The sequence below is a fragment of the Streptomyces sp. NPDC034049 genome, assembly GCF_055575575.1.
This window is the reverse complement of sequence record NZ_JBVISJ010000015.1, coordinates 1-57,671: the sequence shown is the minus strand read 5'-3', so window position 1 is coordinate 57,671 and position 57,671 is coordinate 1. Positions and strand designations below refer to the sequence as shown.

The window sequence follows — 57,671 nt, the reverse complement described above, 5'->3', positions numbered from 1 at the left end:
CCCGTGGAGGTGGCGCGTCCCGCTCTCGCCGGGTGCGGCCGGTTCGGGCCAGCGGAGCTCGGGCACGCCCCGGAACTCCTGCCGTACCCGCGCCGCACGCGCGGCCGGGTCCGTCACGGTGGTGGCCGCCGCCGTCAGCGCCGACCGTTCGGCCGGGGTGGGCGGGGCCGGGCCCGGCTCGCGTCCGGCGTAGGCGTCCGACAGGTCGCGTGCCAGCACGGATTCCGACCGTCCGTCGAAGACGATGTGGTGGACCAGGAGCCCGAAGAGCCAGCCGCCCCGGTCGGTCACCGGCACGAGCGCGGTGCGCCAGAGGTCGGCGTCCCGTGGTTCGAGGGGCTCGTCGAAGAGTGTCCGCAGCGCGGCGACCGCCTCGTCGACCGTCGGCCGGGCGTCGAGCAGTTCCAGGGGCGGAGCGGGGATGTCGGTGACCTCGGCGTGGGGCCGGGGGTCCGTGCGGAAGGCGGTGCGCAGCGTCTGGTGCCGTTCGTGGACGGCGGCCACGGCCTCCTCCAGCGTGTCCGGGTCGAGCCGGTCGTCCAGGTGCCAGGTCATGAGGCAGTACTGCGAGGGGTCCTGCGGCCGGGTCAGATGACGGGTGAGGAAGACCAGTTCCATGGGGGTGAGGGGGAGGTCGCCGGACGGCGGTGGCGCGAGGGCGTCGGCGGCCGGCGTCGACCGCAGCCAGGCGGCGAGACGTTCGGCCGAGGGATGCTCGTACAGGCTCGACAGCGGAACCGGACGTCCGGTGGCCTTGCGGATCCGTGTGCAGGCGCGGGCGGCCTGGAGCGAGGAGCCGCCCAGCTCGAAGAACGGGGTGGGCGGTGGCACGGAACGTCTGCCGAGCACGGCGGCGAACGCCTGGCACACGAGGTGGACGAGCGGGTCGTCGCCGGAGGCGTGGTGGGGTTCCTCCGGTGTCCCGGGCAGGCTCGCCAGCAGGGCCCGGTCGTCCAGCTTGCCGGTGCCGGTCAGCGGGAAGGCGTCCACGACGGCGACCGCCACGGGACGTTGGTGTGCGGGCAGGTGGCGGGCGAGCGTCGCCGACACGTCCGCGACGAGGTCGTCCGACACGTCCGTCGAGGCCTGCGGCGGTGCGGCGTCGGGCCGACGTGGTGTGCAGAAGGCGACCAGTTCGAAGGCGCCGTCGAGTTCGTTCCAGCGCGGGACCACCCGGCAGTCGGCGACGGAGCGGACCAGGCGGACGATCTGCCGCTCGACCTCGACCGGTTCGACGCGGTTGCCCCGCACCTTGACCTGCCGGTCGAGCCGCCCGCGGAACTCCACGAGCCCGTTCTCGTCGCGGACCCCCAGGTCTCCGGTGCGGTACAGCCGGACCCGCTCGCCGACGATGTCGACGTATGTGAACTTCTCGGCGGTGAGGGCCGGTTCATCGAGGTAGCCGTCGGCCAGTCCGTCGCCGGCGGCACAGATCTCCCCGGGCTCCCCGACGGCGCAGGGGCGGTCGCCGTCGAGGACGAAGACCGAGGTGCCGGGTACCTCCCGCCCGAGCGGGATGCCGCCCGGGCGGGCGCAGTCGGCGACGGTGATGCGGTGGGTGGTGGTGAACACGGTGTTCTCGACCGGGCCGTAGCCGTTGACGAGGGCCGTGCCGGGGAACCGGTCGAGGAAGCGGTGGACGTGGCGGGCGGACAGGCGTTCACCGCCGATCATCAGCTGGGACAGGCCGCTCATCGCGGACAGGTCCTCGTCGACGATCAGGTTGAACAGGCTGCTGGTCAGCCACACCGTGTTCACTCCGTGGTCGGTGACCAGCGCGCGGAGGGCCTCGGCCGTCAGGAACGGCTCGTCGATCAGGACGCCTGTTCCGCCGTTGTGCAGCGCGGCCCAGAGTTCGAGGGAGAACGCGTCCCACGGCAGCGCCGCCGCGAGGGGGACGACCGTGTCCCGGTCGAAGCGCGCGAAGGTGCCGGGCCGGAAGAGCCGGGCCGTGGCCCGGTGCGGAGTGACCACGCCCTTGGGCCGTCCCGTGGTGCCGGACGTGAAGAACACCGAGCACGCGTCGGAGTCCCGCACCGGCACGGGGGTGCGGTGGGCGGGGCGGTGCGCCGTGCCGTCGTCGGACGGGTCCCACACGGGTGCGGACAGCCGCGCGACCGTGCCCGGCCGGGCGATCACGAGGGGCGGGCGGAGCTGGTCGACCACGGCGTCGAGGCGGGTGGCCGGCCAGTCGGTGTCGAGCAACGCGTGGGCGGCGCCGCATTTGAGAACGGCGAGCAGAGCGACGACCAGGTCCACGGAGCGCGGCATCAGGATCGGTACGAGATGCCCCCGTGCGACACCGGCGGCGGCGAGCCGGCCGGCTAATCGCTCGGCGCGGGCGTCCAATTCACCGTAGGAGACCTGGATGTCCCCTGCAATGAGGGCTGTTCGCAGCGGCTGAGAGGCCGCCTGTACGGCGAAGACATCGTGCAGTCCTTCCCCCGGTGATTCCTTCGACTGCAACTCGTCGGCTCCCTTCGCAATCAGGAGCGTACGACGTTGCCATGTCTGATCGTTTCCTGCCAACCTCCTTCCGTCTCCCTTTTCCTAAAAAAGGGTTGAGACCGCCTGCATCATGAATATGATCACGGGGCGACACGGCACCGGCGCAGCATCTGATGGAATATCCGATTTCCAACGGCATGATGGGGGACGTTGTGACGAGTCGGGATCGTTCCCTGGACATCGCGGTCATCGGTATGGCGGCGCGGTTACCGGGTCCCCGGGGAATGGACGAGTGGTGGGACTCGCAACTCCGGGGCACCGTGCACAGCCGGCGGTACTCGCGCGAGGAGCTGATCGCGGCCGGTGTGCCCGTCGCGCTCGCCGACGACCCCGACTACGTGCCCGTACGCGGCCATCTCGACGACTGGGACCGCTTCGACCACGACTTCTTCCGCATACCCCGCCGCGAGGCGGAGCTGATGGACCCCCAGCACCGATGGATGCTGGAGGTGGGCCACAACGCCCTTGCGGACGCCGGGGTTCCGCCCCAGGACGACACCCTGGTGACCGGTGTCTACGCGTCGATGACGGGCAGCGGCTACATGCGCGCCATGGTCCGCGGCGGCGCCCTCGATCCGGGCCTGCTGGACGACGTGATCCACGGGACCGAGCCGGACTTCATGGCGAGCCGCCTGGCCTACCGCCTCGGTCTGACCGGGCCCGCCTTCGCCGTGCAGACGGCCTGCTCCTCCTCGCTCGTGGCCGTGCACCTGGCCGTGCAGGCGCTGCTGGGCGGTGACTGCGACCAGGCGCTGGTGGTGGGGGCCGGGTTCGGCTACCCGCAGGCGGGCCATCTGCACCAGCCGGGGGGTGTGCTGTCGGCGACGGGGGTCTGCCGTCCGTTCGACCGGCACGCGGACGGGGTGATCGCCGGGTCGGGAGCGGCCGCCGTGGTGCTGCGCCGGTTGCCGGACGTCACCGACGACGATCCCGAGCCGTACGGGGTCGTCCTGGGCAGCGCGATCAACAACGACGGGCACGCGAAGGCCGGTTACTACGCGCCCTCCTCGGCGGGGCAGCAGCGGGTCATCGGCGCGGCGCTGGACGCGGCCGGCGTCGACGGCGGCTCCCTCGGCTATCTGGAGGCCCACGGCACGGGCACCCGGATCGGGGACCCGATCGAGTGGACGGCCGCCGGCGCCGCGCTGCGCGAGGGCGGTGCCCGGCCGGGCGGGGTGGCGGTGGGCGCGCTGAAGGCGAGCGTGGGCCACCTCGACACCGCAGCGGGAGTCGCCGCGCTGATCAGAGCCCTGCTCGTGGTGCGTGGCGGTGTGATCCCGCCCGTCGCGGGGTTCACCGAGCCCAACCCCCTGCTGGAGACCGGGGACTGCCCCCTGTACCTCCCCACGCGGGCGGTCGCGTGGACCGCCGAGGGCCCGCGACGCGCCGGGGTGAGCGCGTTCGGCATCGGCGGCACCAACGCCCACGTCGTGATCGAACAGGCGCCGCCCCGCGAGCCGGGGCACGCCCCCACAACACAAGCACCACACGAGACGGCCCTCTCCCCCGCAACCGAACCGCAGTTGCCGCGCGAGCGGCTGGTGCTGGTGTCGGCTGCCGACGCCGAGGCCCTGGAGCGGGTGGTGGACGGTCTGGCCGTCCACCTCGCGGACCACGATCCGGATCTCGGTGAGGTCTGCGGCACGCTGGACAACGGACGCGCGGCCCTGCGCGAGCGTCTGACCGTCACGGGGCGGACGAGTGCCGAGGTCGCCGAGCGACTCGCCTCCCGCTCCGGGGCCTCCCGGGGCACCGTCCCGGTGGCGGGCCCCGCCCCGGTGGTCCTGCTCTTCCCCGGCGGCGGCACCCAACGCCCGGGGATGGCCGCGCCCTTCACCGCTCTCCCCGGCTTCCGCCCGGCGCTCGACCGGTGCCTCGCGGCCTTCCCCGCGCCGTTGTCCGCGAGGATCCGCCGGGCCGTGTGCGACCCGGGCTTCCCCGCGGACGAGCTGAACGGGCCCGCGCTGGCCCAGCCGGCCCTCTTCGCCGTCGGCCACGCGGCGGCGACCGCGCTCATGGAGCTGGGTGTCCGGCCCGCGGCGGTCTGCGGACACAGCTCCGGCGAGATCACCGCCGCCACCGTCGCCGGCGTGCTCGGCCTGGAGGAGGCGGCCGCCTTCATCACGGCGCGCGGCCGGGCCATGCAGGACTGCCCGGAAGGCGCGATGGCGGCCATCGGCGCGGACGTGAAGCAGGCGCTCGCCCTCGCCGAGGAATGGGGCCTCGACCTCGACGTGGCCGCGGTCAACGGACCGGACTCCTGTGTGCTGGGCGGCCCCGCCGAACAGGTCGAGGAGTATCTGCGGCGCGTCGGCGACACCTGTTTCGTACGCCGTCTGCGCTATTCGCACGCGGGGCACTCCCGGCTGATCGAGCCCGCGCTGCCGGCGCTCGCCCGGGCGATGTCCGGGATCGAACTCCGGCCGTCGGCTCTTCCCCTCGCGCTCAACGAGTCGGGCCGGGTCGTCGCGGCCGGTACGGTCCTCCCACCGGACACGTTCGTCACGCAGGTCAGACGGTCCGTGCTGTTCGGCGCCGCGCTCGACTCGCTGGCCGAACACCTGCCGGGTGCCCTGGCGGTGGAGATCGGTCCGGGGCGCCCCCTGTCGCCGTCGGCGGAGGCCGCCGGGTTCCCCGTGGTCGCCCTGGACCGCACGAGGGACTCGCCGGGGTCGACGGCGCTCGCCGGTGTGGGCGCCCTGTGGGCCCTGGGTCAGCCGATCACGACGGACGGGCTGACCGGCGAAGGCCGCCGGGCCAGGCTGCCCGGTTATCCGTTCTCGGGGCCGCGCGTGGTGGCCCCGGAAGCACGCCCCTCGGCCGGGGGCCCAGCGTCGGGAACACCGGCCGGAGCGCCTGAACGGACGACGGAAGCGCCCGAACGAACGGCGGGGGCGCCGGAACCCGCGCGCCCGAAGCCCGTCGACGCGACCGAGGGAGTGACCCGGATCTGGGCGGAGCTGCTCGGGCGAAACGATTTTCCGGTGGACGCCGATTTCTTCGCCGAAGGGGGTGACTCCCTGCTGATCACACGGCTCATCCGCAGGGTGAACAACGAGTTCGGGATCCGTGTCCCTGTACGCGAGATGCTGGCCCGCCGGACTCTGAACGGTCATATCGCGGTCGTTCACCGAATCCAGGACGAATCCGACCGTTAATCACGCCCCGACCACGGGCAGGGCGAACACAATTCGCTCGCCCCACACACGGATCACCAAATTCCGCTCATTGCACGGGGGAGTTTCTCTGTTGTCGGCATCGCACCACATGAAATCGACCGGCGCACCGCTGCCGGATGTTCCGTTCGTTCCCGCGCACGAAGCGGTGGCCCGGGTGGCCGCCGACCGGCCGAAGCAGGTCGCCGTTCGTTGCGGTGACGTCGAGGTCACGTACGGCGAACTGATCCGCTGGGCACGGCGGTTGTCCCATCGACTGGCCGCGGCGGGGGTACGCCCCGGCGATCGTGTCGCCCTCCTCGCCGAACCCTCGGTCACGATGATCGTCTCCGTGCTCGGCATCCTCGGCTCGGGCGCCGCCCACGTACCCGTCGACCCGGCTCAGCCGGACGCCCGTCTCGCCACGATCCTCGACGACGCCCGGGTGAAGGCCGTCGTGGCGACGGCACGCACGGGGCACCGGGCGAGCACGGTCGCCCGGGTGCCCGTCGTGACGGCCGCGGACCTCCCGAGCGAGGAGACGCACGAGGACCCCGGGTCCTTCGCCGCGGAGGTCGGTCCGGCGGACCCGGTCTACCTCATCTACACGTCGGGCAGCACCGGCGAGCCCAAGGGCGTCGTCGTCGAGCACCGGAACCTCGCCGCGTCGACCCGGGCGCGTCTCCTGGTCCATCCGGGAAGCCCGACCTTCCTGCTGGTGTCACCCCTGGCCTTCGACTCGTCGGTCGCCGGGATATGGGGGACGCTCCAGGCAGGCGGCTGTCTGGTCGTCGCGTCCGACGACGAACGGCGCGACCCCGAGCGGCTGGTCGCCCTCGTCCACCGTCACGGGGTGGACAGCGTGCTCTGCGTGCCGGCGCTGTACGGGCTGCTGCTCGACGCCGCCGAACGCACCGACACCGGTCGTCTGGCCTCCCTTCGCCAGGTGATCGTGGCGGGCGAGGCCCTGCCGCAGTCCCTGGTCGACCGGCACTTCTCGGTCCACTCCCCCGGAGTGGACCTCGTCAACGAGTACGGCCCGACCGAGACGACCGTGTGGGCCGCCTACCGCCGCTTCACGGGTGCCGCACCGGTGGGCATCGGCGGACCGATCCCCGGGGCCCGGCTCCACGTCCTCGACGACGAGTTCCGGCCCGTACCCCCGGGCGCGGAAGGCGAGTTGTTCATCGGCGGGCCGGGGGTGGCCCGCGGCTATTTCGGCCGCCCCGACGCCACGGCGGCGGTCTTCCTCCCCGACCCCTTCACCGACGAGCCGGGCGCGCGCATGTACCGCACCGGTGACCTCGTGCGACGGACGCCGGACCACGGGCTGGACTTCGTCGGCCGCAGGGACGACCAGATCAAGGTCCGGGGCCACCGGGTCGAGCTGGGTGCGGTCGAGACGGCGCTGCGCCTCCTGGACGGCGCCCAGGAGGCGGTCGTGCTGCCCGACGCACGGGGCACGGGCCTGATCGGCTTCGTCGCCTCCCGGGAGGGCGCGGATCCCGTCGCGCTGCGGCGCGCCCTCGCGGAGACGTTGCCCGCCGTGATGGTGCCCGGCGACCTGCGGGTGCTGCCGCAGCTGCCGCGCAACCTCAACGGCAAACTCGACCGCGCCACCCTGCGGGCCCTCGCCGCCGAGGCGCTCGCCCCGCCACCGCCCACCGACCGGGCACCCACCGGACGTGCCCCGGCCGCCCCCCTCCCCGACGACGCGCTCACCGCCCAGGTGACCGCCGCCTGGGCGGAGGTGCTCGGCACGCCCACGGTGCCGCCCGACGTCAACTTCTTCGATCTCGGCGGCCATTCGCTGGCCATGTTCAGGCTCCAGGACGCGCTGGAGCGGCACTGCGGTCTGCGGCCCTCGATCGTCGCCCTGTTCCAGGAGACCACCGTGCACGCCCAGGTCGCGCTCATCCGCGCCGGCCGCGAGCAGGGGGAGGACGCGGCGGCCGGCTCCTCCGCCGAGGCCGCCCGCCGGGCCCGTACGGCGAGGCTCCTGCAGCAGCGCGCCCGGAAGGGGGTCCGCCGGTGACCGCCCCGGACACCTCCCGCCCGCTCGTGTGCCACACCGCGCGGCCGACGGCACGCGTCCGTCTGGTGTGCTTCCCGCACGCCGGCGGATCGGCCTCCTTCTACCGCGGGTGGGGCGATGCGCTCCCCGACGTGGAGGTGCACGCCGTGCAGTACCCGGGGCGCGCCGACCGTTTCGACGAGGAGCCTCCGCACGACCTGGTCCGGCTCGCCGACGACATCGCCGACGCGCTCGAACCGCTCGCGGACCGGCCCCTCGCCTTCTTCGGGCACAGCCTGGGCGCGCCCATCGCCCTGGAGACGGCACGCGCACTGCAACGACGCGGTATCCACATCGAGCACCTGTTCGCTTCGGGTTCCCGGGACGCTCCGCTGCCCACCGGTCTCGTCGCCGAGGAGGATCCCGACCGGCTGCTCGACGATCTGGTCCGGATGGGCGGCACCGACGCGGAGATGGCCGCCGACCCCGTCTTCCGGGAGGTCGTGCTGCCCTATCTGATCGCGGACGGCCGTATGTTCCACGACTACGTCATGCGTCCCGAACCGCTGCTCACCTGTCCGGTCACCACCATCGTCGGCGACCGGGACGACGACGCGGACCGCCGTCCGTGGAGTGCGCTCAGCACATCCACCGTCCGTGAGGTCGGCGTCGCGGGCCATCACTTCTACCTGATCGCCGAGCCACCGTACCCGGTCCTGCGCAAGACACTGGAGGCTCCTCGGCACGACTCCCGATGAATTGCGGGAGGCAATGCGGCCATTCCGAAAAGGCAAAGATTCGAACATCCGGGCGTGGTAGCGTGCACCGGAGTTGACGGGGAGGAGCATTTGTTGATCGACATCGACATGAGCTCGGTGTTCGCGGAAGTCAATGAATTACGGGGAGAGTTCGGCAGCCGCTCCTCGTTCCATGAGGCGGACACCCAGAAGGAGTTGGCCCGTCGGCTCGAAGGATCCACTCATTTACGGCGGCAGCCGATAGTCCAGGCCTTTCTGGAGGACCTGCGTACCTTCGCTCCCGGCTCCAGACTGCGGGCCACGAAGGAACACATCAACAGCCGCCGGGACAACCACATCTTCTCGTTGTTCGACGCCTCGTACTTTCCGTCCCTGTCCCTGGACTACCTCACGTACGAGATGCTGCCGACCGATCCGCACCTGGCGGAGCGGTACGCCAGCCCGACGGCGCCGGTCACGGTCACGGGGCAGTCCGACGGATTCAGGTCGCGGGTGGTGGTGGCGCTCTTCCCCGAGAACCACTTCGACGGGATCCAGGACCCGGACGACCTCATCTTCTACTTCATCGACAAGTTCGTCGAACGCCACAACCGCACCACCCGGAAGATGATCGACGCGGTGATGGCGCGGGGAAGCTTCCCGCTCCTCCAGGGAGCGACGGACCAGCAGGTGCAGCAGGCCTCGTCCTGGTGGGTGCGGCTGCACGAATACCACCACCGGCAGGGCGACATGCCGATCCCCGCCTTCCTGTCGGCGAAGAAGTACAAGCCCCTCGCCGGACTCGAAGAGCTGCGCGTGGACGTCTCCGCCATGCTGGTCCTGCTGAACGACGCCGCCCTCCCGGCCGAGCAGGCGCGGACCGCGTACGAGTACATCCTCGCCGAGCGTCTGCTGCGCTACGCCGTCGAAGGCATCCCACGGCCCAACTACGACGCCGTCGCCTCCCAGTTGCTCTTCGGGTACCTCAGCGAGCACGACGGCATCCGGGTGGCCGGCGGCAGGATCGAACTGAGCCCGGACATCCCCCTCGTACTGGCCCGGTTCCTCGGCGCGATCCAGGACATCGAGCGCCGGATCCACGAGGAACCCGTCGAGGCGGTGCGCCGGCGCCTGCTGGAGCTCACCAACCGGTACACGGACTACGACCCGGTGGCCCGCGACTACCGCTACATCCCGTTCTTCGCCGAGGTGAAAGAGCGGCTCGGCGTATGACTCCGGCCGCTCGTCGGCCTCTTCAGCGACCCTCGTCGTCCTCACACTTCTCTGGAGTGATCGTGACTGCTGCAACCGAGTTCTCCCTCGCCGACCGGACCGAACTCGACGAGCGGGTGGACCAGGAGATCGACCGGGCGGGTCTGCGACGGGCGGACCACGCCTTCTTCGGGGGCGCGCGTGCCGCCGCGACCGTCTCGCCGCGGGCCGCGCTCACCCTCGGGGTGTGGTGGCGGTCGATGACGAAGAGCTTCATGTTCAGCACCATCGCCGGGATGGGCGAGATGGCCCGGGTGTTCTCGGCGCAGGACGCGCCGACGCACGACATCCTCGGCGCCTTCCAGACCGTCTACCGGGTGATCGGCGACGACCTGGACAACGCCGCCCCGGAGTTCCGGGCCGTGGCCCCGCGCGGGCCGGCCGGCATCCACTACGTGTGGTGGGACGACACCATCGTCGCCCCGCTGGCGGCCAGACTGGGCGCGGAGGAGCTGCGGGCGGCCTCACAACTGCCCGACGCGATAGGTGAGTTGCTGGCCAACATGGACCGGCTCGCACGGTCCCCGCTGGGGGCGGCGATCCAGCTGCGGGTCGTGGAGACCATCGCGCTGGACATCGCCGTGGCCTTCCGGCGGCTGTACGCGAAGGTCTCGGTGGACGGGGAGCGGGTCTTCGCCGAGACCGACCAGTTCGCCTGGATCGACTCCCACATCAAGGCGGAGACGGTGCACGCGGCGCAGGTCAGCGACGACGAGACCGGTATGACATGGGTGGTCACGGACGCGGCGCAGGCCGCCGAGTTCCTCACTCTGGTCAGGGAGTACTCCGAGAACTGGTCCCGGGCCCTCGCGTGCTTCGCCGACTGTCTGAGCGGCGCTCCGTCGGTGTCCACCGGGTCCCCCGGTGCCGCCGACTCCGTCGCGGCGGGTGCCTGAGCCGCCCGGCGCATGGAGATCGTGGACCGCCACGGCCTGGCGCTCGCCCTGATCGCACCCTCGGAACTGGCCGAGGAACCCTGGACCAGGACCGATCAGCCCATCGATGTCGTCCGGCTGCCCAACCCTCCGGCCGACACCTGGGACGACCTCGCGCGCCGGGGGTTCGTCCGCAAGCCGTCCCTCCTCACCTGGGTGGCCGAGCTGGGCGCCGACGAGGACGGCTTCCTCGCGGGCCTCGACAGGTCGTCACGCCAGTCCGTCCGGCGCGCCCAGCGCCAGGCGGTCGCGGCCGGCGTGCGCGAGACGGTCGAGGACCCGGTGACACCGGGCACCCTCGACCGGTTCCTCACGCTCTACCGGGAACGGGTGGCCGACATGCGGTTCGGCGTCCCGTTCGCACTCGACCACCGCGACGCCGTCCTGCACGGGCCCCGCAAGTTCTTCGGGGTCTTCGCGTACGACGGGGAGGAGCTGGTCGGCGGCTGTCTCGCCCTCGAATGCCCGGCGGTGAACACCCTGGTGCTCCGGTTCTCCGCGGTGAGCGCGGCGTACCGGCGCTCCAGCCTGCCCCGGGTCGTCTACCTCTCCGTCCTGCGGGAGGCGCGCGCCCGGGGCTACGGTCGGGCGACGCTGGGCAACGAACCGAACCTGATGGGGCATCTGACACAGCCGGGGCTGCTCCGCTTCAAGACGGGGCTGGGATTCCGTGCGGTGCCCTCGCACGAGTGCGCCGACCCCCAGCCCTCTGACGAGGCGGACCTCGTGCTGCGGCTGACGGCCCTCAACGATCCGACGCTCATCCTCGGGTACGCCGGGCGGCGCCTCGCGGCGCATCTGATCAGCGAGAAGCCCATGGAGGCGGCCGAGGCCCAGCTCTACACCGCGCCCTTCCTGGATCCGACACCCGTCCAGCACCGGCCGGCGTGGCCGGACTGAGGCACAGGTGCCCGCCCGTGTTCCGCGCCGCGGGCGGTCCGGCCCCGGACAGCCTGGGCCCCGGTCGCCGCCGGGGCTCAGGCCACGGGCACGGCGGGCGCGGCCATCCGGTCGGGGTCGCCGCCGATCAGGGAGTCCCGTACGAGACGGCCGATGTCGTGCGGGCTGCCCAGCTCGACGGCGCTCGCCGTGTCCAGCCGGGCCCGGTGTTCCTCCGTGAGCGTGACGTCGAGCGAGGTGAGGTACTCCTCCAGCTGGTCCACGCCGCGCGGGCCGATCACCGGCACGAACGCGGTCGTCGACCGTGCCGCACGGTCGCGCAGCCAGGCGAGCGCCACCTGCGGCGCCGAGAGTCCCGTCTCCCCGGCCACGGCGAGGACGGTGTTCACGACGCCCTCGATGCGGTCGGTGTCGTTGCGCGGGTGCCGGCGGTTCTCGTCGCTGACCCAGCCGGCCTCCGTACGCCGGTACTTGCCGGTGAGGAGTCCGCCGCCCAGCGGTGACCACAGGGCCGCGCCGAGGCCGAGCGCCTCGGCCATGGGCAGCAGTTCGCGCTCGCCGGTGCGGTTGACCAGGTTGTACTCGGTCTGGATGCCGATGACGGGGGCCCAGCCACGCAGTTCCGCGATCGTCACGGCCCGTGAGACCCGCCAGGCGGGAAAGTTGGAGAGACCGGCGTAGAGGATCTTGCCGCTGCGCACGAGCTGGTCGACGGCGGTGAGGATCTCCTCGGTCGGCGTGAGCGTGTCGGGGAAGTGGGCCCAGTACAGGTCGATGTGGTCGGTCCTCAGACGCCGCAGGCTGGACTCGACGGACCGGATCATGTTCTTGCGGCTGTTGCCGGTGTCGGAGACACCCGGACGGACGGAGTCGCTGTTGGTGTACTTCGACGACAGGACGAAGTGGTCGCGGTCGGCGGCGAGGAACTCGCCCAGCAGCTTCTCCGACTCACCGAACTGGTAGCAGTCGGCGGTGTCGATGAGGGTGCCGCCGGCCTCGGCGAACCGGTCGAAGACCTTGCGCGCCTCCTCCCGTCCGGCGCCGTCGCCCCGTCGGGCCCACATCAGTCCGGCGGCCTCGGGGTGCGCGCCGACGCCCGTGCCGAAGTTGGCCGTGCCGAGGGCGAACTCCGACACGCGCAGCCCGGTGGTGCGGCCGAAGGTCGTGTAGCGCATGGCTCTCCTGAGTGCTGGCGGGACGGAGCTGAGGGGCGGGAGGAAGTGGGCGATGGGAGGAAGGCGTTGGCGGGCGGAGGGGAGGGCGTGGCGAGAGGGGGTGCCGCCGGTGGGGCCGGGCGGCCGGGTTCAGGACGCGGTCTTCGCCTCGACCCAGTCGAAGACGCCGCCGAGCACCTGACGGTGCTGGTCCCGCCCGAGCATGGAGAGATAGCCCGGGACCGGATTGACCTCCAGGACCACATAGCCGTCCGGGGTGGGGAGGATGTCGAGGCCGGCCAGGGTGATGCCCATGGCGCGGGTGGCCCTGAGCGAGAGCTCGACGAGGGCGTCGGGGGCCTCGAACCGCTCGAAGGTGGCGCCCTCCATGGTCTTGCAGCGCCAGGAGCCCGGCGCCGGCAGCTTGAGCATGTTGATCGGGGTGGCCTCCCCCGCGACCGTGATCCGGTACTCGCCGCCCGACGTCGGGTAGAAGCGTTGGCACACGAGGGTGGGGTAGCGGGAGAGCAGTTCCTCGGCGACGGCCTTGTCGGCCGCGAAGTCGACGACGCGCTCCACGTCGGTGCCGCGGTAGCCGAAGGACGGCTTGAGGATGACCGCGCCCCACTCCTCGCAGGCCTCCTCGACCTCCCTTAGCGAGGTCGCCGAGCGGGTGGGCGGCACGGGCAGGCCGGCGGCGGCCAGACGCTGGGCCATCAGGAACTTGCTGTATCCCGTCACCCACACGTCCGCCGGGTCGAAGAGCCGCAGACCGGGGACGTTGCTCAGCATCGTCAGCCGCTCGACGCGGTCCTGCCAGTCGTCCCCGTACAGCTTGGCGCGGTTGACGACGGCGTCGAAGGCCTCGGCGGGCTCCCCGCCCAGGGTGAGCGTCACACCGGACGGCCCGGGGCGATAGGCGAGTTCCTCGAGCGTGAAGAACGACATTTCGTGCCCGCGCTCCCGACCGTACTCCACCAGGCTTATGCCATCGGGATCGATTCCCGAATAGTCCCAGCCGAGCAGGCCTATCTTCACCGTGCCTCCAGTGCTCGCGTGCATTGCCGTGGACAGAGCGGACGCCGTCGCAGCCTCACTCTCTTCGCCGCGATGTGTCAAGTGCTTTATCGACGGGACCCGTTGAACGCGGATCGTCGCAATCGTGGACACTGCACGCTTTTGCACGAAGGGTGACGGCGGCGGGTGTTTGATAAACAGAATCGGATTTCCCCGTTCCGCCTACCGCGGCCTTCCGTCATCCTCTAGGCTCGGCCACTGGTTTCGTGCTCAAGCATCAATCTCGAAGTACGAAGAGCGGGGGCGCTTCAGTGGGTGAATGGGACACGCTGGTTATTCCCGGACCGGAGACGGCCGCGAAATACCGGGCGGCCGGCTGGTGGCGAGAGGAAACGTTTCTGGCCGACTTGGCCGAAGCTGTTCGCACCAGACCCGGGCATCCCGCCGTCATCGCCTACGAGGGCCGGGACCTCACCAGGCGGGTGACCTACGCCGAACTGGCCGAACTGGTCGAACGGTTCGCCGCCGCGCTCACCGAACTCGGGGTCACCGCGGGCGACGTGGTCGCGCTCTATCTGCCGAACCGCTGGATCCTGACCCCTCTGTACCTGGCCTGCCACCGGGTCGGGGCCGTCGCCTGCCCGGTGATCCCCGCCCTTGACGTGCGGGAACTGGCGCAGGTGCTCCAGGAGAGTGCCGCGCGGGTCTGTGTCACCGTCGACCGCTTCAACGACATCGACTACGGCGCCCGGCTCGCCGAGGCCGCTCCCGCGTCCCTCGCCCACCGGGTCGTGGCGGGCGACGCCGCCGCCACGGACGCGATCGACTTCGACGCGTTCTTCGTCCGCACACCGTGGGAGGACCGGCACGACCTCGACGCGGCGCAGCCGTCGGGTCCCGACGATCCGGCGCTGCTGCTCTACACCTCCGGCACCACCGGCCGGATGAAGGGGGTCGTGCACAGCCAGAACACCCTGCACGCGGCCGTCCTCGCGGTGTCCGGGCCGCACCGGCTCACCCGTGACGACGTCATCTCCATCCCCAACTTCGCCACACACATGGCCGGACTGACCTATGCCTGCTACATGCCCCTGCTCCTGCACGGGACCTGCGTGATGCAGGAGGCCAACCGGGACATGGAGCTGCTGCTCGACATCGTCGCCGCACACCGGGTCACCTGGGCCTACGCGTCCCCGGCGTACCTCGTGGACCTGCTGGACGCCCAGCGCAAGGAGCCGCGCGACACCTCCAGCGTCGTACAGATCGTCTCCGGCTCCGCCCCCATCGACCCGGGGCTGATCGCCCAGGTCCGCGAGGTCCTCGACGTCCCGGTGCGCGCCCTGTGGGGCATGACGGAGAACGGGGCCGTCACCGTGACCCGGGACGACGACCCCGAGGGCTGGGCGGGCCACAGCGACGGCCGGGCCGAGCCGTCGACGGAGGTGCGGATCGCCGTCGAGGAGGACGGTGACTCCGGGCGGCTGCTGGTGCGCGGCGCCTCGCAGTGTCTCGGCTACCTCGGCCGGCGCGAGGTCTACGAGGCCTGCCTCGACGCGGACGGCTGGTTCGACACCAGCGACCTGGCCCGGGACGACGGCCGGGGCGGCATCCGTATCGTGGGCCGCAGTGTCGACCAGATCACCCGGGGCAGCGGCCAGAAGGTCTCCACCCTGGAGGTCGAGGCCGTCCTGACCCGGCACCCGGCGGTCAAGGAGGTCGCGCTCGTCGGCTGCCCCGATCCGCGGATCCCCGGCGGCGAGCTGGTGTGCGCCGTCATCGTGCCGGAGGGCGAGCCGCCGACCCTCGCGACGCTGCACCGCCATCTCGCGGACCAGCGGATGGCGCAGGTGCTCTGGCCCGACCGGGTGCAGTTCCTCTGGGAACTGCCCAAGAACTCGCTCGGCAAGGTGCTGCGGCACCCGCTGCGTGAACGTCTCGAGATCGAATACGCCGCCCGCCGATGACGGCGTCCGCGCGGACCGCCGCCGACGCCTCCCGGTTCCCGGAGGAGGACCACGGCGACCGGCGGCGGGCGGTCGCGCTCGCGGTGATCTCCTCGGCGCAGCTGATGTTCCTGCTGGACGCGACCATCGTCAACGTGGCACTGCCCGACATCCAGCGGTCGTTGCGCCTGGACGGCTCGGACCTGGAGTGGGTCGTGGCCTCGTACTCGATCGCCTTCGGCGGCCTGCTGATGCTGGGCGGACGGGCGGGGGACATCCTCGGCAGACGGAGTCTGTTCATGACCGGCGTCGCGGTCTTCACCGTCGCCTCGCTGCTCGGCGGGTTCGCCACCGAGGCCTGGTTGCTGACCGTCTGCCGTACGGCGCAGGGGGTGGGCGCCGCGGCGGCCTCGCCCGCCGCGCTGTCGCTGATCGCGGTGACCTTCCCGGAGGGGCCGGGACGCAACCGGGCCGTGGGCTGGTACACGGCGGTGGCGACCGCGGGCGGGGGTGCGGGGCTGCTGGCCGGCGGGCTGATCACCGTCTACCTGTCCTGGCGCTGGGTGATGTTCGTCAACGTCCCGCTCGGCGCGGCGATCCTCGCCGTCGGCGCCCGGGTGCTGCGCGAGACGCCCCGCACCCGGGGCGCGTTCGACGTCCTCGGGGCGGTGACCGGCACCCTGGCGGCGCTGCTGCTGTGCTTCGGGCTGATCGACGGCGCCTCGGGCGGCGGCAACTGGTCCTCGCCCGCGGTGCTGGGCGCGCTCGGCGCGGCGGCCGTCCTGCTGCCCGTGTTCGTGGTCGTCGAGCGGCGCAGCGCCCAACCCCTGGTTCCGTTACGGCTGTTCGCCGACCGCACCCGGCTGGGCGTCTACGCCGTGACGGCGCTCATCAGCACGGCCGTCTTCGGCATCTTCTTCTTCCTCACCCTCTTCCTCCAGCAGGTCTGGGACTACAGCCCGCTGCGCACCGCGCTCGTCTACCTCCCGCTGACCTGTCTGCTGATCGTCGGCGCCAAGGCCGGCTCCCCGCTCCTCGCGCTCTTCGGCACCCGCACGGTGGTCGTCGGCGGGCTGCTGGTGGCCGGCTGCGGGATCCTCTGGCTCGCGAGGATCGGCGACTCCGGCGGCTACACCACCGGAATGCTCGTGCCGACCGTGCTGACCTACGCGGGGCTGGGCGTGACCGGGGTGCCACTGACCCTGGCCGCGCTATCGAAGGTCGCCGACGAGGACTCGGGCGCGGCGTCCGGGCTGGTCAACACGGCCCGGCAGATCGGCGGGGCGACCGGTCTCGCCGTACTCGGCGCCGTCGCGTGGTCGTCCGGGGCCGGGGCGTCCGGAGAGGCCGGTGCGGGACTGTCCGAAGGAGTCGCCCGGGGCTTCGCCGTGGCGGGCGGTCTCACCCTGCTGGCGCTGTGCGTGGCTGCCGTCACCCTGCCCCGGAAGGGCCGGTGAGCGGCGTGCGCGAGTCGGACGTCGTGATCGTCGGAGGAGGAGTCGCGGGCGCCTCGGCCGGCTATTTCCTGGGCCGGACCGGTCGCCGCGTGACCCTGCTGGAGGCCGAGAGCGCTCCGGGCACGCACGCCACCGGCCGGTCGGCGGCGCTCTTCTCCGAGTACTACGGCAACGCCGTCGTACGGGAGTTGACCCGTGCCTCCCGCGCCTTCTACGAGACTCCCCCGGCGGGGTTCTCGCCCGTCGCCGAGCTGCTGCGGCCGCGCGGTGTCCTCGCCCTCGGGACCCCGGGCACCGGACGGGAGTTCGACGCCGCGCAGGCCTGCGGTGCGGACGCCCCGCAGCCCGCGATCCAGCTGGACCAAGAACAGGCGCTCGCCCTGTGCCCGGCTCTGCGGCCCGGCGCCTTCGACCGCGCGCTGTACAAACCGGGTGCCCGCGACATCGACACGGACGCCGTCCTCCAGGGCTTCCTGCGCGGCCTCAGGGGGGCCGGCGGGACCGTCGTGACCGGCGCGCGGGTGCACGCGCTCACCCGGCACCGGGGGCGGTGGCACGCGGCGACGTCGGCCGGGGAGTTCTCCGCGCCGCTCGTGGTCGACGCGGCGGGCGCCTGGGCCGACCAGGTGGCGGAGTCGGCCGGGGTCGCCGCCCAGGGCCTGGTGGCGTACCGCCGTACGGCGGCGCTGGTCTCCCTGCCGACGGACCGAGGCTCGGCGGGCGGGCCGGCCGGCGACATCGCGCGCTGGCCGATGATCGCCGATGTGGCGGACACGTTCTACGCCCGTCCCGAGTCCGGCGGGCTGCTCGTCTCGCCCGCCGACGCCACGCCCGTCCCGCCCGGTGACGCGCGGCCCGACGAGCGAGACGTGGCGCTCGCCCTGGACCGGTTCCGGGCGGTGGTGGACCTGCCGGTCCGGCACGTCCGCCGCGCCTGGGCCGGGCTGCGCAGCTCGGTCCCCGACGACACCCCCGTGATCGGCCCCGACCCGGCGGCGCCCGGCTTCTGCTGGCTCGCCGGACTGGGCGGTCACGGGATCCAGACAGCCCCCGCGGCGGGCGCCCTGCTCGCCGCGCTCATCGCCGGGAACGAGCCGCCGGCCGGACTCACCGGAGCCGTCGCGGGCACCACCCCCGCCCGCGCCGGCTCGTGAACAGCCATCTCTCTGGCGCCCCCACCCACGTTCAGCATCAGCAGAGAGCTCGGAGGATATGTCGGAAACGAACTGGCAGGTCGCCGGCGCGGAGGTCGACCACGGACCGTACCGTCCGGTGGCGACCCTCATCGAGGAACAGACCGACCGCACCCCGGGCCGCATCGCCCTGGTCCACCGGGGCGAGACCGAGACGGCCCTGACCTACGCGGAGTTCGACGCGCTCGCCAACGGGCTGGCCGCGGAGCTGACGTCGGCCGGTGTGCGCGAGGGTGACCTCGTCCCGCTGATGATCGGCAACAGTGTCGAACTCCCGCTGTGCATGGTCGCCCTGATGAAACTGGGCGCGGTCTTCGTGCCCTGCGACCCGGCCTGGCCGGAGGAGCGGCTGCGCACCGTCCTGGAGGTGCTCGCTCCCCCGCTGGCCCTGACCTCGGGTTCCCTCGTCCGCACGGACGGGCGGTCCCGTGTCGTCTCCCACCGGGCGATCGTCCCGAGCACCGAGCGCCCAGGGCGACGGCCCGCTCCCGGCAGCCCGGTGTACGGCGTCTTCACCTCCGGCACCACGGGCGTCCCGAAGTGCGCCGTCAATCTGCACGGCGGGCTGACCAACCGGTTCCGCTTCATGTCCCGCTACTTCGCCGCCACCGGGGACGAGGTGGTGCTGCAGAACAGCCGCCACACCTTCGACTCCGCGATCTGGCAGCTGCTGTGGCCGTTGACGACGGGCGGCCGCACGATCGTCCCCGAGCAGGGCGAGTTCCTCGATCTGGAACGGACCGTGGACACCATCGCCCGGTACGGGGTGACCGTCACCGACTTCGTACCGGCGATCCTCGGCATGCTGGTGGCCCTGCTGGAGGCCGAGCCGGCGCACGTCGCCCGGGTCGCCTCGCTGCGCCATCTGGTGGTCGGCGGCGAGGAGATCATCCCGCACGCCGTGCACCGGCTCAGGGAGCTGGTGCCGGGGCTCGGGATCACCAACGGCTACGGGCCGTCCGAGGCGAGCATCGGGATGGTCTTCCACCGCGTCGACGGCACGGAGGGCGACCACATCCCGCTCGGGCGGCCCATCGACAACTGCTACGCCCTCATCGACGCGGCCGACGCCGAGGGCATCGGGGAGATCCTCATCGGGGGTGCCTGCCTGGGCGCCGGATACCTCGGCGAACCGGAGCTGACCGCCGAGGCGTTCGTCCCCAACACCTCGCCCGGCGTTCCCGGCGGGCGGCTGTACCGCACCGGCGACCTCGGGCGGTTCGACGACGCGGGACTGCTGCGTTTCGTCGGCCGCCGGGACCGGCAGGCCCAGGTGGACGGCGTACGCGTCGAACTCCGGGAGATCGAGACGACCGCCGAGTCCTGTCCCGGCGTCATCCAGGCCAAGGCGCTGACCCTGCGGCGGTCCGGCCGTACCCGTCTGGTGGTCGCGGCGGCGGCCGAGGGGGGCACCACCCCGGCCGCCCTGCGCCGGCATCTGGCGTCCCTGCTGCCGCGTGTCCAGGTGCCGCGGCACTGCTTCGTCCTCCAGGCGCTGCCGCTGACCGACAACGGCAAGGTGGACCTGCGGGCACTGCGGACGATCGTCGAGGAGAAACTCGGGCCCGGCACGGGGAGCGGCATCGGCACCGGCACGGTGACGGACCCCGGCACGACGACGGGTACCGGCACCGGCGACGACGCCGGGCCCACCCGTGCCGAGGGCGTCGCCGGGCTCACCCGTGCCGAGGATGCCGGCGGGCTCACGCGTGCCGAGCGTCTCGCCGAGGTCATGGGGGCGGTGCTCGACCGGCCCGGGTTCGGTGTCCGGGACGACTTCCTCGACCACGGCGGGGACTCCCTGACCGCGCTGACCGCGGTCCTGCGCATCCGGGAGACGGTCGGTGTGCGCGTCGGCATCTCCGACCTCCACGCGCACCGCACTCCGGCGGCCCTCGCCGCGGCCGTGCCCGGCGACGGCGCCGCGGCCATGCCCGCCGAGGACGTGGCCGCGCTGATGGAGCGCGACGCCGAACTCCCGGACGATCTGGCCGCACTGGCCCGCACGGCGGCCGGCGCCCGTCCGGCCACGCCACCGCACACGGTGCTGGTGACGGGGGCCACCGGATTCGTCGGCGCGAGGGCCGTCCACCGGCTGCTGACGGCCACCGGGGCGCGGGTGGTGTGCGTGGTGCGGGCCCGCGACGACGCACACGCCCGGCACCGGCTTCGTGAGGCCCTGACCGCGCAGGGGCTGTGGGACGAGTCCCTGGCCGGGCGGCTCGACGCGCGACGCGGCGACCTCGCCCGGGACCGGTTCGGCTGGACGCGAGAGACCTGGGAGGCGTACGCCGCCGGGTGCGACGCCGTCCTGCACATCGGCGCGCTCGTCAACTTCCTGCTGGACTACCGGGCCCACCGTCCCGCCAATGTGGACGGCACGACGGAGGTGCTGCGGTTCGCGCTGTCCGGCCGGACCAAGGCGCTGCATCATGTGTCGACCCTCGGTGTGCTCGACCGGGAGGCGTCCGGTGCGCGGGAGCGTGCGCGGGGCCGTCTCGGCGAGGACTTCGATCCCGCGCGGGCGGCGACGCCCACGAGCGGCTACAGCCGCTCCAAGTGGGTCGCCGAGCGGCTGGTGCTCGCGGCCCGGCACCTCGGCGCGCCGGTCACCCTCTACCGGCTCGGCGAGATCATGCCGGCCGCCGACAACGGCGTACCGAACCCCAAGGCGCTCACCCATCTGCTGCTGTCGGCGTTCCGCCGGCTGGGTCTGCGGCCCGACGTGCCGATGCGGTCGGACTACACGCCCGTGGACGAGGCGGCCGCGCGGCTGGTCGCCGGGCTCGCGGAGCCGGCCGAGGGCACGGTGCACCATGTGTTCCGGGACGGCGGCGCAGACTTCGCCTCGCTCGCCCTCACCGAAGGCGAACGGGCCGTTCCCGTACCGGAGTTCATGGCGACGCTGCGAGCGGCCGCGGCCGAGGAAGCGGGCTCGGCGGCGGCCGTGCTGGACGCCGTGCTGACTCTGCTGCCGGCGTCGGGGCCCGACGGCGCCCCGGACTTCCGGCGGCTGCTGACCGACAACCCCGGCCTGTTCACCCGTGAGTCGTGCACGGCGCTCGACGCCCGGCACGGTCTCCGGGAGGGGCCCCTGGAAGCGGCCGTCGCGGCCTACCGCTCCACCCTCACCCAGTGATTCGAGAGGACGACATGCACCAGCGCACCATGGGCCGGCTCGGCTGGCGGATCAGCGAGATCGGCTACGGCATGTGGGGCATCGGCGGCGGCCCCGGCGGCTTCACCGGCTGGGACTACGACACGGCGCCCGACTGTCTGGACCTGGCGGTGGAGGAGGGCTGCACCTTCTTCGACACCGCCTGGGTCTACGGCCGGGGCGTCAGCGAGCGCATGCTCGGCGCCCTGCTGCGCCGGCACCCCGACCGTCGCCTGTACGTCGCCACCAAGGTCCCGCCGCTGAACCGCGAGTGGCCGCCCCGCCCGCAGGACACCCTCGACGACGTCTTCCCACCCGACCACGTCCGCGAGTACGTCCACCGCAGCCTGGAGAACCTCGGCACCGACCGCATCGACCTGCTCCAGTTCCATGTCTGGGAGGACCGCTGGAGCGACGACGAGCGCTGGCAGCGGGTGATCTCCGACCTCAAGGCCGAGGGTGTCGTCGAGGGTTTCGGCATCAGCGTCAACCGCTGGGAGCCGGCCAACTGCCTGCGCGCGATCGACACCGGGCTCGTCGATGTCGTCCAGGTCATCTACAACATCTTCGACCAGGCTCCGGAGGACGAGCTGTTCGAACGTGCGCTGCGCGACGACATCGGCATCATCGCCCGCGTCCCCTTCGACGAGGGCGGCCTCACCGGCCGGCTGACCCGGGACACGACGTTCCCCGAGGAGGACTGGCGCGCCGTCTACTTCGGCCCGGAGAACCTCGGCCCGACCGTCGAGCGCGCCGAACTCCTGAAGAAGGTCCTCCCCGAGGGCGTCACGCTGCCCGAACTCGCGCTCCGCTTCATCCTGCACCACCCCGCGGTGAGCACGGTCATCCCCGGTATGCGCACTCCCGAGCACGCGCGCGCCAACCTCGCCGTCTCGGGCGCTCCGCCGCTCGACCCGGCCCTGCTGGCGGAGTTGCGCGCACACCGCTGGGACCGGCGGCCGACGGCATGGTCGATGTGACCGGGACCCCGCCCCCGCGCCGGGCCACCGAACCCGTGTCACGCCCCACCGTCATCGCGATGTGGGCGCACCCGAGAGCGGTCTCCACCGCCTTCCTCCGCATGATGATCGAGCGCGGCGACGTGACCGTCGTGCACGAGCCCCTGGTCCTGCTCACCGACCACGGCGAGGTGTCCGTCCCGGACCCGGACGGCGGCACCGCGACGCTGCGCGCCCCCGGTGAGCTGCTGGCCCACCTCGCCCGGCTCGGCGCCCGTCGGACCGTGTTCTTCAAGGACACCCTGGAGTACCACCATCAGCATCTCTTCGACCGTCCGGAGCTGATCGCCGGCTTCGAGCACACCTTCATCGTCCGCCACCCGGCCCGCACCATCGCCTCGCACCACGCGATCAAGCCGGAGCTGGCCTGCCCGGAGATCGGTTACGAGCACCAGTACGCCCTGTTCGAACTGGCCTGGAAGATCACCGGCCGGCGCCCCCTGGTCATCACCGCCGAACGGCTGCTCGCCGACCCCGCGGGGGTCGTCGCGGCCTACTGCGAGCGGGTGGGTCTGCCGTTCCTCCCCGAGGCGTTGAACTGGCGGCCCGGTGAACGGTCCGAGTGGCGCCAGAACCGTCGCTGGCACCTCGACGCCATCGCCAGCGCGGGGTTCGACGCCCCGGAGAAGGAGTACGCCGCCACGGTCGACAACGACGCACGGCTGCGCGGCTACTACGAGCACCATCTCCCGTACTACGAGCGCCTGGTCGAGCACGCGCTCTGACCGCCCACCGGATGCCACCCATCCCATCGGCCCCACCGATCCCGAGGACGTACGACCGGATGACGACGACCGCTGACACGACGAACACCTCCGCTACGACGGCCACCGCCTCCCCGGGCGAGCGGTTCGCCCGGGCCTTCGCCGAGGACCCGGAGAAGGCCGAGGTCCGGTTCGACCACACCATCACCGACTCCTTCCAGCCGGGGAAGGACCGGCCACGGCTGACCGCCCGCAATCTGTTCAAGAAGCAGCGCGTCACGAGCGAGACCGTCCGGTCGTGGTTCGAGACCCGGCCGGACGCGCCGCACGCGTCCGGCGGGCTGCGGGAGAGCGTGTACCGATTCGAGGCGGCCACCTACGCGGTACGGCCGATCACGGCGTGGGTGCAGATCCCCGACGCCCTCGGCGAACATCCCGACGCGCTGGCCCAGTTCATCGACCACCGCCTCATGGTCCGGCTCGGGACGGCGGAGAACCGCGCCCTGACCCTGGACGTCGTGGACCACCCGGACGTCGCGACCCTGCCGTACACCGGTTCCTACACCGCCGGGGTCCTCGCCGCCTTCAACGAGATAGAGCAGCAGGGCGGCACCGGGCACGCCCTGATGATCAACCCCCAGGACTACTACGGGGAGTTGGTGGGCGCCGGCAGCCTGCTGGCCGACCTCGCCCGCGAACAGGTGATGATCTGCCGCCACCGCCATGTGGCTCCCGGCTCCGCGCTCGTCGGCGACTTCGCCATGGCCGCACGCCTGTTGGAGGCCGGCCGCTCGGTGATCAAGGTCGCGGAGCCCCCGCCGGGCCTCTTCGAGCGACCGGGCACGGCCGTCTGCGCCGAGGTCCACGAGAGCGTGGCCGTACAGCAGCCGACCCACTTCTTCCACGCGGTACGCGCCTGAGCGGACGCACCGTGGAGCGCGGGGGGCGCGGGCGACGCGGGCCCTCGTCCGCCGCGCTCCCCGTCGGCCCGTGTCGGTAACCGTGCCCGGTCAGTTGACCTCCCGGTCCCGGCCGGCCCAGTACGGCTCGCGCAGCTTGAACTTCTGGACCTTCCCGGTCGCCGTCCGCGGAATGGCGTCCCGGAACTCCACACTCGTCGGGGCCTTGTACCCGGCGAGCCGCTCCTTGCAGTACGCGATGATCTCGGCCTCGCTCACGGCCGCGTCCCCGGCCCGCACGACCAGCGCCTTGATCGTCTCGCCCCACCTGGTGTCCGGCACCCCGATGACCGCGGCCTCCGCCACCCCGGGGTGACTGAAGATCGTGTCCTCCACCTCGATCGACGACACGTTCTCGCCGCCGGTGATGATGACGTCCTTCTTCCGGTCCGAGATCGTCAGATGTCCGTCCTCGGGGTCGAGCGTCCCGCCGTCGCCCGTGTGGAACCAGCCGTCCTCCAGCACGGCGGCGGTCTCCTCGGGCTTCTCCCAGTAGCCGTCGAGAACCACGTTCGAACGCGCCAGCACCTCACCGGAGTCCGCGACCCGGAGCTTCACCCCGAGCGCGGGCAGACCGGCCCGCGACAGCCTGCGCGCCCGCTCCTCGCCCCGCAGGGCGTCGTCCCCGGGCCGCACGCGGTTGAACGTCAGCAGGGGCGAGGTCTCCGTCAGGCCGTAGATCTGGGTGAACTCCCAGCCCAGTTCCTCCTGGACGCGCTGGATCATCCGGCTCGGCGGCGGCGCTCCCGCGCACACGATCCGCACCCGGTCGCGCCCCGGCACCGGCCCGTCCCAGCCGGTCGCCGCGTCGAGTACCGCGTTCCACACGGCGGGCGCGCCGCACATCAGCGTCACCCCATGTTCGTCGACCCGGCGCAGGATCTCGGCGCCGTCGACCTTGCGCAGCACCACCTGCTTGGCGCCGAGCCCGGCCATCACGAACGGCATCCCCCACCCGTTGCAGTGGAACATCGGCAAGGTGTGCAGGTACACGTCCCGCTCCCAGGCCCGCGTGTGCAGCCCGAAGGTCAGCCCGTTCACCCAGATGTTGCGGTGTGTGAGCTGAACTCCCTTGGGGCGCGCGGTCGTTCCCGATGTGTAGTTGATCGTCGCGGTGGCGTCCTCGTCGGGGTGCGACCAGGGCCTCGGCTCCACCGCGAACCGCATCAGCTCGGTGTCGGTCTGCTCCCCCAGCGTGAACCGGTGCGCCACCTCGACATCGGCGACCGTGTCCCGCACCTCGGGGTCGGCCAGCAGCACCGAGGCGCCGCTCTGGCGCACCACGTAGTCGATCTCCTCCGCCTTCAGCCGGAAGTTGACCGGCACACAGATCCGTCCGCTCATCGGCACCGCGAACAGCAGCTCCAGCAGACGGGCCGAGTTGTGGCTGACCACCGCCACCCGCTCGCCCTCCCCCACCCCGAGCGCGTCCAGTCCCGCCTGCCAGGCCCGCACTCGTTCACCCAGCCGCCGGTACGTCGACGGCGCCACCGGCGCCGCGGGCTGACCCGGCTCGTCGATCACCCCGGGGCTGTCGGCGAAACCCGCCTCCGCCCGGTCCAGGAAGTCGGCCACCGTCATCGGAACACGCATCTGTCTCCCCACTCGCCCTGTCCGCACGCCGCGTACGTCATCTCGTGCCTCGTACGAGTTGTTACTCCCCTACCGAGTGCGCACGCCACGGGTCGGTCACCCGATCGGGTAAGGCCCCTCCCCGCGTTTTGTCATGTGGGTGGCTAGAACTCTCGGGTGCGCTGGTTCACGGTGGTTGCTCCTGTCCACCCGATCCGTCCGGAGGGATCCAGCAGTGAGACGAAGGCGATTCGTGGCAGGGACCGTCGGTGCCCTCGCGGGGACGGCGCTCGGCCCGTCCGCGTCCCGGGCCCACGTCCCGACGCCCCTCCCGCAGGACGGCCAGGACGCGCAGGGGCCCGGAACGCGGGAGTGGCAGGCCGTGCCGGCGCCCGGCAGCGTCCCCGCCGCGCAACTGCGGCGGATCGCCGCCGCCGGGCCACGACTGGCCTGGGCCGTGGGCGAGGAGGACCTGGGGGCGCAGACCCGGCAGCGGGCCCTGGCCATGGTGTGGAACGGCCGTGTCTGGCGGAAGAGCGACCTGTCGCACCTGACGCACACGAGGATCGTCGATGTCGCCGGTGTCCGCTCGTCCGACGCGTGGGCCGTGGGCCATCCCACCGGCGACGGCAGCCCCCTGCTCCGCTGGGACGGAACCACCTGGCGCGAGGCCGACTTCCCCGGCCGGGGCGAGCCCGACGTCCGGATCAGCTCGGTGGGTGTCGGCCGCGACCGGCAGGTGTGGGTCTGCGGTGTCCGGGACGGCGCCGCCCGTCTGCTGCACGGCGACGGCCGGCGGTGGCGCTGGCTGGACCCGCTGCCCGTCGCGAGCGTGAACCTCTACCGGGTCGTCGTGCGCCGGCGGGGCGAGGTGTGGGTCTGCGGGGACCGGTCGAACGGCGGCGGCTGGTCCGGTCTCGTGGCCCGCTGGGACGGTGCGTGGACGGCGCTGCCCCCGGTGGTGGGCCTGCGGCTCGGCCTCGCCGACGTGCACGCCGCAGGCCCGGACGACGTATGGACGGTGGGCACCGAGGCCGGTGTGGGCGGACCGATCGGCCGTCCCGGCAACCCCGCCCTGAGTCACTGGGACGGCACGTCCTGGACCCGGCTGGAAGCCGGCTTCACCCTCGGGTCGCTCACCGGGATAGCGGGCGACGCGCGGGGGCGTGCCGCATGGATATCGGGCTGGAACTTCTCGGACCAGGGCCGCAGTACGTATCTCCGCCGGGACGGAGACACCTGGACCCTCGCCCGGGGCCCGGCGGGCCCGGCCCCGGCGCCGTACCTCAATGACGTGACGTCGGTCCCGGGCACCAGGGCCTTCTGGTCCGTGGGCATGACCCGCCCCACTCCGTATCCGCCGACCGAGGCATACAGCGAACGTCTCGGAGGCTGAGCCGGGCGGACTCCGCAGCGCGCCGCGCGACCGGGCCCGAGGTCGGCGTCCGGGTCCGTGCGGCCGACGGTGCGGCGCGCCTCGGGCCCCTGGGGTGGGGGCCGGGGAGGATCGGACGGGGGCGGCGGCCTCATGGTTTCCGCCGCACCGCCACCTGTCCCTCCTGCGAAGGGGTTCGCTCATGACCGCGTTCGACGACGCGCCGGGCGGTGGGCGCCACGACGGGCGCTACGACGGGCGCTACGGCGAGGCCGTCTTCCGTCCGGAACAGACGGGCGAGGGTGAACGGATCGACTTCGGTGCCCTCGCCTACGACGACTTCACCCTGGCACGGCTGCGGGACCTCGGGGTCGGCCCGGGGTGGCGCTGCCTCGACGTGGGCGCCGGCACGGGCACCGTCTCCCGTCGGCTGCTGGAGGAGGCCGGGGTCACGAGCGTGCTCGCGGTGGACCGTGACGTACGGTTCCTCGAAGCCCGGCCGGTCCCCGGGCTCGACGTCCTCCGGGCCGACATCTCGGCCCCGGACTTCGCCCCCGGCCGATTCGGGCTCGTGCACGCGCGCTTCGTGCTCATGCACCTGCCCGAGCGCGACCGCCTGATCACGGCGCTGGCCGAACTCGTCGCGCCGGGCGGGGTGTTGGTGCTCAGCGACGCGATCGACCTGACGAGCGACCGGACGCCCGGCACCCCGTACGCCGACGCCATGCGCGCGATGTGGGAGGGCCTGCGGACCACCATCGGCACGGACGTGACCTGGGTACCGGCCTACCCGCGACTGCTGCGGGACGCGGGGCTCGGGTCCGTCGGCGCCGAGATCCATGTGCCGCCACTGCTGCCGGGCAGTCCCATCAGCCGCTTCTGGGCGGACACTTGGGAGCGGAGCCGGACGGCCATGGTCGCCACCGGACTGGTCGACGACGCGGCCCTCGACGAGGCGATCCGCTACCTGGGCTCGGACGCGTGCGCGGCGGTGTCGGCCGGCCTGCTCACCGCCTGGGGACACAAGCCCGCGAACGGTCCGGTCGCGGCCACCGCGTAGCCGTACGCGTCCCCGCCCCGCGTTCCAGAGAGTGGACGCCTCTTGGTGTCGCGCTGCGGCTGGGGTAGAAAAGGGCCATGTATCCCGAGCCCTTGGTGCGACGCCTGGTCATCGACCTGTGCCGACGCCCGGGTTCGTGTTGTCGCTGAACCGACGCTCTCCCGCCCGCCCCGCCGTCCGGTGACCCACCCGGCGCGGGCGGTCCTCGCGCCCTGTCCCGGGGTGCTCTCTCCCGCTCGGTCCAGCACAGCTCTCGCTCGGGGCCGGCCGCCCACGTCGCCTGACGACGGCCGCACATGTCCCGGCGCCCCACGGAGGACGCCACATGTCCGTAACTCCCCCTCTCTCCAAGCCTGATCGACCGGCAGACGCGGACGCGGGAACACCGGCGCCCGCCGACGTCCCCGCGTCCACACCCGCCCCCGTCGACGTGTCGCCCGGACGCCGTTCGTCCGCACGGGGTCCGTGGGAGCGCGCCCGTCCCGTCGTGCTGCCCGTCGGCTCGCTCCTGCTCTTCCTCCTCCTGTGGCAGGTGGTGGCGGCGAGCGGGACATGGAGCGAGACACTCGTACCGTCACCGGCGAGGGTGTGGGACGCGTTCGTCACCGTGTCCACGACGCACGACGGTGTCCGTGGCTACAACGGCACGTACCTCGTCGAGCATCTGGGCATCAGCCTGCGGCGCATCGCGATCGGTGCCGGTGTCGGCATCGCCCTCGGGGTGCTGTTCGGGCTGCTCATGGGCACGGTCGGCTGGATGCGTTCGCTGTTCGAGCCCTGGATCACCTTCCTGCGCACGCTGCCGCCCCTGGCGTACTTCTCACTGCTCGTCATCTGGCTGGGCATCGACGAGGAGCCGAAGATCACGCTGCTGGCCGTGGCCGCCTTCCCGCCCGTGGCCGTGTCCACCACCACGGCCGTCGCCGCCGTACCGAAGAGCCTGATCGAGGCCGCCCGCGCGATCGGCGGGTCGCGGTGGGACGTCGTCCGGGACGTCGTCGTGCCGTCCGCGCTGCCGGAGACGCTGACCGGGGTCCGGCTGGCCGTGGGTGTGGCCTACTCCTCCCTCGTCGCGGCCGAGTTGGTCAACGGTCTGCCCGGAATCGGCGGCATGGTCAAGGACGCCGCCAACTACAACAACACCCCGGTGGTCCTGGTCGGCATCGTCGCCATCGGCGTCTCCGGCCTGATCATCGACGGACTGCTGCTGCGCCTCGAACGCGCGGTGGTGCCCTGGCGCGGTCGCGCCTAGCGCCACCGGCGGCCCCGCCCTTCCCCCTTTCCGTACCTCCCCCTGCACAGAAACGGCTCCGCCATGCCCCGCATCCCCCAAGGTCCATCCCGTCGACGTCTCCTCACCGGAGCCCTGGCCGGCGTCACCGTCGCCGTCTCCGCCTCCGTCACCGGCTGCTCCCCGGACAACGCGGCATCGGCGTCCGGCCGCTCCAAGCGGCTGCGCATCGGCTACTTCGCCTTCCCCAGCGGCGACCTGATCGTGAAGAACAGACGACTGCTGGAGAAGGCGCTCCCGGACCACACGATCACCTGGATCAAGTTCGACTCCGGCGCCAGTGTCAACCAGGCGTTCATCGGCAAGTCCCTCGACATCGCCGCCCTGGGCTCCAGCCCGTTCGCCCGGGGGATCTCCGGCAGTTCACCCATCCCGTACAAGGTCGCGTGGATCCTCGACGTCGCGGGCGAGAACGAGGCCCTCGTGGCACGTAGGGCCACCGGTATCTCGGACGTCGCCGGGCTGAAGGGCCGGAAGATAGCCACGCCGTTCGCGTCCACCTCGCACTACAGTCTGCTGGCGGCGTTGAAGGCGGCCGGGCTCAAGCCGTCCGACGTCCAGCTCATCGACCTCCAGCCGCAGCCGATCCTCGCCGCCTGGCAGCGGGGCGACATCGACGCCGCCTACGTCTGGCTGCCGACCCTGGACGAACTGCGCACGTCCGGAAAGCAGTTGACCAGCAGCAAGGAGGTCGGCTCCGCGGGCAGGCCCACCCTCGACCTGGCCGTCGTGTCGGACGCCCTGATCGCGGCGGACCCGCAGGCGATCGATGCCTGGCGCGCGGCCCAGGCCGAGGCCCTCCGGCTGTTGAAGTCCGACCCGGACGGCTCGGTGAAGGCCGTCGCGGCCGAGCTGGGCATCAGCGCGGCGGACGCCGAGGCGCAGCTCTCGCAGGGCGTGTTCCTCACCCCGGAACAGGTCGTGTCCGCCGACTGGCTGGGCACCGGGGACACCCCCGGGAAGCTGCTCAGCTACGTCACCGACACGGCCCGGTTCCTGGCCGACCAACAGCAGATCGACGCCGCGCCGTCCTCGGACACGGTGCGCGGGGCGTTCTACCTCAAGGGGCTGTCCGATGTCCTCAAGTGAGACCACCGAGACCTCGGCGGCGGTGTCCGTGGAGGACACCGGAACCGTCCGCCTCGACCGTGTCACCCACCGGTACGGCCGGGGCGGCGAGGCCGTCACCGCCGTCGGGCCGGTGGATCTGACCGTCCCGGCCGGGGAGTTCCTGGTGCTGGTGGGCGCCTCCGGCTGCGGCAAGAGCACCTTGCTGCGACTGATCGCCGGGTTCGAGCAGCCCACGCTCGGTTCGGTGCGGGTCTCCGGTGGCGAGCCGCACCCGGGTCGGACGGCCGGCGTGGTGTTCCAGACACCACGGCTGTTCCCGTGGCGGACGGTGCGGGGCAACCTCGACCTGGCGCTGCGGTACGCGGGGGTCGACCGTGCCCGGTGGCCGGAGCGGCGGGCGGAGCTGCTGGCCCGCGTCGGCCTGGAGGGCACCGAGCGGCGAAGGATCTGGGAGATCTCGGGCGGCCAGCAGCAACGCGTCGCCATCGCCCGGGCGTTGGCCGCCGAGAACCCGCTCCTGCTGCTCGACGAGCCGTTCGCGGCGCTGGACGCGCTGAGCCGGGAGCGGCTTCAGGAGGACGTCCGCCGGGTGACCGACCGCACCGGGCGGACCACGGTGTTCGTGACGCACTCGGCCGACGAGGCGGTGTTCCTCGGCACCCGCATCGTGGTGCTGACCAGGAGCCCGGGGACCGTGGCCCTCGATCTGCCGATCCCGCTGCCGCGCGGCGACGTCGACGCCGAGGAACTGCGCGGTTCGCGCGAGTTCGCCGAGCTGCGCACCCAGGTCGCGCACGCCGTCAAGGCCGCCGCCGCGGCCTGATCACCGTACTCACGAAAGGACATCCCGGTGAGCATCCTGCACGAACGGACCTCCGTGGCCCGTATCCCGGTCACCCCGCTCGGCCCGCACTTCGGCGGGGAGATCCACGGCATCGACCTCGCCCGCCTCGGCGACGACGAGGTGCTCGCTCTCCGCGAGGCGCTCGTGGCCCACAAGGTGCTGTTCGTCCGTGGCCAGCACGGTCTCGACGACGCCGCGCAGATCGACTTCGGCAGACGCCTGGGCGAGGTCACCGTGGGGCATCCGGTGCACGACTCCGGTGACGTGGCGCCCGAGGTGTACTCGCTCGACAGCCAGGACAACGGGTTCGCCGACGTGTGGCACACGGACGTGACCTTCGTACGGCGGCCGCCCGCGATCTCCGTGCTGCGGGCCGTGGTGCTGCCGCCCCACGGCGGTGACACCAACTGGGCCGACAGTCAGCTGGCCTACGAGTCGCTGTCGCCGGGACTGCGGGCGTACCTGGACACCCTGACCGCCGTCCACGACGGCACCCGGGAGTTCGGCTACTACCTCGCCCAGCGGCGGCAGGGCCGCGGCAACCTGTGGGAGGGCGAGGTGTTCACCGCGCTGACGCCGGTGGAGCACCCGGTGGTGCGGGTGCACCCCGAGAGCGGCCGCAAGGGGCTGTTCGTGAACCCCGGTTTCACCTCGCACATCGTGGGCGCCTCGGAGCACGAGAGCCGGGGCGTCCTCGACATCCTCTACGCCCATCTCACCAAGCCCGAACACGTCGTACGGCACCGCTGGCAGCCCGGCGACGTCGCGCTATGGGACAACCGCAGCACGGCCCACTACGCCAACCGCGACTACGGCGACCGGCACCGGGTCATGCACCGCATCACGCTACGCGGCGACACCCCGGTCGGCCCCGCCACCGCACCCCGTTGACCGACCCCGGACCACCCGACGAACCCACGACCACACGACCGAGGAGCACACATGTCCGTTCAGGACACCACCGAGGAACTGTCCGCCTTCACCCGCGACTGGCAGGAGTGGCACACCGGGCAGGAGACCCGGCTCGCCGACCCGCACGGCTTCCTCGCCGTCACCGGCCTGCACTGGCTCGATGAGGAGCCGCAGCGCTTCCCGGACGCGCCGGGTGCCTGGTCGACCGGCGCCGAGGGGGTCGTCGTGGTCCTCGACGAGGGGGAGGAACTGGTCGTGGACGGAGTGCCCGTCCACGGTGAGCACCGCTTCGGGGTGCTCCCGGAGCGCGGCGGGGTGAACGCGGTCTGGGGCGAGGCCGTGATCGAGGTGGCCAGGCGCGGCGGCCACGACATCGTCCGCCCCCGGCACCCGGACGCACCGCTGCGTACCGCGTACACGGGTACGCCCGCCTATGCCCCGCACCCCCGCTGGGTGGTGACCGGCAGGTACACGGCCTTCGACGAGCCGCGGCCGACGACCGTGGGCGCGGCGGTGGAGGGCCTTGAGCACGTGTACGACGCGCCGGGCCGGATCGAGTTCGCTCTCGACGGGCGTCCCCTCGCCCTGACCGCGTTCCCCGGGCACGGGCCGGGCGGCCTGCTGGTGCTGTTCACCGACGCGACGTCCGGCATCACCACCTACGTGGCCAACCGGTCCCTCGCCCTCGCCCCGCCCGCCGCCGACGGCACGGTCGTCCTTGACTTCAACCGGGCGACGAACCTGCCGTGCGCCTACACCGACCTGGCCACCTGCCCTCTCCCCCCGGCCGAGAACCGCTTGCCGGTGGCGATCGAGGCCGGGGAGAAGATCCCTCACGAACGCGGCGGCGCCTGACCGCCGAGGCCCGGGAGTGGGCGGCGGCGGAGTACATGCCTGCCGCCCGATTCAGCCCATCGTGGTCACCGAACAGGTATCCGATGGGCTCGGGAAGCGCGGTGCGGTGCGGTGAAGGGGCTGTCGCCGGCACCCGGCAGGTGCTCATCAGGCCCGGTCCCGGGGCTGAGGCGGTGCGGCCTCGACGGCGTACGGGGTTCTCCGTCACCTCAGAACCGCAGGAGGCGGAGCGTCGCGGCGACCGGGATTCACTCTCGGCCGACGTACGGCGAATCGGTGAGTACCATCCGCACACAGCACGTTCGTTGTCGGGAAGGGAACCGCCATGACCGAGACGCCATCAGAGTCGACCGACCTCAAGACGCAGTACACCGCCCAGGTCGCCACCGACCTCGAGCGCAACGCCAAGGAACAGGAGCGTCTCATCGGGGAGATCGACGCTCTGCAGGAGCAACTCCTCAGTCTGCGGCAGGATCACGCCGTGCTGGTGAACATGCAGCAGGCGCTCGGCGTCGCGGCCCCCGAGCCGACGCCCGCGGCGGAGGAGGTCACGACGCCCTCCGTGCCCCGGCAGAAGACCGCCCCCTCCCCGGAGGCCGGCAAACGCACCCGGGCCAAGAAGGCCGAACCCGCGCAGGGCGGCAAGGGGACGAGGAAGGCGACCGCGACGAAGACCGCCGGGCCCAGGACGGCGACCACGAAAACCGCGACCGCGAAGACCACGAGCCCGAAGGCCGAGAGCCCGAAGGCCGAGAGCCCGAAGACCACCGCCGCCAAGGCCACGACGGCCACCAAGACCGCGACCACCAAGACCGCGACGGCCAAGGCAGGGACCACCGAGGCATCGGACGGCAAGGCCTCGACCGCCAAGCCCGCCGCCACCAAGACCGCCGCCACCAAGACCGCCGCGAGCAAGAAACCTGCCACGAAGACGGCGGCCTCGAAGACCACGGCCAAGACCGCGACCGGGACCGCCGAGAAGGCTCAGCCCACGCTCGTCGAGCTCATCCGCCGTCATCTCACCGAGCAGAGCGAGCCGCGTTCCGCGGCCGAGGTCGCCACCGCGCTCACCCAGGCGCACCCGGACCGCCGTATCCAGACCAACGTCGTGCGCACCACCCTCGAAGGTCTGGTCGCCAAGAGCAACGCCCAGCGCGTCAAGCAGGGTTCCTCCGTGTACTACACCGGCCCCGACGCCCCGGCGCAGGCCGCCCCGCCGCAGCCCGCGTCCGAGCCCGCGCCGGCGGCCGACTGAGGCCGGTACTCGCGGATCGTCGTGGGAGAACGGGTGGGCCGTCGGTCGATGCCCGGTGGGGATGCGGCGGCGCGCCGACGAAGGCCCGACAACGAAGGCCCGGCACCGTGTGGCACGGTGCCGGGCCTCCTTCCTCCGCCCCTCAGCGCAGGTCTGTGGTGAGCCGGTACCGGCCCGACGGCAGGCGGTACGAGGCCACGCCGTCCGCGTGGCCGAGGAACCGCACGCCGTCCACGCGCGCCAGCGGGGTGCGCCCCTCGCGGACGGCGTCCGCCGAGGTGGCCGGGAGGCGCAGGGTGGCCTCGCTGTTCGCGGGCACGACCGCCTCGTACGCCAGGGTGCGGCCCTCGTCCCCGACCTCCCAGGCGCTGCGGATCTCGCCGTACGGCGAGTCGTACGTGCCGGTGACCCGGGTGATCCGTCCGGTGGGGTCGAGGTGGGGCCGCAGGAGGAAGCGCCGGAAGCCGGGGCCCTCCGGATCGGGGGCGATGCCGGCCACGTAGGAGTACATCCACTCCATGATCGCGCCGTAGGCGTAGTGGTTGAAGGAGTTCATGCCGACCGGGCCGAAACCGGCCTTCTCGGCGTAGGAGTTCCAGCGCTCCCAGACCGTGGTGGCGCCGTTCCGCACCGAGAACAGCCAGGACGGCAGCGCGTCCTGGTACAGCAGCGCGTACGCCAGGTCGGCGCGGCCCTCGTCGGTGAGGACGGGGGCGAGGACGTTGACGCCGAGGAAGCCGACGGACAGGGTGTTCTCGGCGTGGCGGACGCGGATGCTGTCCGGGTGTGCCTTCTTGTAGGCCGCGTCGTTGCCGATGTTGTCCGCCAAGTGGCCGACGAGGGCTCGGCGTTGGGCCTCGGTCTCGTAGAAGCCGAGCTTGAGGACCCACAGCAGCGCGCTCTGGCTGTTGTCCTCGGTCCTCTCGTCCGGGTCGGAGCCGGGTTCGATCGGCGAGGCCTTGCCCAGGCCGGACCGTACGGTGACGCGATCGCCGTCGGTGCTCAGGTACTTGGCGACGAACGCCCGCCTGATGTTCCCGAAGAGCCGCTCGTACTCCTCGGCCTCCGCCGCCCTGCCGATCGCGCGGGCCATCCTCGCCATCAGCCGGGCGGAGTAGCCGTAGTAGACATCGCTCATCAGCTGGGCGCTGGTCTTCTGCGGGGCGAGCCAGTCGCCGGTGAGGGATCCCTGTCCGGCGTAGGTGTCGCCGGTCTGCTGCCGGATCCAGTCCAGGTAGCGCGTCATCGAGGGCCAGTTGCGCTCCACGACGGTGGTGTCGCCGGTCATCTGCCACACGGTCCACGGGAGGACGACTCCGCAGTCCGCCCAACCGCTGCCGCCGCCGGGGAAGTTGTAGCGTCCGCCGGGGGCCACGCCGGTGTACTGCGCCTTGTCCGCGCCGTAGATGGTCTGGGAGTCGACGACGGTGTCCTGGAAGTGGCTGAGGAAGACACCGGCGTCGGCGTTGTAGAGGCCGGTGGTGGCGAAGACCTGGGTGTCGCCGGTCCAGCCGAGGCGTTCGTCGCGCTGCGGGCAGTCGGTGGGCACCCAGAGGTAGTTGCCGCGCTGCCCCCAACGGACGTTGCTCGCCAACTGGTCGACATCCGGATCGTTCGTCGTGACGGTCCCGGTCTCGCGCAGGGCGGAGGTGGCGACCTTGCCCGTCAGCCCGGTGATCGTGACGGTCCGCGTGGTGGTGACGGAGACGTACCGGAAGCCGTAGAAGGTCAGTGTGTCCTGATGGGTCTCGCCCTCCGGGTCGCCCTTGAGGGTGTAGGTGCTGGTGGCCTCGGCGCTGCGGAGGTTGGCCCGGTAGAGCGAGCCCTCGGGGCCGTCCGCGCCGGCGCTGTCGTCGTTGAGCATCTCGCCGAACCGGAACTCGACCCGGGCACCGGCCGGTCCGCGCACTCCGTAGCGGGCCACGCCGACCATGTTCTGGCCGAGGTCGAAGACGGCGGTCTCACCGGCGGAGAGGGTGACCTCGGCGCCGGCCGCCCGCGCGGGGTCGGTCACCGTGCGGGCCGGGTCCACGACGAGGCGTCCCCGGCCATGGGGGCTGTCGTCCTCGCCGGTCACTCCGGTGGCGACGGTGACGGACCACGGCCGCTGGTCCCAGCGGTCCACGAAGCGGGCGCTCTCGCCGGGGTAGGCGATCAGCCGCACGTCCGGGTACCGGTCCTCGAAGGCGACGCGTTCCACGTCCGTCCAGGCGCTGTCGTCGAACCCGGGCGCGGTCCAGCCGGTCGGCTCGCGGCGGGCGTCGTAGGTCTGGCCGTCGTAGATGTCGTCGGCCCGGTGGGGGCCGGTGTCGGTGGCCCGCCAGCCGTCGTCCGGGCGGGTGACGACGGTCTGCGTGGTCCCGTCGGTGTACTCGACCAGCAGCTTCGCCTTGACGGCGAGGGCGTTGCCGTCCGGCGCGTAGTAGGTGCTGCCGTCGGAGACCCGGCCGTTGTACCAGCCGTTGCCCAGGACGACCGCGAGCGTGACGTCGGACGCGTGGCGCAGGTGGCGGGTGATGTCGTAGGTCAGGTAGTCGACGCGGGTGTCGTAGTTCGTCCAGCCCGGTGGCAGCAGTTCGAGGGTGGGGGCGCCGTCCTGGTCGACGGTCACCCGCTCCCCGTAGACGTGGGCCTCGTACACGCCGAGGGCCGAGAGGTACAGCCGCGCCTCGCGCACCCTCCGGTCTCCGCCGACGTGGAGGGGTGCCTCCTTGCGGAGCATGGGCGCGCCGGCCGAGCCGGGGGTCTTCCCCCGCATCCCGATCCACTGCGCGCCGTCCCACCCGGTCACGCCGTCGGTGCTCATCAGACCGGTCTCGAACACGGAGGTCGCGCTGCCCGCCCGGTGGCCCTCGTCGTCCCACACGGCGACGGACCAGTGGTAGCGGGTCGAGGGCCGCAGGGGCTCGCCCGCGTAGGGGACGGCGACGGAGTCGGCGGAGTGGACCCGTCCGCTGTTCCAGACCTCGGCGTGGCCGGCGGTCAGCCGGGCCTCGGACCCGGTGACGAGGATCTGGTACGACCCCTGCCGCCAGCCCCGGGTGTCGGATCGCGTGCGCCACCCGAAGCGCGGGTGGTCGGCGTCCACACCCAGGGGTTCGGTGCGGTGTTCGACGGTGAGCCCCCGTACGGGGCCCTCCGGCGGGCGGGCGGAGGACGCTTCCTCCGCCGCGCTCGTTCCTTCGGCCATGACACTGGCTCCTGTCGACATGGCACCGGCTGTTCGGTCTCTCGGGTTCTGGTCACAGGTCGCGGGTGGTGAACGTGTGCCGTCCCGAGCCGACGACCCGGGCGGGGTGGCCCGGGGCGGGCAACCGGATCTCGGCCGTGGTGTTCGGCGGGAGCTCCACGTCGAGCCGGAAGCGGCCGTTCTCGCGGGTCCAGCGGGCGGACACCACGCCGTACGGGGTGCGATAGCTGCCCTCGGCATGGGTGAGGTCGCCGACGGGGCGGGGGTCGATGACCAGTTCACGGTATCCGGCGCCGCCGGGCGCCTGGCGGATGCCGACGACACCGCTGTGGAACCACTCCTCGATCTGCAGCAGGATCATGTGGTTCTTGGAGTTGCCGATGTCCCAGTCCTCCGGAATGGTCGTCAGACCCCGGGGGTTGGCGGTGGTGGGCGCCATGAAGTGGCCGTAGCTCGGGCGGGTGTCCTCCTGGAGGACGTCCCACAGGAGGTCGTCGTGACCGCCCTCGTGCAGGGCCCTGACGGTCGGGGCGAGCCCGATGGTGCCCCCGCTGAAGTGCGGTCCGCCGCCGAACGGACGGTGCGCGTGGACCAGTTCGACCAGCGCCTGGAGGACCCTGCCGCGCTCGCCGTCGGGAACGAGTCCCTCGTCGAGCGCGAGTGCCTGCGCGGCTTGCGTGGCTCCGGCGGCGCCCCGGTCCCCGTCGGCGGTGTACCGGCCGAGGGCCTTGTTGTAGAAGGCGTCGTTGAACGCGTCCTTGATGTTCTCGGCGAGGTGGCGGTACTCCGCCGCGTCGGCGTCACGCCCGATCAGGGCCGCCATCCGGGCCATGCGGTCGGCGACCTGGTGGTAGCCCCAGGTGCCGGTGATGCGGCCCGAGGTGTTCTCGCTGGCGATCCAGTCGCCCAGGGCCGCGTCCACGAGGTGGGCGTCGGCGCCGGTGCCCGCCTTCCTGGTCCGGATGTAGGTCAGGAACTCCTGCATCCGGGGGTAGTGGCGGCGCATCGTCTGGGTGTCGCCGTACGTCTCGTACGCCAGCCAGGGCACCAGGACGATGCCGTTGCCCCAGTTGATCTCGTCGCCGAAGCGGCCGGTGTACCCCCAGTCGTACACGGGGGCCTTCAGCGCCACGTTGCCGATGTTGTCACCGGACCGGGACTGGCCCTCGACCAGGTGGCGCTGCATGGTGCGCAGGTAGGCCGCGTAGCCGAAGGTGCGGTGCACGGCGCCGAAGGGCTGGACGTAGTCGGCGGGATAGGCGAGCTTCTCCCGGCCGGGGCAGTCCGTGAAGGTGGACATGACGTTGCTCATGATCGAGTAGCGGGACATGCGGTGCACCCGGTTGATCCGGTCGTCGGAGGTGTGCAGGGAGCCGGCCTTCGGGACGTCCGCGTGGATCTGCAGCCCGGTCACGGTGTCCAGGGTGTGGACGTAGTCCTCCGGCAGGCCGGTCACCTGGAGCCACTGCATGCCGAAGTAGTGGAACCGCGGGTGCCAGCGTTCGCCCCGCTCGTCGCCGTACGTCGTGTAGGCGGCGAACAGGTCGGTGCCGCGGGCGGGGCCGCCGCCCATGAGCGACGCCTGGTCGACGGTGCCGTCGGCCTTCAGCGACTCGGCCGGGTACAGCTTGACCGTGATCCCGGCCGGGAGCGGGCCGTCGAGGTCGAGCAGCGGCCAGCCGGCGAAGTTCTGTCCGAAGTCGAAGACCCAGACGCCGGAACGCGCTTGGGTGACGGCGACCGGACGGATCCTGTCGACGATCCTGAGCGGCTCGGCCGCTCGCCACACCAGTTCGGTGGTGAGGTTGGGCGGCGGTGCGATGCCCGCGTCGGTCCAGCCCATGGCCGTGCCGTCGCGCCGGCGTGCCGACGCGCCGAGGTCCGCGCCGGGCTCGGTCCAGCCGGGCTGTTCGCGGCGGGCGTCGTGGTCGGAGCCGGAGTACCAGCCGGCGGTGACGGTCGGGCCGAGCGCCGCCCGCCAGGAGCGGTCGCTGACGACGGTGTCGACCGTGCCGTCGGCCCTCGTGACCTCCAGACGGGCGATCATCCGCGGCGGTACGGCGGCGCCCGCGCTCGGGTCGACGCCGGCCAGGGAGTTGCCGGAGCCGACCACGACGGCGCCGCTGTCGTGCGCGGCGGAGAGGCCGGGCTCGAAGGAGATGCCAGTGCCGTCGGCGCCCGCGGTGCCGATCGCGGTGACCGTCCGGGACTCCATACGCTCGCCGCCGTCGCTGGTGTCGGGTCTCGGCCGCCCCCTCACCCCGGCATGATCGGTACGGTGAGTGTCGGGGTCTGGATCGGGATCGGGAGAGGGGCGGCGCGGCCGTGAGTGGACAGACGGACATCAGTACGGCGAAAGAGGCCGCCGACCACGAACTCGTCCTCGCGTTCGGGCGGCTGCAGGGCGCGGCCAACCGGCTGGAGTACATCCTCGGGCGGGCACTCGAAGTCGAGTGCGGCATCAGCCATCTGATGTTCGAGGTGCTGCTGATCCTCGGGCGGGCGGGTGAGCCGGGGTTGTCCATGCGGGCCGTCGCCCAGGAGCAGGTGCTCACCACCGGTGGCGCCACCCGGCTGGTGGACCGCATGGTGGCGGCGGGACTGGTGACCCGGGCGGAGTCCCCCGCCGACCGGCGCGGGAAGCTGGTGAGGCTGACCCCGCTGGGCGAGGAGACCACGGTGCGCGCTGCTCATGTCCACGTCGAGAACATCAGGAAGTACTTCCTGAACCCGCTTCCGGAGGCGGATCGGGCGCGGTTCGCGGAGGACCTGCGCATCCTCAGCCACACGGCCAGGGACGTGCTCCCCCGACTGCCCTGACCACACGACGCGACGGGGACCCGGCGAGGGTCGGTCTCCCTCCGCCCGGACGCGGTCCGCGATGCCCACGGTCAGTTCCTCCGCCCGGTCCTCCAGGTTCCATCTCCCGTCGTGGTAGGCGTGGTTGCTGATCCGGAACACGAGGACGCCGTCCCGCAGCGACCGGCTCAGGAGCCCCAGGGACCAGTCGTGGCCGCCGTCGTGCCAGGCGAGCCGGCCGTCCGGGGTGTCGCGCAGGCTCCGGCCGTATCCGTACGAGTTCTCCGACTCCGGCTCCGCCGTACGGGGTTCGAAGAGCCTGTCCCTGGCCCGCGCCGGCAGGATCTCCTCCCCCAGCAGCGCCCGGTGCCAGTGGAACAGGTCGTGGGCGGTGGAGAGCATGCCGCCGTTGCCGCGCTGGTTCCAGTAGGGCCCGTCGGCGGCCCAGGGGTGGTCGAAGGGCCTGCCCCGGGCGCGCCCCTCGCTGTCGTACTCCACCGCGACGAGGTGCCGGGGCCAACGGGGCAGCAGATAGCCGGTCCGCGTCATCCCGGCCGGCGCGAACAGGTGCCGGTTCAGGAACCGTTCGTACGTCTCCCCGGACGCCTCCTCGACGATCGCCGCGAGCACGCTGTAGCCGGTGTCGGAGTAGTGGAACTCCCTGCCCGGGGCGGACCGCAGCCTCGACGACAGGGCACCGCGCACCAACTGCTCCCGCGACACGGGGTCGTAGTCGTCGCCGAGCCCCTCGACCAGGCCCGAGGTGTGCGTGAGCAGATGCTCGACGGTCGAGCGGACGGGGACGTCACTTCGTCCGCCGGGCTCCTGAGCGGTCACTCCCCCAGCAGTCGCCTGAGCCAGCGCAGTCGGGCCTCCCGGGCGTCGACCGAGAGCGCGGCCTGCGGCACGATGCCGTCGAAACCGTGGAAACCGCCCGGCCACACGTGCAGTTCGGCGCGTCCTCGGGCCTGCCAGATCCTGGTGGCGTACGTGACGTCCTCGTCCCGGAAGGTCTCGGCCGACCCGACGTCGATGAAGGCGGGCGGGAGGTCCGAGATGTCGGCCGCGCGGGCGGGAGAGGCGTACGGCGACACGTCGTCGGTGCAGCGCGCCTCTCCCAGCAGGGCGTTCCAGCCGGTCTCGTTGGCGGTCCGGTCCCAGACGCCGAGGCCGGCCATCTGGTGGGCGGAGCATGTGTCGTTGCGGTCGTCGAGCATCGGGCACATCAGCAACTGCCCGAGGAGCCGGGGCTCTTCAGGTCGCGCGCGAGGAGGGCGAGGGCGGCGGCGAGTCCACCGCCGGCGCTGCCGCCCGCCAGCACGATGCGGGCGGGATCGCCGCCGATCTCCTCGGCGTGGGCCGCCGTCCACCGCAGGCCCGCGTAGCAGTCCTCGACGGGTGCCGGGTGCGGATGCTCGGGGGCGAGCCGGTACTCCACCGACACCACGACCAGGCCCAGTTCCTCGGCCCAGTCCAGCGGCAGACTCAGGCGGTTGTTGCCCACGATCAGCCTGACCGGACATCCCGTACTCCAGATCGACGGCCTCGCGGTGCGCTACCCGGGCCGCGGCTTCCGCAAGCCCCCGACCACCGTCATCGAGGAGGTGTCGTTCGAGGTCGGCCGTGCCGAGACGGTGGCCCTCGTGGGCGAGTCCGGCTCGGGGAAGACCACCATCGGCCGAGCGGTGCTGGGGCTCACCCCGGTCAGCGGCGGACGCGTCCTGCTCGACGGGCAGGACATCACCCGCCTCACCGGCCGGGCCCGGCGGCTGCTCGCCCCCGACCTCCAGGCGATCTTCCAGAACCCGTACGGATCGCTCAACCCGGCGCTGCCGGTGGGCCGGACGCTGGCCGAGCCGCTGCTCGCCGGCTCCTCCCGGTCCCCCGGCGAGGTCCGCGACGACATCGCGGGGCTGCTGCGCAGGGTGGGGCTCCCGGAGGACGCGGCGGACCGGTACCCGGCGCAGTTCAGCGGCGGTCAGCGGCAACGCATCGCCATCGCCCGGGCGGTCGCCCGCAAGCCGAAGCTGATCATCTGCGACGAGCCGACCAGCGCTCTCGACGTCACCACCCAGGCGTCGGCGCTGAGCCTGCTCGCGGAGCTCCAGTCCACGCTCGGCTGTGCGTATCTGTTCATCACGCACGACCTGGCCGTCGTCAAGGAGTTCGCGGACCGCACCCTGGTCCTGCAGCACGGACGCATCGTGGAGGAGGGGAACAGCGTCGACGTGTGCGACCGGCCCCGGCACGAGCACACCCGCCGTCTGGTGGCGGCCGCACCCGTGCCCGACCCGGACCTGCAGCGGCAGCGCCGGGAGCAGCGGTCGCTTCAGCTCTCCAGCGGCTCGTAGTCGAACCAGTCGAAGTGCGCGGAGGCCGCGGTGGCGAACATGCCGAACACCCGGCCGGTGAAGCCCCCGGCGACCTCCGTGGACAGATACCGGCCGTCCAGCGAGGCCAGCTCGACGTAGGTGCCGTCCGGTTCCTCGAAGCCGAGCGAGACGTGGTCGGGGCCGGTCCTCGCGTCCTGCACCCGCGTGGGGGCCGTCTCGGCGCGGAGCACCACGGGTCCCGGGGGTACCGGCCGGGATGCCACGACCGTACTCAACGGGCCGATGCGGGCGTGGACCCGCACCTGTCCGGCGCTCGTCTCGACCGAGTAGTGGTGCAGTTCGTCGAGGCGTACGGCGAGGCCGCCGCGCCCCTGCTCCTCCGGCACGTCCACCAGGGTGCGCACCCGGCACGACGAGTGCTGCTGGCGTCGTCCCACGAACGTCACGTCGGCGTCGTCGAGCGACTCGCCGCGGGCCCGCAGGGTCAGTGAACCGGGCCGTTCCTTGGTGGTGCAGTCCTCCGGGAGACGCCGGCGCAGCGAGATCCACCGCGGCGCCAGTTCGGCGGCGTCGAAGTCGTCCCGGCGCTCCGGTGCGGCGGCGGGCGGGCTGAGGGGCCAGGGCGGTGCGGCCATGGTGGTCGACAGTTCACCGACGACGGGCCAGCCGTCCACCCAGTCGACGGGCACCAGGTAGGTCTCGCGGCCGAGTACGTGCCAGCCGGGGGTGCCGCCGCCGGGCCGTACGCCGAGCAGCACCATCCACCACGAGCCGTCGGGGCCCTGCACGAGGTCGGCGTGGCCGGTGTTCTGGATGGGGTGGTCCGTGCCGCGGTGGCTGAGGATCGGGTTGTCCGGGCAGGGCTCGAAGGGGCCCGTGGGGCTGCTGCCCCGGGCGATCGAGACGCCGTGGCCCCGTTCCGTGCCGCCCTCGGCGATGAGCAGGTACCAATGGTCGCCGATGTGGTAGAGGTGCGGTGCCTCGGGGGCCTTGGCGCCGGGTGCCCCGGACCACAGCTGCCGGCGGGTGCCGGACGTCTCCCCGGTGAGGGGGTCGAGGCCGATCTGTCCCACTCCGGCGGTGGTGCACCAGCAGGTGCCGTCGTCGTCCCAGGCGATGTCGGGGTCGATGCCGTGCACGCCGGTCAGCCGGATCGGGTCGGACCAGGGCCCGGCCGGGTCGGTGGCGGTGAACAGCAGGTTGCCGTCGCCGCTGACGTTGGTGACGATCAGCCAGAAGCGGCCGTCGTGGTGGCGCAGGGTGGGTGCGTAGATCCCGCCCGAGGAGGCCGTGTCCAGCGGGAGCCGTAGTTGGCTCGGGCGGTCGAGGGCGTTGCCGATCTGGGTCCAGTGCACCAGGTCCCGGCTGTGGAAGAGGGGGACGCCCGGGAAGTACTCGAAGCTGGAGCAGGCGAGGTAGTAGTCGTCGCCCGCGCGGCAGACGGAGGGATCGGGGTAGAAGCCGGGGATCACCGGATTGCTGACGGTGGGGTCCGTCTCGGACACGCTGGTCACCCTCAGGGGTCCTTTCGCAGTTACGAAAGTTTCTCTGCTTCTGTGGAAAGTTTCCAGAGCAGGCTAGTGAGGGCCGTCCGGGCGGTCAATGGCCTCGCCGGTCGGCTTCCGGGGGCGGAGCGGTGCTGGCCCGGACCGTCAGGGTCGTCGCGATCTCCAGCCCGGCCTGGGGGGCCTGCTCGCCCCGGCCGAGGGTGAGCGCCAGTTCGGTCGCGGCCACGGCCATCTCGGTCAGGGGCTGGTGAACGGTGGTCAGGGGCGGGTCGACCCAGGCCACGACCGGCAGGTCGTCGAATCCGACGACGCTCAGGTCGTCGGGGATCCGCAGTCCCGCCTCGCGTGCCGCCTGGTAGACGCCGAGCGCCTGGAGGTCGTTGGTGGTGAAGATCGCCGTCGGACGGTCGGGCAGGGCCAGCAGGGCGCGCGCCGCGCGCTGTCCCCCCTCACCGGTGAGGGGGGCGTGCACGACGAGTTCCGGGTCGACCGGGAGGCCGGCGGCCCCCATCGCGGAGCGGTAGCCGTCCAGGCGGGCGCAGCAGTACAACTGGTCCCGCGGGCCGGCGATCATCGCGATGCGGCGGTGGCCGAGTTGGGTGAGGTGACGGGTCGCGGCCCGGCCGCCGGACCAGTTGGTGGCGCCGACGAACGGGACGTCGTCGGGCAGTTCCGTGGCCGGGTCGAAGACGACGAACGGGATGCCCTTGGCGGTGAGTTGCGCCCGCTCGGCCTCGGACAGCTGGGCCACGGACAGCACGCAGTTCGGCCGTCGGGAGACGGTGTCGTCCCAGGTGAGCGGGTCCGAGTCGTGCAGTCCGAACTCGGAGACCATGACGCCCACGCGATGGCGGCGGGCGACCCGCTCGACACCCCGGATGATCTCGGCCGCCCACAGGTGCTCCAGCTCGCGGAACACCAGCTCCACGACGTTGTTGCGCTGGGCGCCGGTCGGCTTGCGGTAGCCGTACCGGTCGACCAGTTCCTCGACGCGGGCGCGGGTGTCCGCGGAGACGCCCGACCTGCCGTTGATCACCTTGGAGACGGTGGGGACCGAGACCCCCGCCGACTCGGCGATGAACGCGATCGTGACCGGCCGGGACGTGTCGCCCGGTCCGTCGTCGCCGTCCGGCGGCCCGTCGGCTGTGTGCTCCGCCAAGATCGCCCGCCCGTCCGCTGGTTGTACCCGGTTCATTCTGGCATCCCGTGTCGCCGCGACTGTGGCCTCCGACACGTCCTCATGTTAATTTCTCCGCCGCCGAGAGAGAAACTTTCTTTCTCCCCGAGTTCGCATCTCCCGGCCTGCGGGCCGGTCCCACGCGTCACACACCCCCACTTCGGAAGGTGCACGTGATGACGAGAAGACTCGCAAGCGGACTGACGGCGCTGCTCCTGGCGCTCGTCCTGCCCCCTGATGCCCGCCACCGCACGGGCCGCCGATCCCCCGGCCAGTTCCCCCGCCGCCCGCAGCGCGGTGGCGACCGGGCGTACGGGGTCGACGCGACGCTGGAGGCGCCGTTCTCCCGGGGCGTGCCCTGGCGGATCGATGTGATCACCGCCGACAGCCCGGAGCTCTCGGCCGCCTCCGGCAGCACCACCGGCCTGTCCGTCCCGACCAGGTTCCGGGGCGACCGGCTCGCCACCATGGAGGCCCGTCACGACGAGGGGAGCAACGCGGGCCCGGCGAACTGGACCTCGTACCAGCAGTGGGACACCGCGTTCTCGGCCTGCACGGACGACGCCATCAAGCTGACGGCCGAGTTCTTCACCTCCCTGCGGGAGAACTCCCGGGTGTCGCTCACCTTCCACTTCTGGAGCGGTGCGAAGGCGACGTACCACGTCACCAAGTCGGGCGGCACCGTCACCGGATCACCCGCCTGAGGCCGGCTGTGGGACGGGCGGGGCGGGCGATGACCAGGGGAGAATGCTCTACTTCGGCTGCGTCGCGATCTGGATCAGGTTGCCGCAGGTGTCGTCGAAGACGGCGGTGGTGACGGGGCCCATCTCCACGGGCTCCTGGACGAAGCGCACACCGAGTCCGCGCAGCCGCTCGTACTCCGCGCGCACGTCGTCGACGGCGAACTGGGCGAGGGGGATGCCGTCCTCGACGAGAGCGTCCCGGTAGGTCCTGGCGGCCGGATGACCGGCGGGCTCCAGGAGGAGTTCGGTGCCGTGGGGCTCGTCGGGCGAGACCACGGTCAGCCAGCGGTCCTTCTCGCCCAGCGGGACGTCGTGCTTCTTCACGAAGCCCAGGATCCCGGTGTAGAACTGCTCGGCCCTGGCCTGGTCGTCGACGAAGACGCTGGTCAGATGGATCTTCATGGGGTTTTCTCCTGCCGCGGTCCGGGGCTGTCGGTCGTGGGCCACCGCTCGGCTATCCGCCGCAGTGGGGCCGTGTCGAGGTCGTGGAACTTGTAGCGGCCCTCCCGTCGGGTCGCGACGAGGCCCGCGGACTCCAGCACGGCCAGGTGCTGGGAGACCGCCTGACGCGAGATCCCGAGCTGATGCTTCATGGTCAGGCGGGAGCAGATCTCGAACAGTGTCTGCCCGGACTTCTCGGTGAGTTCGTCGAGGATGACGCGGCGCGTGGGGTCGGCCAGGGCTTTGAACAGGTCGTCGGCCACACCCCCAGCATAGGCAAGTCACCACTTGCCTATCAAGTGCCGGCCGAGGCCAGGCCCGCCAGGTCTACAGCGCGAACAGCTCCGCCGCGTTGTCGTGGCACACCGCCCGCAGCCACTCCTCGCCGAGGCCCAGGCGCTCCAGCGCGTGGAGCTGGTGCACGTACGGATAGGGCAGGTTGGGGAAGTCGGAGCCGAGGAGGACCCGGTCGCCGAGGGCCGCCAGCCGGGGCAGGGCCCGGCGGGGGAACGGCATGAACCCCTCGCTGAAGTCGGTGAACGCCATCGTGGTGTCCAGCCGCACCTCCCCGTACCGCTCGGCGAGACCGAAGAAGTCCTCGTACTCGGGCATCCCCATGTGGGCGACGACCAGCCGCAGCCGGGGGTGCCGGGCCAGCACCCGGGCGATCGGCTCGGGGCCGGTGTGCCTGCCCGGGGCGGGCCCGGAACCACAGTGGATCACCACGGGGACCCCGGCCTCGGCGAGCAGCCCCCAGGCCGGATCGAGGAGTTCGTCGGCGGGGTCGTACGCCCCCACCTGCACATGGGCCTTGAAAACGCGCGCTCCCGCCTCGACGGCCTCCCGGACGTACGCCTCCACGCCCGGCTCCGGATACAGGGTCGCGGTGTGCAGACAGTCGGGGGTGCGGCCGGCGAAGTCGGCCGCCCAGCCGTTCAGCCACCGGGCCATGCCCGGCTTGTGCGGATAGAGCATCGCGGTGAAAGCCCGTACACCGAACTCCCTGAGCAGGGCGGCCCGTCGGGCCTCCTCGTGCCGGTAGGTGATCGGCCACTCCATCCCGCCGGTCAGCGGTCCGAGCCCGTCGAAGTACTCCCACACCTTGCGCAGGACCCGCTCGGGCATGAAGTGCGTGTGGACGTCGACGAGTCCGGGCAGGGAGAGCGCCTCCCAGAACCGGCGGATCTCCGCGGCTTCCTCCCCGGTGGGCATGTCACTCATGGGGCCCATGATCGGCTCCGGCGAGACGCCCGGTCCACCCCCGCGCCCGGGAGATCCCCTGCCGCCGCGACGGCGTCGCGCCGACGCGTGTGCCTGGTGTGGTTCGGCTCCGTCCGGGCACTCGGCCGTCGACCGAGGGGGGACGGCCTGGAGGTGCGGCATGGCGGTACGGCATCGTCTGATCAAGGTGAGCCCGCGGACCGTGTGGGACGTCCTCGCGGACGGCAGCCGGTACGCGGAGTGGGTCGTCGGGACCTCGTCCTCCGAGCCGGTGCGGGGACAGTGGCCGCAGGTCGGTTCGGCGATCGCCTACGAGATCCGGGTGGGCCCCGTGCGACTGGGCAACGAGACGGTCGTCCGGTACTGCGAGGAGGGCGTCGAACTGGGCCTGGAGGCCCGGGCCGGGGTGCTGGGGACCGCGCGGATCTCCGTCGAGCTGCGGCCCTGGGGGCCGTACTGCCTGGTGATCGCGGACGAGCACCCCTTGCAGGGAATGGGCGGAACACTGCACAACGTGGGCGTGGAGGCGATGATCCAACTGCGGCACCGCACGATGCTCGCCCGGCTCGCCAGGCTCTGCGAGGCCGAGGGCACCCCCGAGCAGGAGCCCCGGGCGGAGGCCGGGGCAGGGCGGTCCGCGAGCCCGCGACAGCCGCACGGGGCCGCGGCGCACGGCGGCGCCGACGGCCATGCCTGACGCCGTCGTCGTCGGCGCGGGCCCCAACGGGCTGGTGGCCGCCAATCTGCTGGCCGACGCCGGATGGAGCGTCGAGGTCCTGGAGGAACAGCCCGAGCCCGGCGGCGCGGTGCGCCACGACCGGGAGGTCGACCCCGACTTCGTCAACGACCTCTTCAGCTCCTTCTATCCCCTGGCCGCCGCGTCACCGGTCCTCGCCGGTCTGCGTCTCCACGAGCACGGCCTGCGCTGGAGCCACGCCCCGCACGTCCTCGCCCACCCCCTCAGCGACGACAGGTGTGCGGTGCTCTCCCGCGACATCGACGTCACCGCCGACTCCCTCGACACCTTCCACCCGGGCGACGGGGACGCCTGGAGGCGCCTGCACGCGACCTGGGAACACCTCGGCCCCCACATCGTGGACGCGCTCTTCACCCCCTTCCCGCCGCTGCGCGCCACGGCCCGCCTCGCCGTCCGACTGAGGGCGGCCGGAGGCCTACGGATGGCCCGCACCCTGGTGGCACCGGTGCGCCGGATGGGGGACGAGGAGTTCCGGGGCGAGGGCGGCAGGCTCCTGCTGGCCGGGAACGCCCAGCACGCCGACCTCGCGCCGGAGGCCGCGGGCAGCGGCGGCTACGGCTGGCTGCTGTGCATGCTCGGGCAGACGTACGGCTTCCCCGTGCCGGCCGGCGGCGCCGGCGCCCTGACGGCGGCCCTCGTCGGGCGGCTGCGGGCGCGCGGCGGCGAGGTCCGCTGCGGGCAGCGCGTCCGCCGGGTCCTGGTGCGCGACGGGCGGGCCGCCGGAGTGCTCACCGCCGACGGCGAGACGGTGACCGCCCGCCACGCCGTCCTCGCGGACGTGTCCGCACCGGCCCTCTACGGCGAGCTCGTCGGCCCGGAACACCTTCCCTCCCAGGTGCTGGCCGACCTCAAACGCTTCCAGTGGGACTTCGCCACCTTCAAGGTCGACTGGGCCTGTGACGGACCCGTGCCCTGGCGGGCCGAGGCGGCGGCGAGCGCCGGAACCGTCCACCTGGCCGACGGGGTCGACGAACTGACCCGCTGTGCCGCCCAGATCGCCATGGGCCAGGTACCCGACCGTCCCTTCGCCCTGTTCGGGCAGATGACGACCGCGGACCCCTCCCGCTCGGCCCCGGGCACCGAGGCCGCCTGGGCCTACACCCACGTACCGCACGTGATCAAGTCCGACGCGGGCGACGAGGGCCTGACGGGCACGTGGAACCGTACCGAGCAGGAGCTGATGGCCGATCGCGTCGAACGCCAGGTCGAGCGGTTCGCGCCCGGTTTCCGCTCCCGCATCCGCGCCCGCCGGGTGCTGGCCCCGCCCACCCTCCAGTCCCTCGACCGCAACCTGTACGGCGGCGCCCTCAACGGCGGCACCGCCGCTCTGCACCAGCAGCTGGTCTTCCGCCCCACCCCCGGCACCGGCCGCCCCGAGACACCCGTGGACGGGCTCTACCTCGCCTCCGCCTCCGCCCACCCCGGCGGCGGGGTCCATGGCGCTCCCGGCGCCAACGCCGCCCGCGCCGCACTGCGCAGGCACCGGCTGCCCGGCATGACCCGCGCCCAACGCGCTCTCGCCCACCGGGACCGCACGGGCCGGAAGACCGGCCTGCGCCGGTGACACCGGACCCGGACGAGGGACGGACCCGCGCGAGGGAGAAGAGACAAAGGAGGGCCTGCCATGGACGACAGTCCCCTCGCGGACCGCACCGTCGTCGTGACCGGAGCGGCACGCGGCATCGGAGCGGCGCTGGCCCACCGACTCGCCCGTCGGGGCGCCCGCCTGGCCCTCCTCGACCACGACGGACCGGCGGTGGAGGCGACCGCCGACGCCCTTCCCGGCCCGGCGCTGGCCCTCCGCGTCGACGTCACCGACAGTGCGGCTCTCGACGAGGCCGCCGCGACCGTCCGCGGGCGCCTCGGCCCGCCCTCGGTCGTCGTGGCCAACGCGGGCGTCGCCGAGGGCGGCCCCTTCGCCGGGTCGGACCCCGCCACCTGGCGGTGGATCATCGACGTCAACCTGATCGGCAGCGCCCAGACGGCCCGGACCTTCCTGCCGGACCTGACGAGGACCGCCGGCTACCACCTGCAGATCGCCTCCCTGGCCTCCATCGGCGCCGCGCCCATGATGAGCGCGTACTGCGCGTCCAAGTCCGGGGTCGAGGCGTTCGCCCACACCCTGCGCGCCGAGACCGCACACCACGGTGTGGCCGTCGGCATCGCCTACGTCGGCTGGACCGACACCGAGCTGATCCGCGACGCCGAGCGGTACTCGGCCGTGCGGGAGCTGCGTGCCCACATGCCGCCGCCCGCCCGGCACGTGCAGCCCGTCGACACCGTCGCCGCCCGCCTGGCCCGCGCCGTCGAACAGCGCCGTACCGCCGTCTACATCCCCCGCTGGCTCCGCCTGACCCAGCTGACCCGGGCCGCGATCCCACCCCTCGTCCTGCGCGCGACCCGCCGCACCCTCCCCCGCCTCGAATCCGAACACGCCTTGCGCCCCACGGGCCTCCTCGGCCCCGGCGGCCACTCCGACGCCACGTCCTGACGCTCGGCTACCCAGGGAACTCGGACCGATACTCTCCGGAATCGCGACGACGACGATGCGAGGAGAGACCTATGGATGCGGGCAGGCGGCAGTTTCTCGGCAGGTGGGGAGCCGTGGTGACGGGAGCGGCGGCGCCTCTCGCTCTCCCCCGGCCGGCGCTCCAGGAGAGCCACGCCCGTCCGACCGATCCCGTGAACCCGACCGATCCGATCAACCCGGTCGATCCGGTCGATCCGGTCGACCCCGTCACCCGCACCGAGCACGAGCGGTTCATGGGCCTGGCCATCGAGCAGGCGCGGCGGAACCCCCAGTGGCCGTTCGGCGCGGTGATCGTCGGCAGCCGTACCGGCGAGGTCCTGGGGAGCGGGGTCAACGAAGGGGCGGACAGCCCGCTGCTGCACGGCGAGGTCGTCGCCATGAACGACTACGTACGGCGGCACGGCAACCAGGGCTGGGCCGGGACCACCCTGTACACGACGGGTGAGCCCTGTTCGATGTGCATGAGCGCGCTGGCGTGGGCGGATGTGCGGCGCGTGGTCTGGGCGAGCTCGATCGACGAGATCCGCCGCACCGACGTCATCCAGATCGCCCTGACCGCACGGCAGGTGGCCGCCGCCGCCCGGTCCTTCTACACCCCCGAACTGCTCCTCGGCGGCATCCTGTCCGACCGGACCAACCGCCTCTTCCTGGAGGCCCGCCGCCTGCGACAGGGCACGGACGCCGGGGGCGAAGACACCTCCCGGCGAGGTACGCGCAGCCGGCAGCCCGTCTGATCCGATCCGCCTTCGCGACCGAGGCGCCGGGCACGGCCCGAGGTGCGCAGCGGCCCGGCCCGGGCGAACCTGATGATCATGCGGCGGGACAGCGGACGAGACGGGGACGACGGTACCGGCGAGACCGGCGATGTCGTAGAAGCGGCGCTGGACGAGCTGTATGCCACCCCGCCGCCCGCGTTCGTCTCGCGCCGCGAGGGCCTGGCCACCGAGGCCAAGGCCGCCGGACGCGTGGCGGACGCCCGGCGGATCCGTGCCGCCCGCCGCCCCTCGCTCGCGGCCTGGGCCGCGAACCTGCTGCTGCGGTCCCGGCCGGAGGAGAGCCGGGCGTTCCTGGAACTCGGACGCGCGCTGCGCGAGGCGTACGGGAGTCTGGACGCCGACGGGATCAGGGAGCTGTCCGAGCAGCGCAGAAGCGTCGTCGCCGCGATGTCCCGGCAGGCCGCCGAGCTGGCCGTCGGGGCCGGGCATCGGCTGTCGGACCCGGTGCTGCGCGAGGTCGAGACGACCCTGCGGGCGGTGCTCGCGGACCAGGACGCGGCCGACCGATGGGCCACCGGCCGCCTGCAGAGCGCCCTCACGCCACCGTCGGATTTTCCCGGCCCCACGGCCGTGCGCCCGGATCACCCCCGGAAGCCCGTCGGAGCGGCCCCCGAGTCATCTCCCGCGCACAGGCGCGCACGGGACGAGGTCGCCGAACAGCGCCGCCGGAAGCAGGAGCGCCTCGCCGAGGAGAAGCGGGATCGACTGGCGAAGGAGAAACAGCAACGGCTCGCGAAGGAGAAGCAGGAACGGCTGGCGAAGGAGAAGGAGGAGCGGCTGGAGCGGGAGAGGCGAGAGCGCCTCGGGCGGGCGCGCGAGGCGGCTCGGGCCGCCGACCGGCGGTTGCGGCAGGCGCGCGAGGACCTCCGGCGGGCGGAGCGGCAGCAGCGTGCGGCGGAGAAGCAGTGCGCGGAGGCCGCCGAGGCCGTCTCCCGGGCCGAGCAGGCGGCCCGCGACGCCGCTTCCGAGGTGGAGCGGTTGTCAGGACGTACCCGTTAGCGAACGGGTTGGATGGCCCGTATGACGACAGTGGAAGGCATCGACGCTCGCGGTACGCACCACTGCGAGACGACGACCCTGGGGGTGCTGCTGCGGCACCAAGGGGTCGACCTGTCCGAGCCCATGCTCTTCGGCCTCGGCTCCGGCCTGTCCTTCATCTACTGGGACAGCAGGAACATGGACTTTCCGTTCCTCGGCGGGCGGGTCAAGCCGTTCGAACTCACCAGGAACCTGGCCGCCCGCCTCGATCTGGAGCTGGTGGTCAAGGAGACCGCCTCGCCCCGCAGGGCGTGGGAGAACGCGCGGGCCCCCCTCGACGCCGGCCGGCCGGTCGGACTCCAACTCGACAGCTACCACCTGGAGTACTTCTCCTCGAAGGTGCACTTCGGCGGCCATGTGGTCGCCCTGTACGGCTACGACGACCGCGACGCCCACCTGGTGGACACCGACCAGCAGGGCGGAGCGGTGTCCACCAGCCTGACGAGCCTGGCCGAGGCCCGGGCCGCGCGGGGCCCGATGAGCGCCCGGCACCGCTCGTTCACCCTCACCGCGCCCCCGGGTGGCGCACCCGCCCCGGCGGACCGGATCGTCGCGGCCGTCACCGCCTGCGCCGACGCCTTCCTCCACCCGCCCATCGCCAATCTGGGGCACCGGGGCATCGAGAAGGCCGGCAAGCTCGTACCGACGTGGCTCCGGCGCACCGACGATCCGCGACGGGATCTGCCGCAGGCCGCGCTCCTGATGGAGAAGGCCGGCACCGGCGGCGCCCTCTTCCGCAACCTCTACCGCGACTTCCTCGCCGAGTGCGCCGAACTGCTCGACAGCGACCGGCTGCGCGCGGGCCACGCGCGGTACGCCGAGGCGGCCACCCTCTGGACGGAGGTGGCGGCGCTGATCGAGAAGGCCGGTGCGTCGGGCGAGGAGGAGTGTCTGCGGCGAGCGGGCGCGGTGCTCGGAGATCTCGCGCGCGTCGAGCGCGAGGCCATGGGGGAACTGAGCCGCCTGGAGGCGTAGTCGGGCGACGAGACGTATGCCACTCGTTCGATGCTCCCTTAAATGCGAATCTCATATGCAACATTGCTAGGCTGCTGCCGTGAGGCTGACCAGATACACGGATCTCGCACTCCGGGCAGTGATGCGCCTGGCCGTCGTGGACGGCGAGGAGTTGCTGACCACGCGGCAGATCGCCGACTCCATGACCGTCCCCTATACGCACATGGCGAAGGCCATCGCGCAGTTGCAGCACCTGGGGGTGATCGAGGCGCGGCGCGGCCGCAACGGCGGGCTGACGCTCACCGACGCGGGGCGGGGCACTCAAGTGGGGGATCTGGTCAGGACGTTGGAGGGCGACCGGGAAGCCGTGGTGTGCGAGGGCGACACCCCGTGTCCCCTCGCGGGCGCGTGCCGGCTGCGACGGGCGCTGCGACAGGCACAGGACGCCTTCTACTCCTCGCTGAACGGCGTGACCGTGGCCGATCTGGTCGCGTCGCCGACGGGACCGGTCCTGCTGGCCCTCGGCGCTCCCCCGGACTGACCGGTACGCGGGTGCCGGATGGCGACCGCCTGCCCGTTTCCGCGACCACCAATACGAGTCTTGTACAGGAGTGTGTCTGATGCTTTCCCCGCAGTCGGCCCCCGTCGTACGCGCGACGCTTCCCGTGGTGGGAGCCTCGCTGACCACGATCACGGACGTGTTCTACCGGCGGCTGTTCGAAGAACACCCGGAGCTGCTGCGGCATCTGTTCAACCGCTCCCACCAGGCGTCCGGCGCCCAGCGCGAGGCCCTGGCCGGCGCGGTGGCGGCCTTCGCCACCCTCCTGGTCGAGCGGCCCGACGAGCGCCCGGACGCCGTCCTCGCGCGCATCGCCCACAAGCACGTCTCCCTCGGTGTCACCGCGGACCAGTACCCGCTGGTGGGCCGCCACCTGCTCGCGGCCGTCGGCGAAGTCCTCGGTGACGCGGTCACCACCGAGGTGGGTGCCGCGTGGGACGAGGTCTACTGGCTGATGGCCAACGCCCTGATCGCCTTGGAGGCCCGCCTGTACACCGAGGCCGGTGTGGCGGACGGTGAGGTGTGGCGGCCCATGGAGATCGCCGAGCGCCGCCAGGAGTCCGCCGACGCCGTGTCCCTGGTCCTGCGCAGGCCCGACGGGCGCCCGACGCCCGCGTTCGGCCCCGGTCAGTACGTCAGTGTCCGCGTGGAACTTCCCGACGGGGCCCGGCAGATCCGCCAGTACAGCCTGTCCACGGCCCCCGACCACAAGACCTGGCGCATCACGGTCAAGCGCGAGAGGGCCGCCGACGGGACCGTGCCCGACGGCGAGGTCTCGTCCTGGCTGCACGCCCATGCCGAGGTGGGCGATGTCCTGGACGTCTCACTGCCCGCCGGCGACCTCGTGCTGCCGGAGGGCGACACCCCGCTCCTGCTCGCCTCCGCCGGCATCGGCATCACCCCGATGCTGTCGATGCTCGACCATCTGGCCCTCACCTCCTCCACGCGCCCCGTCACCGTCGTGCACGCCGACCGCTCCCCGCTCGACCATGTCCACCGCGACGAGCAGGCGGACCTCGTCAGCCGGCTGCCCCATGCCGAGCTGCACCTGTGGTACGAGCACGACGCCCACCGCTCCCCCGGCACCCACGTCTTCACCGGACGCACCGCACTGGACCACCTCACCCCCGGCCCCGACACCGCCGCCTACCTCTGCGGGCCGCTGCCCTTCATGCGCGCGGTGCGGGGGGAGTTGCTGGCCAAGGGGCTGCGTCCGGCCGCCGTCCACTACGAGGTGTTCGGCCCCGACCTCTGGCTCGTCAGGTGAGCGGGACGCGAGACGTCCCTGACATCCGCGACCGCGGGGACGTGGAGCGGCTGGTCGGCGCGTTCTACGACGAGGTCCTCGGCGATCCCCTCATCGGCCGGTTCTTCACGGAGGTGGCACGTGTGGACCTGGCCGCCCATCTGCCCGTGATGGCCGACTTCTGGGAGAGCGCCCTGCTCTCGCCGGGCGTCTACCGCCGCAACGCCCTCCGCGCGCACCGCGCGCTGCACGCCGAGAGCCCGCTGCGCGCCGAGCACTTCGACCGCTGGCTGGAGCTGTGGTCGGCGGTGGTGCGGCGACGGCACGCGGGACCGGTGTCCGAGCGCGCGATCACCAAGGCGCACGCCGTGGCGCGCGCCCTACTGCACAACACCGCGGGCGACGGCCCACCCCGCCCGGCCCCCGGGCCCGTCCTCGTCACCATCGAGCCGCCGGCCGGGGCGCATCGGCCGGGCCGGTCCGGCTAGGGTCTGTTTCATAAGTGGATCAAGGTTTTTCATGATCCACTCGTGGGGCGTGGAGATCTGACGAGTGAGCAATGGGCCAGGCTGGAGCCGTTGCCGATGGGCATGAAACCGGGCGGCCTCCGGTCCGGTCCAAGCGGCAGCTGATCAACGGCATACGGTGGCGGACGCGGACCGGAGCGCCTTGGCGCGACGTTCCCCCACGCTACAGCGGGTGGAAGACCGTCTACGGCCTCTTCCGGCGCTGGCAGCACGACGGCACCCGGAGCCGGATCCTCACCCAGCTGCGGGCTGAAGCCGACGCAAGAGGTCTGATCACCTGGGACGTGAGCGTGGACTCCACGGTCGCGCGGGCGCATCAGCACGCTGCAGGCGCCCGCAAAAGGGGGATCTGCATCGGGACAAACCCGGCGGAGCCGTAGCCGAGCCCGCCGACCACGGGCTCGGACGCTCACGCGGTGGACTGACCACGAAGGTGCACCTGGCGGTCGAGCAGGGACAGAAGCCGCTGTCCTTCCTGGTCACCGCCGGCCAGCGACCCCCACTTCAAGCCAGCCCTGGAGCGCATCCGGGTGCCGCGCGCGGGTGTCGGCAGGCCGCGCCGCCGCCCAGGGCGAGTGCGGGCAGACAAGGCCTACGGATCCCGAGCCAACCGCGACTACCTGCGCAAACGTGGGATCCGCTGCACGATTCCGGAGAAGTCCGACCAGGTCCGCAACCGCAAGAAGCTCGGCACCCGAGGCGGCCGTCCGCCGAAGTTCGACAAGGTCGGCTACCGCGAGCGCCATGCGGTCGAATGCGGGATCAACCGCCTCAAGCGCCATCGAGCGGTGGCCACCAGGTACGACAAGCTGGCCGCCCGCTACGAGGCCACCGTCACCATCGCCGTCATCAACGACTGGCTCTGATCTGCTCGGCCAACCTCGGCCAGGGAGAAACGCGGTATCGCTGCAGATGCGCGGGCTTCTAGCCTGTAGGCCATGCATCAGCCCAGACGGCGCGACCGGCGCCTTGCTCGCCGCGTGCCACCGGAGCGGGCCCGGCGCCAGTCCTCGCAGCTCACGGCTGCCGGGGCTGATGTGGTTCTGGTTGGCTACTTCTCGGCGAAACAGAAGGACTTCGAAGCGCTCATGACGTCGGCAACTGCGGAACTGGCAGCGCGGGGTGCTCGGGTCGTCGTGCACATTGTGCAGCGGCGAGGCGTCTCGGACGGCGGGGTTCAGAAGATGGGCCTGCCCTACTCCTCGCGGACTCTGCTGAGCTATGGAAAGGTCCGCGAGGTGGCTCAGGCGTGCGACCAGGCCAAAGCTGACGCGGTAATCTTCGTTGCCTCTTTGACCGAGCGCCAGCAGCGCGTGCTGACAGCAATGCTTGGCCGCCCCGCCGTAAGCCTCTCCGACATCCTCGCCGCCGACTGGGGTCTGTTGTGAAAGTGCTGGTCACAGCTCTTCGTTGATGGCTGCGACCAGCACGGTCGCTTCGAAGCGGAGGGCGAGTTTGTCGTAACGAGTGGCGACGGCCCGGTGGCGCCTGAGGCGGTTGATCCCGCACTCGA

45 protein-coding genes and 4 pseudogenes (1 of these 49 running past the window's edge) are annotated in these 57,671 nt (G+C 72.3%); 35 read left to right on the top strand and 14 right to left on the bottom strand.

The genetic code is table 11. From position 1 onward, the window contains the following. A protein-coding gene (locus tag ACZ52C_RS33340) for an amino acid adenylation domain-containing protein (protein WP_469078278.1) crosses the window boundary here: on the bottom strand, positions 1-2,466 show its 5' portion. 606 nt of this gene lie to the left of the window's left edge; the window shows 2,466 of its 3,072 coding nt (coding positions 1-2,466); its start codon is at positions 2,464-2,466; the stop codon falls past the left edge of the window. Positions 2,467-2,660: 194 nt separating this feature from the next. Here ACZ52C_RS33340 and ACZ52C_RS33335 point away from each other — a divergent pair, with 194 nt between their 5' ends. From ACZ52C_RS33335 to ACZ52C_RS33310, 6 genes are all read left to right on the top strand, one after another. Then, a complete protein-coding gene (locus ACZ52C_RS33335; protein ID WP_469078277.1) occupies positions 2,661-5,666 on the top strand; it encodes a beta-ketoacyl synthase N-terminal-like domain-containing protein in 3,006 nt (1,001 codons plus the stop codon). Positions 5,667-5,757: 91 nt separating this feature from the next. Then, positions 5,758-7,698, top strand: coding sequence for a non-ribosomal peptide synthetase (locus tag ACZ52C_RS33330; RefSeq protein ID WP_469078276.1), 1,941 nt, complete (start codon positions 5,758-5,760; stop codon positions 7,696-7,698). Further along, positions 7,695-8,435, top strand: coding sequence for a thioesterase II family protein (locus ACZ52C_RS33325; protein ID WP_469078275.1), 741 nt, complete (start codon positions 7,695-7,697; stop codon positions 8,433-8,435). The genes ACZ52C_RS33330 and ACZ52C_RS33325 overlap by 4 nt, the downstream gene beginning before the upstream one ends. Positions 8,436-8,528: 93 nt before the next feature. Then, the gene (locus ACZ52C_RS33320) at positions 8,529-9,647 is read left to right on the top strand and encodes a DUF6421 family protein (RefSeq protein WP_469078274.1); all 1,119 of its coding nucleotides are present in this window, start codon (positions 8,529-8,531) and stop codon (positions 9,645-9,647) included. A 62-nt stretch (positions 9,648-9,709) separates the two neighbouring features. After that, entirely contained in the window at positions 9,710-10,582 is an 873-nt protein-coding gene (locus tag ACZ52C_RS33315; protein ID WP_469078273.1) for a DUF6202 family protein, read from the top strand. A gap of 12 nt (positions 10,583-10,594) precedes the next feature. Further along, positions 10,595-11,521, top strand: a complete 927-nt coding sequence (locus tag ACZ52C_RS33310) for a GNAT family N-acetyltransferase (RefSeq protein ID WP_469078272.1) — start codon at positions 10,595-10,597, stop codon at positions 11,519-11,521. A gap of 77 nt (positions 11,522-11,598) precedes the next feature. Here the strand turns inward: ACZ52C_RS33310 and ACZ52C_RS33305 are convergent, their stop codons facing one another. Both ACZ52C_RS33305 and ACZ52C_RS33300 read right to left on the bottom strand, forming a co-directional pair. Next, a complete protein-coding gene (locus ACZ52C_RS33305; RefSeq protein WP_469078271.1) occupies positions 11,599-12,696 on the bottom strand; it encodes an aldo/keto reductase in 1,098 nt (365 codons plus the stop codon). A 129-nt stretch (positions 12,697-12,825) separates the two neighbouring features. Beyond that, positions 12,826-13,623, bottom strand: coding sequence for an ATP-grasp domain-containing protein (locus ACZ52C_RS33300; RefSeq protein WP_469078270.1), 798 nt, complete (start codon positions 13,621-13,623; stop codon positions 12,826-12,828). Positions 13,624-14,099: 476 nt separating this feature from the next. Between ACZ52C_RS33300 and ACZ52C_RS33295 the strand changes: the two genes are divergently transcribed. From ACZ52C_RS33295 to ACZ52C_RS33265, 7 genes are read left to right on the top strand one after another with little or no spacing between them, the layout of a single operon-like run. Beyond that, on the top strand, positions 14,100-15,656 hold the full coding sequence (locus tag ACZ52C_RS33295; RefSeq protein WP_469078269.1) for an AMP-binding protein: 1,557 nt from the start codon (positions 14,100-14,102) through the stop codon (positions 15,654-15,656). Next, complete coding sequence (locus tag ACZ52C_RS33290) at positions 15,653-17,092, top strand: MFS transporter (protein ID WP_469078268.1); 1,440 nt, start codon at positions 15,653-15,655, stop codon at positions 17,090-17,092. Before ACZ52C_RS33295 ends, ACZ52C_RS33290 begins: the two co-directional genes overlap by 4 nt. Beyond that, the gene (locus ACZ52C_RS33285) at positions 17,089-18,246 is read left to right on the top strand and encodes an NAD(P)/FAD-dependent oxidoreductase (RefSeq protein WP_469078267.1); all 1,158 of its coding nucleotides are present in this window, start codon (positions 17,089-17,091) and stop codon (positions 18,244-18,246) included. Before ACZ52C_RS33290 ends, ACZ52C_RS33285 begins: the two co-directional genes overlap by 4 nt. 58 nt (positions 18,247-18,304) lie before the next feature. Further along, entirely contained in the window at positions 18,305-21,424 is a 3,120-nt protein-coding gene (locus ACZ52C_RS33280) for a non-ribosomal peptide synthetase (protein ID WP_469078266.1), read from the top strand. After that, the gene (locus ACZ52C_RS33275; RefSeq protein WP_469078265.1) at positions 21,421-22,422 is read left to right on the top strand and encodes an aldo/keto reductase; all 1,002 of its coding nucleotides are present in this window, start codon (positions 21,421-21,423) and stop codon (positions 22,420-22,422) included. Before ACZ52C_RS33280 ends, ACZ52C_RS33275 begins: the two co-directional genes overlap by 4 nt. Positions 22,423-22,457: 35 nt before the next feature. Beyond that, the gene (locus ACZ52C_RS33270) at positions 22,458-23,186 is read left to right on the top strand and encodes a sulfotransferase-like domain-containing protein (RefSeq protein ID WP_469078264.1); all 729 of its coding nucleotides are present in this window, start codon (positions 22,458-22,460) and stop codon (positions 23,184-23,186) included. A 59-nt stretch (positions 23,187-23,245) separates the two neighbouring features. Beyond that, positions 23,246-24,085 (top strand): family 3 encapsulin nanocompartment shell protein, encoded by an 840-nt coding sequence (locus ACZ52C_RS33265; RefSeq protein ID WP_469078263.1) that lies wholly within the window; start codon positions 23,246-23,248, stop codon positions 24,083-24,085. A gap of 90 nt (positions 24,086-24,175) precedes the next feature. Here the strand turns inward: ACZ52C_RS33265 and ACZ52C_RS33260 are convergent, their stop codons facing one another. Continuing rightward, positions 24,176-25,717, bottom strand: a complete 1,542-nt coding sequence (locus ACZ52C_RS33260; RefSeq protein WP_469078262.1) for an AMP-binding protein — start codon at positions 25,715-25,717, stop codon at positions 24,176-24,178. 232 nt (positions 25,718-25,949) lie between these two features. Between ACZ52C_RS33260 and ACZ52C_RS33255 the strand changes: the two genes are divergently transcribed. The 8 genes from ACZ52C_RS33255 (at position 25,950) to ACZ52C_RS33220 (ending at position 34,359) form a co-directional block, all read left to right on the top strand. After that, positions 25,950-27,092, top strand: coding sequence for a hypothetical protein (locus ACZ52C_RS33255; RefSeq protein WP_469078261.1), 1,143 nt, complete (start codon positions 25,950-25,952; stop codon positions 27,090-27,092). Between the two features lie 181 nt (positions 27,093-27,273). Beyond that, positions 27,274-28,131 carry a class I SAM-dependent methyltransferase gene (locus ACZ52C_RS33250; protein ID WP_469078260.1) on the top strand — a complete coding sequence of 286 codons (858 nt, stop codon included), beginning with the start codon at positions 27,274-27,276 and terminating at the stop codon, positions 28,129-28,131. A gap of 325 nt (positions 28,132-28,456) precedes the next feature. Further along, the gene (locus ACZ52C_RS33245; RefSeq protein ID WP_469078259.1) at positions 28,457-29,383 is read left to right on the top strand and encodes an ABC transporter permease; all 927 of its coding nucleotides are present in this window, start codon (positions 28,457-28,459) and stop codon (positions 29,381-29,383) included. A 63-nt stretch (positions 29,384-29,446) separates the two neighbouring features. Beyond that, entirely contained in the window at positions 29,447-30,511 is a 1,065-nt protein-coding gene (locus ACZ52C_RS33240; RefSeq protein WP_469078258.1) for a taurine ABC transporter substrate-binding protein, read from the top strand. After that, a complete protein-coding gene (locus ACZ52C_RS33235) occupies positions 30,498-31,316 on the top strand; it encodes an ABC transporter ATP-binding protein (protein WP_469078257.1) in 819 nt (272 codons plus the stop codon). The genes ACZ52C_RS33240 and ACZ52C_RS33235 overlap by 14 nt, the downstream gene beginning before the upstream one ends. 27 nt (positions 31,317-31,343) lie before the next feature. Further along, positions 31,344-32,228 (top strand): TauD/TfdA dioxygenase family protein, encoded by an 885-nt coding sequence (locus ACZ52C_RS33230; RefSeq protein WP_469078256.1) that lies wholly within the window; start codon positions 31,344-31,346, stop codon positions 32,226-32,228. A gap of 51 nt (positions 32,229-32,279) precedes the next feature. Continuing rightward, complete coding sequence (locus tag ACZ52C_RS33225) at positions 32,280-33,104, top strand: DUF1684 domain-containing protein (protein WP_469078255.1); 825 nt, start codon at positions 32,280-32,282, stop codon at positions 33,102-33,104. Between the two features lie 325 nt (positions 33,105-33,429). Next, positions 33,430-34,359, top strand: coding sequence for a hypothetical protein (locus ACZ52C_RS33220; protein WP_469078254.1), 930 nt, complete (start codon positions 33,430-33,432; stop codon positions 34,357-34,359). Positions 34,360-34,501: 142 nt separating this feature from the next. On the opposite strand, the gene ACZ52C_RS33215 is transcribed toward ACZ52C_RS33220, so the two are convergent. Then, complete coding sequence (locus ACZ52C_RS33215; RefSeq protein WP_469078253.1) at positions 34,502-37,549, bottom strand: family 78 glycoside hydrolase catalytic domain; 3,048 nt, start codon at positions 37,547-37,549, stop codon at positions 34,502-34,504. A 52-nt stretch (positions 37,550-37,601) separates the two neighbouring features. After that, on the bottom strand, positions 37,602-39,764 hold the full coding sequence (locus ACZ52C_RS33210; RefSeq protein ID WP_469078252.1) for a family 78 glycoside hydrolase catalytic domain: 2,163 nt from the start codon (positions 39,762-39,764) through the stop codon (positions 37,602-37,604). Positions 39,765-39,874: 110 nt separating this feature from the next. Between ACZ52C_RS33210 and ACZ52C_RS33205 the strand changes: the two genes are divergently transcribed. Beyond that, positions 39,875-40,369 (top strand): MarR family winged helix-turn-helix transcriptional regulator, encoded by a 495-nt coding sequence (locus ACZ52C_RS33205; RefSeq protein WP_469078419.1) that lies wholly within the window; start codon positions 39,875-39,877, stop codon positions 40,367-40,369. Between the two features lie 201 nt (positions 40,370-40,570). On the opposite strand, the pseudogene ACZ52C_RS33200 reads toward ACZ52C_RS33205, so the two are convergent. Then, positions 40,571-41,185 (bottom strand): annotated as a pseudogene (locus ACZ52C_RS33200) (serine hydrolase domain-containing protein); the annotation flags it as partial. Then, positions 41,182-41,858, bottom strand: a pseudogene (locus ACZ52C_RS33195) (alpha/beta hydrolase fold domain-containing protein); the annotation flags it as partial. The pseudogenes ACZ52C_RS33200 and ACZ52C_RS33195, both read right to left, overlap by 4 nt. Position 41,859: 1 nt before the next feature. On the opposite strand from ACZ52C_RS33195, the gene ACZ52C_RS33190 reads away from it, so the two are divergent. After that, entirely contained in the window at positions 41,860-42,699 is an 840-nt protein-coding gene (locus tag ACZ52C_RS33190; protein ID WP_469078418.1) for an ABC transporter ATP-binding protein, read from the top strand. On the opposite strand, the gene ACZ52C_RS33185 is transcribed toward ACZ52C_RS33190, so the two are convergent. Continuing rightward, positions 42,678-44,201, bottom strand: a complete 1,524-nt coding sequence (locus tag ACZ52C_RS33185) for a glycoside hydrolase family 43 protein (protein WP_469078417.1) — start codon at positions 44,199-44,201, stop codon at positions 42,678-42,680. The two genes, ACZ52C_RS33190 and ACZ52C_RS33185, sit on opposite strands and share 22 nt — an antisense overlap. Before the next feature lie 79 nt (positions 44,202-44,280). After that, a complete protein-coding gene (locus tag ACZ52C_RS33180; RefSeq protein ID WP_469078251.1) occupies positions 44,281-45,384 on the bottom strand; it encodes a LacI family DNA-binding transcriptional regulator in 1,104 nt (367 codons plus the stop codon). 158 nt (positions 45,385-45,542) lie between these two features. Between ACZ52C_RS33180 and ACZ52C_RS33175 the strand changes: the two genes are divergently transcribed. Beyond that, positions 45,543-46,070 carry a hypothetical protein gene (locus ACZ52C_RS33175; protein ID WP_469078250.1) on the top strand — a complete coding sequence of 176 codons (528 nt, stop codon included), beginning with the start codon at positions 45,543-45,545 and terminating at the stop codon, positions 46,068-46,070. A 48-nt stretch (positions 46,071-46,118) separates the two neighbouring features. On the opposite strand, the gene ACZ52C_RS33170 is transcribed toward ACZ52C_RS33175, so the two are convergent. The 3 genes from ACZ52C_RS33170 to ACZ52C_RS33160 form a co-directional block, all read right to left on the bottom strand. Further along, positions 46,119-46,511 (bottom strand): VOC family protein, encoded by a 393-nt coding sequence (locus ACZ52C_RS33170; protein ID WP_469078249.1) that lies wholly within the window; start codon positions 46,509-46,511, stop codon positions 46,119-46,121. Beyond that, on the bottom strand, positions 46,508-46,813 hold the full coding sequence (locus tag ACZ52C_RS33165; RefSeq protein WP_469078248.1) for an ArsR/SmtB family transcription factor: 306 nt from the start codon (positions 46,811-46,813) through the stop codon (positions 46,508-46,510). Before ACZ52C_RS33165 ends, ACZ52C_RS33170 begins: the two co-directional genes overlap by 4 nt. A 64-nt stretch (positions 46,814-46,877) precedes the next feature. Beyond that, on the bottom strand, positions 46,878-47,780 hold the full coding sequence (locus ACZ52C_RS33160) for an amidohydrolase family protein (RefSeq protein WP_469078247.1): 903 nt from the start codon (positions 47,778-47,780) through the stop codon (positions 46,878-46,880). A 151-nt stretch (positions 47,781-47,931) separates the two neighbouring features. Between ACZ52C_RS33160 and ACZ52C_RS33155 the strand changes: the two genes are divergently transcribed. The 11 genes and pseudogenes from ACZ52C_RS33155 (at position 47,932) to ACZ52C_RS33105 (ending at position 57,546) form a co-directional block, all read left to right on the top strand. Beyond that, positions 47,932-48,468, top strand: coding sequence for an SRPBCC family protein (locus ACZ52C_RS33155; RefSeq protein WP_469078246.1), 537 nt, complete (start codon positions 47,932-47,934; stop codon positions 48,466-48,468). Further along, positions 48,461-50,092, top strand: coding sequence for a phytoene desaturase family protein (locus ACZ52C_RS33150; protein WP_469078245.1), 1,632 nt, complete (start codon positions 48,461-48,463; stop codon positions 50,090-50,092). Before ACZ52C_RS33155 ends, ACZ52C_RS33150 begins: the two co-directional genes overlap by 8 nt. Positions 50,093-50,152: 60 nt before the next feature. Beyond that, the gene (locus ACZ52C_RS33145) at positions 50,153-51,019 is read left to right on the top strand and encodes an SDR family oxidoreductase (RefSeq protein WP_469078244.1); all 867 of its coding nucleotides are present in this window, start codon (positions 50,153-50,155) and stop codon (positions 51,017-51,019) included. Positions 51,020-51,210: 191 nt separating this feature from the next. After that, positions 51,211-51,792 carry a nucleoside deaminase gene (locus tag ACZ52C_RS33140; protein WP_469078243.1) on the top strand — a complete coding sequence of 194 codons (582 nt, stop codon included), beginning with the start codon at positions 51,211-51,213 and terminating at the stop codon, positions 51,790-51,792. 78 nt (positions 51,793-51,870) lie between these two features. After that, complete coding sequence (locus ACZ52C_RS33135) at positions 51,871-52,833, top strand: hypothetical protein (RefSeq protein WP_469078242.1); 963 nt, start codon at positions 51,871-51,873, stop codon at positions 52,831-52,833. Between the two features lie 21 nt (positions 52,834-52,854). Next, on the top strand, positions 52,855-53,847 hold the full coding sequence (locus ACZ52C_RS33130) for a BtrH N-terminal domain-containing protein (RefSeq protein ID WP_469078241.1): 993 nt from the start codon (positions 52,855-52,857) through the stop codon (positions 53,845-53,847). Positions 53,848-53,926: 79 nt separating this feature from the next. After that, complete coding sequence (locus ACZ52C_RS33125) at positions 53,927-54,367, top strand: RrF2 family transcriptional regulator (RefSeq protein ID WP_469078240.1); 441 nt, start codon at positions 53,927-53,929, stop codon at positions 54,365-54,367. Positions 54,368-54,446: 79 nt separating this feature from the next. Further along, on the top strand, positions 54,447-55,652 hold the full coding sequence (locus ACZ52C_RS33120) for a globin domain-containing protein (protein WP_469078239.1): 1,206 nt from the start codon (positions 54,447-54,449) through the stop codon (positions 55,650-55,652). After that, positions 55,649-56,119 (top strand): group III truncated hemoglobin, encoded by a 471-nt coding sequence (locus ACZ52C_RS33115; RefSeq protein ID WP_469078238.1) that lies wholly within the window; start codon positions 55,649-55,651, stop codon positions 56,117-56,119. The genes ACZ52C_RS33120 and ACZ52C_RS33115 overlap by 4 nt, the downstream gene beginning before the upstream one ends. Before the next feature lie 42 nt (positions 56,120-56,161). Then, a pseudogene (locus tag ACZ52C_RS33110) lies at positions 56,162-57,024 on the top strand (IS5 family transposase). Between the two features lie 72 nt (positions 57,025-57,096). After that, on the top strand, positions 57,097-57,546 hold the full coding sequence (locus tag ACZ52C_RS33105; protein ID WP_469078237.1) for an HflX-like GTP-binding protein: 450 nt from the start codon (positions 57,097-57,099) through the stop codon (positions 57,544-57,546). Between the two features lie 9 nt (positions 57,547-57,555). Here ACZ52C_RS33105 and ACZ52C_RS33100 read toward each other — a convergent pair. Beyond that, positions 57,556-57,671, bottom strand: a pseudogene (locus ACZ52C_RS33100) (IS5 family transposase); the annotation flags it as partial.

Coding starts and splice junctions, on each gene's coding strand:
- ACZ52C_RS33180 (WP_469078251.1), bottom strand. CDS start 45,384: ATGAACCGGGTACAACCAGCGGACGGGCGGGCGATCTTGGCGGAGCAC.
- ACZ52C_RS33250 (WP_469078260.1), top strand. CDS start 27,274: ATGACCGCGTTCGACGACGCGCCGGGCGGTGGGCGCCACGACGGGCGC.
- ACZ52C_RS33145 (WP_469078244.1), top strand. CDS start 50,153: ATGGACGACAGTCCCCTCGCGGACCGCACCGTCGTCGTGACCGGAGCG.
- ACZ52C_RS33155 (WP_469078246.1), top strand. CDS start 47,932: ATGGCGGTACGGCATCGTCTGATCAAGGTGAGCCCGCGGACCGTGTGG.
- ACZ52C_RS33240 (WP_469078258.1), top strand. CDS start 29,447: ATGCCCCGCATCCCCCAAGGTCCATCCCGTCGACGTCTCCTCACCGGA.
- ACZ52C_RS33220 (WP_469078254.1), top strand. CDS start 33,430: ATGACCGAGACGCCATCAGAGTCGACCGACCTCAAGACGCAGTACACC.
- ACZ52C_RS33310 (WP_469078272.1), top strand. CDS start 10,595: ATGGAGATCGTGGACCGCCACGGCCTGGCGCTCGCCCTGATCGCACCC.
- ACZ52C_RS33260 (WP_469078262.1), bottom strand. CDS start 25,717: ATGCGTGTTCCGATGACGGTGGCCGACTTCCTGGACCGGGCGGAGGCG.
- ACZ52C_RS33105 (WP_469078237.1), top strand. CDS start 57,097: ATGCATCAGCCCAGACGGCGCGACCGGCGCCTTGCTCGCCGCGTGCCA.
- ACZ52C_RS33280 (WP_469078266.1), top strand. CDS start 18,305: ATGTCGGAAACGAACTGGCAGGTCGCCGGCGCGGAGGTCGACCACGGA.
- ACZ52C_RS33135 (WP_469078242.1), top strand. CDS start 51,871: ATGCGGCGGGACAGCGGACGAGACGGGGACGACGGTACCGGCGAGACC.
- ACZ52C_RS33210 (WP_469078252.1), bottom strand. CDS start 39,764: ATGGAGTCCCGGACGGTCACCGCGATCGGCACCGCGGGCGCCGACGGC.
- ACZ52C_RS33300 (WP_469078270.1), bottom strand. CDS start 13,623: ATGTCGTTCTTCACGCTCGAGGAACTCGCCTATCGCCCCGGGCCGTCC.
- ACZ52C_RS33245 (WP_469078259.1), top strand. CDS start 28,457: ATGTCCGTAACTCCCCCTCTCTCCAAGCCTGATCGACCGGCAGACGCG.
- ACZ52C_RS33290 (WP_469078268.1), top strand. CDS start 15,653: ATGACGGCGTCCGCGCGGACCGCCGCCGACGCCTCCCGGTTCCCGGAG.
- ACZ52C_RS33170 (WP_469078249.1), bottom strand. CDS start 46,511: ATGAAGATCCATCTGACCAGCGTCTTCGTCGACGACCAGGCCAGGGCC.
- ACZ52C_RS33225 (WP_469078255.1), top strand. CDS start 32,280: ATGTCCGTTCAGGACACCACCGAGGAACTGTCCGCCTTCACCCGCGAC.
- ACZ52C_RS33235 (WP_469078257.1), top strand. CDS start 30,498: ATGTCCTCAAGTGAGACCACCGAGACCTCGGCGGCGGTGTCCGTGGAG.
- ACZ52C_RS33215 (WP_469078253.1), bottom strand. CDS start 37,549: ATGGCCGAAGGAACGAGCGCGGCGGAGGAAGCGTCCTCCGCCCGCCCG.
- ACZ52C_RS33120 (WP_469078239.1), top strand. CDS start 54,447: ATGCTTTCCCCGCAGTCGGCCCCCGTCGTACGCGCGACGCTTCCCGTG.
- ACZ52C_RS33305 (WP_469078271.1), bottom strand. CDS start 12,696: ATGCGCTACACGACCTTCGGCCGCACCACCGGGCTGCGCGTGTCGGAG.
- ACZ52C_RS33130 (WP_469078241.1), top strand. CDS start 52,855: ATGACGACAGTGGAAGGCATCGACGCTCGCGGTACGCACCACTGCGAG.
- ACZ52C_RS33160 (WP_469078247.1), bottom strand. CDS start 47,780: ATGGGCCCCATGAGTGACATGCCCACCGGGGAGGAAGCCGCGGAGATC.
- ACZ52C_RS33265 (WP_469078263.1), top strand. CDS start 23,246: ATGACGACGACCGCTGACACGACGAACACCTCCGCTACGACGGCCACC.
- ACZ52C_RS33175 (WP_469078250.1), top strand. CDS start 45,543: ATGACGAGAAGACTCGCAAGCGGACTGACGGCGCTGCTCCTGGCGCTC.
- ACZ52C_RS33150 (WP_469078245.1), top strand. CDS start 48,461: ATGCCTGACGCCGTCGTCGTCGGCGCGGGCCCCAACGGGCTGGTGGCC.